The sequence below is a fragment of the Amycolatopsis sp. NPDC051373 genome (genome assembly GCF_040689465.1).
Classification (GTDB): Bacteria; Actinomycetota; Actinomycetes; order Mycobacteriales; family Pseudonocardiaceae; genus Amycolatopsis.
This window is the reverse complement of record NZ_JBFBAE010000021.1, coordinates 56,909-114,326: the sequence shown is the minus strand read 5'-3', so window position 1 is coordinate 114,326 and position 57,418 is coordinate 56,909. Positions and strand designations below refer to the sequence as shown.

The 57,418-nt window shown below is 71.3% G+C and carries 53 protein-coding genes (1 of these 53 only partly in view); 35 read left to right on the top strand and 18 right to left on the bottom strand.

Annotated elements, in window-relative coordinates:
• Positions 1–40: 40 nt before the first annotated feature.
• Positions 41–295: a hypothetical protein gene (locus AB0383_RS33510; RefSeq protein ID WP_366189441.1), complete on the bottom strand. Its 255-nt coding sequence runs from the start codon at positions 293–295 to the stop codon at positions 41–43.
• A 75-nt stretch (positions 296–370) separates the two neighbouring features.
• On the opposite strand from AB0383_RS33510, the gene AB0383_RS33505 reads away from it, so the two are divergent.
• Together AB0383_RS33505 and AB0383_RS33500 are read left to right on the top strand one after the other, a co-directional pair.
• Positions 371–1,195, top strand: coding sequence for an AraC family transcriptional regulator (locus AB0383_RS33505; RefSeq protein WP_366189440.1), 825 nt, complete (start codon positions 371–373; stop codon positions 1,193–1,195).
• Positions 1,192–1,590, top strand: coding sequence for a VOC family protein (locus AB0383_RS33500; RefSeq protein WP_364185500.1), 399 nt, complete (start codon positions 1,192–1,194; stop codon positions 1,588–1,590). The genes AB0383_RS33505 and AB0383_RS33500 overlap by 4 nt, the downstream gene beginning before the upstream one ends.
• A gap of 475 nt (positions 1,591–2,065) precedes the next feature.
• Here AB0383_RS33500 and AB0383_RS33495 read toward each other — a convergent pair whose 3' ends face one another.
• Positions 2,066–2,272, bottom strand: coding sequence for a DUF4177 domain-containing protein (locus AB0383_RS33495; RefSeq protein ID WP_364185498.1), 207 nt, complete (start codon positions 2,270–2,272; stop codon positions 2,066–2,068).
• Positions 2,273–2,352: 80 nt separating this feature from the next.
• Here AB0383_RS33495 and AB0383_RS33490 point away from each other — a divergent pair, with 80 nt between their 5' ends.
• The 3 genes from AB0383_RS33490 (at position 2,353) to map (ending at position 5,976) form a co-directional block, all read left to right on the top strand.
• The gene (locus AB0383_RS33490; protein ID WP_364185496.1) at positions 2,353–3,207 is read left to right on the top strand and encodes a GNAT family N-acetyltransferase; all 855 of its coding nucleotides are present in this window, start codon (positions 2,353–2,355) and stop codon (positions 3,205–3,207) included.
• A 69-nt stretch (positions 3,208–3,276) separates the two neighbouring features.
• Positions 3,277–5,100 (top strand): penicillin-binding transpeptidase domain-containing protein, encoded by a 1,824-nt coding sequence (locus AB0383_RS33485; protein WP_366189439.1) that lies wholly within the window; start codon positions 3,277–3,279, stop codon positions 5,098–5,100.
• A gap of 18 nt (positions 5,101–5,118) precedes the next feature.
• Positions 5,119–5,976 carry a type I methionyl aminopeptidase gene (gene map, locus AB0383_RS33480; protein ID WP_285969430.1) on the top strand — a complete coding sequence of 286 codons (858 nt, stop codon included), beginning with the start codon at positions 5,119–5,121 and terminating at the stop codon, positions 5,974–5,976.
• On the opposite strand, the gene AB0383_RS33475 is transcribed toward map, so the two are convergent.
• A complete protein-coding gene (locus AB0383_RS33475; protein WP_364185492.1) occupies positions 5,963–6,934 on the bottom strand; it encodes an SGNH/GDSL hydrolase family protein in 972 nt (323 codons plus the stop codon). The genes map and AB0383_RS33475 overlap by 14 nt on opposite strands.
• 180 nt (positions 6,935–7,114) lie before the next feature.
• Positions 7,115–7,804, bottom strand: a complete 690-nt coding sequence (locus AB0383_RS33470) for a FadR/GntR family transcriptional regulator (RefSeq protein ID WP_366189438.1) — start codon at positions 7,802–7,804, stop codon at positions 7,115–7,117.
• A gap of 49 nt (positions 7,805–7,853) precedes the next feature.
• Between AB0383_RS33470 and AB0383_RS33465 the strand changes: the two genes are divergently transcribed.
• On the top strand, positions 7,854–9,128 hold the full coding sequence (locus tag AB0383_RS33465) for an MFS transporter (RefSeq protein WP_366189437.1): 1,275 nt from the start codon (positions 7,854–7,856) through the stop codon (positions 9,126–9,128).
• A gap of 53 nt (positions 9,129–9,181) precedes the next feature.
• Here AB0383_RS33465 and AB0383_RS33460 read toward each other — a convergent pair whose 3' ends face one another.
• Together AB0383_RS33460 and AB0383_RS33455 are read right to left on the bottom strand one after the other, a co-directional pair.
• Positions 9,182–10,576 (bottom strand): mycothione reductase, encoded by a 1,395-nt coding sequence (locus AB0383_RS33460; RefSeq protein WP_366189436.1) that lies wholly within the window; start codon positions 10,574–10,576, stop codon positions 9,182–9,184.
• A 75-nt stretch (positions 10,577–10,651) separates the two neighbouring features.
• Positions 10,652–11,266 (bottom strand): M15 family metallopeptidase, encoded by a 615-nt coding sequence (locus AB0383_RS33455; protein WP_366189435.1) that lies wholly within the window; start codon positions 11,264–11,266, stop codon positions 10,652–10,654.
• Between the two features lie 444 nt (positions 11,267–11,710).
• Here AB0383_RS33455 and AB0383_RS33450 point away from each other — a divergent pair, with 444 nt between their 5' ends.
• A complete protein-coding gene (locus AB0383_RS33450; RefSeq protein WP_366189434.1) occupies positions 11,711–12,535 on the top strand; it encodes a serine protease in 825 nt (274 codons plus the stop codon).
• A 52-nt stretch (positions 12,536–12,587) separates the two neighbouring features.
• Positions 12,588–13,040, top strand: coding sequence for a GNAT family N-acetyltransferase (locus AB0383_RS33445; RefSeq protein ID WP_366189433.1), 453 nt, complete (start codon positions 12,588–12,590; stop codon positions 13,038–13,040).
• On the opposite strand, the gene AB0383_RS33440 is transcribed toward AB0383_RS33445, so the two are convergent.
• From AB0383_RS33440 to AB0383_RS33430, 3 genes are all read right to left on the bottom strand, one after another.
• On the bottom strand, positions 13,037–14,212 hold the full coding sequence (locus AB0383_RS33440) for an 8-amino-7-oxononanoate synthase (RefSeq protein WP_364185478.1): 1,176 nt from the start codon (positions 14,210–14,212) through the stop codon (positions 13,037–13,039). The two genes, AB0383_RS33445 and AB0383_RS33440, sit on opposite strands and share 4 nt — an antisense overlap.
• A gap of 99 nt (positions 14,213–14,311) precedes the next feature.
• A complete protein-coding gene (locus AB0383_RS33435) occupies positions 14,312–15,847 on the bottom strand; it encodes a DEAD/DEAH box helicase (protein WP_364185476.1) in 1,536 nt (511 codons plus the stop codon).
• Between the two features lie 351 nt (positions 15,848–16,198).
• Complete coding sequence (locus tag AB0383_RS33430) at positions 16,199–17,146, bottom strand: RIO1 family regulatory kinase/ATPase (protein WP_366189432.1); 948 nt, start codon at positions 17,144–17,146, stop codon at positions 16,199–16,201.
• A 247-nt stretch (positions 17,147–17,393) separates the two neighbouring features.
• Between AB0383_RS33430 and AB0383_RS33425 the strand changes: the two genes are divergently transcribed.
• A complete protein-coding gene (locus tag AB0383_RS33425; protein ID WP_366189431.1) occupies positions 17,394–18,956 on the top strand; it encodes an NAD(P)/FAD-dependent oxidoreductase in 1,563 nt (520 codons plus the stop codon).
• A gap of 4 nt (positions 18,957–18,960) precedes the next feature.
• Positions 18,961–20,049 carry an FAD-dependent oxidoreductase gene (locus AB0383_RS33420; RefSeq protein ID WP_364185472.1) on the top strand — a complete coding sequence of 363 codons (1,089 nt, stop codon included), beginning with the start codon at positions 18,961–18,963 and terminating at the stop codon, positions 20,047–20,049.
• Between the two features lie 30 nt (positions 20,050–20,079).
• Here the strand turns inward: AB0383_RS33420 and yaaA are convergent, their stop codons facing one another.
• Both yaaA and AB0383_RS33410 read right to left on the bottom strand, forming a co-directional pair.
• Positions 20,080–20,826 (bottom strand): peroxide stress protein YaaA, encoded by a 747-nt coding sequence (yaaA, locus tag AB0383_RS33415; protein WP_364185471.1) that lies wholly within the window; start codon positions 20,824–20,826, stop codon positions 20,080–20,082.
• Between the two features lie 41 nt (positions 20,827–20,867).
• On the bottom strand, positions 20,868–21,425 hold the full coding sequence (locus AB0383_RS33410; RefSeq protein ID WP_366189430.1) for a hypothetical protein: 558 nt from the start codon (positions 21,423–21,425) through the stop codon (positions 20,868–20,870).
• 161 nt (positions 21,426–21,586) lie between these two features.
• Between AB0383_RS33410 and AB0383_RS33405 the strand changes: the two genes are divergently transcribed.
• The gene (locus AB0383_RS33405) at positions 21,587–21,811 is read left to right on the top strand and encodes a GNAT family N-acetyltransferase (protein ID WP_366189429.1); all 225 of its coding nucleotides are present in this window, start codon (positions 21,587–21,589) and stop codon (positions 21,809–21,811) included.
• A gap of 4 nt (positions 21,812–21,815) precedes the next feature.
• Here AB0383_RS33405 and AB0383_RS33400 read toward each other — a convergent pair whose 3' ends face one another.
• Together AB0383_RS33400 and AB0383_RS33395 are read right to left on the bottom strand one after the other, a co-directional pair.
• Positions 21,816–22,709 (bottom strand): 2-hydroxyacid dehydrogenase, encoded by an 894-nt coding sequence (locus AB0383_RS33400; RefSeq protein WP_366189428.1) that lies wholly within the window; start codon positions 22,707–22,709, stop codon positions 21,816–21,818.
• 24 nt (positions 22,710–22,733) lie between these two features.
• Positions 22,734–23,090, bottom strand: a complete 357-nt coding sequence (locus AB0383_RS33395) for a VOC family protein (protein WP_364185465.1) — start codon at positions 23,088–23,090, stop codon at positions 22,734–22,736.
• A 155-nt stretch (positions 23,091–23,245) separates the two neighbouring features.
• Between AB0383_RS33395 and AB0383_RS33390 the strand changes: the two genes are divergently transcribed.
• Together AB0383_RS33390 and AB0383_RS33385 are read left to right on the top strand one after the other, a co-directional pair.
• Positions 23,246–24,994, top strand: a complete 1,749-nt coding sequence (locus AB0383_RS33390; protein ID WP_364185463.1) for a proline--tRNA ligase — start codon at positions 23,246–23,248, stop codon at positions 24,992–24,994.
• Between the two features lie 12 nt (positions 24,995–25,006).
• Positions 25,007–26,041 (top strand): hypothetical protein, encoded by a 1,035-nt coding sequence (locus AB0383_RS33385; protein ID WP_366189427.1) that lies wholly within the window; start codon positions 25,007–25,009, stop codon positions 26,039–26,041.
• Positions 26,042–26,290: 249 nt separating this feature from the next.
• On the opposite strand, the gene AB0383_RS33380 is transcribed toward AB0383_RS33385, so the two are convergent.
• Positions 26,291–28,492 (bottom strand): DUF2156 domain-containing protein, encoded by a 2,202-nt coding sequence (locus AB0383_RS33380; protein WP_366189426.1) that lies wholly within the window; start codon positions 28,490–28,492, stop codon positions 26,291–26,293.
• Between the two features lie 209 nt (positions 28,493–28,701).
• Positions 28,702–29,397, bottom strand: a complete 696-nt coding sequence (locus AB0383_RS33375) for a haloacid dehalogenase-like hydrolase (RefSeq protein WP_366189425.1) — start codon at positions 29,395–29,397, stop codon at positions 28,702–28,704.
• 104 nt (positions 29,398–29,501) lie between these two features.
• Between AB0383_RS33375 and AB0383_RS33370 the strand changes: the two genes are divergently transcribed.
• A complete protein-coding gene (locus AB0383_RS33370) occupies positions 29,502–30,509 on the top strand; it encodes an ABC transporter permease (RefSeq protein ID WP_366189424.1) in 1,008 nt (335 codons plus the stop codon).
• Positions 30,510–30,785: 276 nt separating this feature from the next.
• Here AB0383_RS33370 and AB0383_RS33365 read toward each other — a convergent pair whose 3' ends face one another.
• From AB0383_RS33365 to AB0383_RS33355, 3 genes are read right to left on the bottom strand one after another with little or no spacing between them, the layout of a single operon-like run.
• Positions 30,786–31,943: a glycerate kinase gene (locus tag AB0383_RS33365; RefSeq protein ID WP_366189423.1), complete on the bottom strand. Its 1,158-nt coding sequence runs from the start codon at positions 31,941–31,943 to the stop codon at positions 30,786–30,788.
• Positions 31,940–32,896, bottom strand: coding sequence for a D-glycerate dehydrogenase (locus AB0383_RS33360; protein WP_366189422.1), 957 nt, complete (start codon positions 32,894–32,896; stop codon positions 31,940–31,942). The genes AB0383_RS33365 and AB0383_RS33360 overlap by 4 nt, the downstream gene beginning before the upstream one ends.
• A gap of 30 nt (positions 32,897–32,926) precedes the next feature.
• Entirely contained in the window at positions 32,927–35,011 is a 2,085-nt protein-coding gene (locus tag AB0383_RS33355; protein ID WP_366189421.1) for an alpha-galactosidase, read from the bottom strand.
• 76 nt (positions 35,012–35,087) lie between these two features.
• Here AB0383_RS33355 and AB0383_RS33350 point away from each other — a divergent pair, with 76 nt between their 5' ends.
• The 21 genes from AB0383_RS33350 to AB0383_RS33250 all read left to right on the top strand — a co-directional run.
• Entirely contained in the window at positions 35,088–36,287 is a 1,200-nt protein-coding gene (locus AB0383_RS33350) for an ROK family protein (protein ID WP_364183099.1), read from the top strand.
• 9 nt (positions 36,288–36,296) lie between these two features.
• Positions 36,297–37,583 carry an extracellular solute-binding protein gene (locus AB0383_RS33345; RefSeq protein WP_366189420.1) on the top strand — a complete coding sequence of 429 codons (1,287 nt, stop codon included), beginning with the start codon at positions 36,297–36,299 and terminating at the stop codon, positions 37,581–37,583.
• Position 37,584: 1 nt separating this feature from the next.
• Positions 37,585–38,565, top strand: a complete 981-nt coding sequence (locus AB0383_RS33340; RefSeq protein ID WP_366189419.1) for a sugar ABC transporter permease — start codon at positions 37,585–37,587, stop codon at positions 38,563–38,565.
• A gap of 1 nt (position 38,566) precedes the next feature.
• Positions 38,567–39,430 (top strand): carbohydrate ABC transporter permease, encoded by an 864-nt coding sequence (locus tag AB0383_RS33335; protein WP_366189418.1) that lies wholly within the window; start codon positions 38,567–38,569, stop codon positions 39,428–39,430.
• A 28-nt stretch (positions 39,431–39,458) separates the two neighbouring features.
• Entirely contained in the window at positions 39,459–40,787 is a 1,329-nt protein-coding gene (locus AB0383_RS33330; RefSeq protein ID WP_366189417.1) for a glycoside hydrolase family 27 protein, read from the top strand.
• 210 nt (positions 40,788–40,997) lie between these two features.
• Positions 40,998–41,807 carry a CoA transferase subunit A gene (locus tag AB0383_RS33325; protein WP_366189416.1) on the top strand — a complete coding sequence of 270 codons (810 nt, stop codon included), beginning with the start codon at positions 40,998–41,000 and terminating at the stop codon, positions 41,805–41,807.
• Entirely contained in the window at positions 41,804–42,559 is a 756-nt protein-coding gene (locus AB0383_RS33320; RefSeq protein WP_366189415.1) for a CoA-transferase subunit beta, read from the top strand. The genes AB0383_RS33325 and AB0383_RS33320 overlap by 4 nt, the downstream gene beginning before the upstream one ends.
• Positions 42,556–43,737, top strand: a complete 1,182-nt coding sequence (locus AB0383_RS33315; RefSeq protein ID WP_364183081.1) for a thiolase family protein — start codon at positions 42,556–42,558, stop codon at positions 43,735–43,737. The genes AB0383_RS33320 and AB0383_RS33315 overlap by 4 nt, the downstream gene beginning before the upstream one ends.
• Positions 43,738–43,789: 52 nt before the next feature.
• Complete coding sequence (pcaH, locus tag AB0383_RS33310; protein WP_366189414.1) at positions 43,790–44,524, top strand: protocatechuate 3,4-dioxygenase subunit beta; 735 nt, start codon at positions 43,790–43,792, stop codon at positions 44,522–44,524.
• Entirely contained in the window at positions 44,524–45,075 is a 552-nt protein-coding gene (gene pcaG, locus AB0383_RS33305) for a protocatechuate 3,4-dioxygenase subunit alpha (RefSeq protein ID WP_366189413.1), read from the top strand. Before pcaH ends, pcaG begins: the two co-directional genes overlap by 1 nt.
• A gap of 31 nt (positions 45,076–45,106) precedes the next feature.
• Positions 45,107–45,886, top strand: coding sequence for a 3-oxoadipate enol-lactonase (gene pcaD, locus AB0383_RS33300; RefSeq protein WP_366189412.1), 780 nt, complete (start codon positions 45,107–45,109; stop codon positions 45,884–45,886).
• Entirely contained in the window at positions 45,886–46,299 is a 414-nt protein-coding gene (pcaC, locus tag AB0383_RS33295) for a 4-carboxymuconolactone decarboxylase (protein ID WP_366189411.1), read from the top strand. Before pcaD ends, pcaC begins: the two co-directional genes overlap by 1 nt.
• Before the next feature lie 10 nt (positions 46,300–46,309).
• Positions 46,310–47,116 (top strand): IclR family transcriptional regulator C-terminal domain-containing protein, encoded by an 807-nt coding sequence (locus AB0383_RS33290; protein WP_364183068.1) that lies wholly within the window; start codon positions 46,310–46,312, stop codon positions 47,114–47,116.
• A 1,111-nt stretch (positions 47,117–48,227) separates the two neighbouring features.
• Complete coding sequence (locus AB0383_RS33285) at positions 48,228–48,824, top strand: nucleotidyltransferase family protein (protein WP_364183065.1); 597 nt, start codon at positions 48,228–48,230, stop codon at positions 48,822–48,824.
• Entirely contained in the window at positions 48,821–49,741 is a 921-nt protein-coding gene (locus AB0383_RS33280; protein ID WP_364183062.1) for a MoxR family ATPase, read from the top strand. The genes AB0383_RS33285 and AB0383_RS33280 overlap by 4 nt, the downstream gene beginning before the upstream one ends.
• Before the next feature lie 856 nt (positions 49,742–50,597).
• Positions 50,598–51,713: a VWA domain-containing protein gene (locus AB0383_RS33275; protein WP_366189410.1), complete on the top strand. Its 1,116-nt coding sequence runs from the start codon at positions 50,598–50,600 to the stop codon at positions 51,711–51,713.
• The gene (locus tag AB0383_RS33270) at positions 51,706–52,818 is read left to right on the top strand and encodes an XdhC/CoxI family protein (RefSeq protein WP_366189409.1); all 1,113 of its coding nucleotides are present in this window, start codon (positions 51,706–51,708) and stop codon (positions 52,816–52,818) included. Before AB0383_RS33275 ends, AB0383_RS33270 begins: the two co-directional genes overlap by 8 nt.
• 476 nt (positions 52,819–53,294) lie before the next feature.
• Entirely contained in the window at positions 53,295–53,810 is a 516-nt protein-coding gene (locus tag AB0383_RS33265) for a (2Fe-2S)-binding protein (protein WP_364183053.1), read from the top strand.
• Entirely contained in the window at positions 53,810–56,248 is a 2,439-nt protein-coding gene (locus AB0383_RS33260) for a molybdopterin cofactor-binding domain-containing protein (RefSeq protein ID WP_366189408.1), read from the top strand. Before AB0383_RS33265 ends, AB0383_RS33260 begins: the two co-directional genes overlap by 1 nt.
• The gene (locus AB0383_RS33255; protein ID WP_366189407.1) at positions 56,245–57,099 is read left to right on the top strand and encodes a xanthine dehydrogenase family protein subunit M; all 855 of its coding nucleotides are present in this window, start codon (positions 56,245–56,247) and stop codon (positions 57,097–57,099) included. Before AB0383_RS33260 ends, AB0383_RS33255 begins: the two co-directional genes overlap by 4 nt.
• Positions 57,100–57,196: 97 nt before the next feature.
• A protein-coding gene (locus AB0383_RS33250; protein ID WP_366189406.1) for an SRPBCC domain-containing protein crosses the window boundary here: on the top strand, positions 57,197–57,418 show its beginning. 543 nt of this gene lie beyond the right edge of the window; 222 of the gene's 765 nt are visible here — the first part of the coding sequence; its start codon is at positions 57,197–57,199; the stop codon falls past the right edge of the window.

Genomic DNA, 57,418 nt, shown 5'->3' with positions numbered 1-57,418 from the left:
TTGGGAAACCGGCCCCGCTTTTGTCGCGGGGCCGGTTTTCTCAGCCCTGCAGGTGGTGCTGGGCGGCGTCCTTGATCTGCATGCGCACGTTCTCCAGGGCCGCGGCGACCTCGTCGATCTGCTGGCTGGCCAGCTGGATCGCGCCCTGGATGGACGTGGAGGTGGACGTCTCGCCGAGCAGCCCGAGCACCTGCGACTGCAGGTCCTCCAGCTCGCCCTTCGTCGCGAGGGCGATGCCGGTGGGCACCGAGTCGGCCAGCAGTTCGAGCTGCTGGGCCTGCTCCTGGATCGTCACTCCCGCGTCCTTTCTCCGGTGGCCCCCGCTGTCCGTGGTAGCAGAAACCTGTGCTTCGCGGCCTACGCTGGTCAGGTGAGTCACAGCTGGGCCACCCGCTTGCCGCACCCGGTGCTGCGGCCGCTGGTCACGCGCTACATCGGCTACGCCCAGGACGACGTCACCCTCACCGTCCACCGCGGCCTGCCGTCCCGGCACGTGACGCTGATCATCAGCCTGGAACAGCCGATCCGCTTCGCCGGCCTGCCCGGCGAGGGCACCCTGCAGGCGCTGGTCGGCGGGCTGCACACCTCCCCCGCGCTCATCACACAGGACCGGGTGCAGCGCGGCCTGCACGTGGAGCTGGACCCGCTGGGCGTGCGTTCCCTGCTCGGCGTGACGGCCGCCGAGCTGAGCGGGCGGGTCGTGGACCTCGCCGAGTTCGGCCGGCCTTGGGCGCTGTTGCCTTCGCGTCTTTTCGAGGCCGCGGATTGGCCTTCGCGGTTCGCCGTGCTGGACGAGGTGCTGGCTTCGTCGGCTGCGTCAGCGCCCCCTCCGGCTCCTGAGCTGGGGGAGGCTTGGCGGCTTCTTCGGGTGCGTTCGGGCGGTGTGCGGGTGACGGACCTGGCCTCGTCGGTCGGCTGGAGCCGGCGGCACTTCGGTGAGCGCTTTCGCGCAGAGGTGGGCCTCGCCCCGAAGCAGGTGGCGCGGGTGTTGCGCTTCGAACGGGCCGGTCGACTGTTGCGGGCGGGTTCACCGGACCTGGCCTCGGTGGCCGTCGAGGCCGGCTACTACGACCAGGCGCACCTGTCGAACGAATGGCGGGCGTTGGCGGGGTGCTCACCGCGGACGTGGATCGCCGAGGAGCTCCCGTTCCTCCAAGACGACTCGGTGGCCCCGGAACCAGACTCGGGGGCATGACACCTCAACCGACAGTCTGGCCCGCCCTCCGCTACGACGACGCCCCCGCGGCCGTGCGCTTCCTCGTCGACGTCCTCGGCTTCGAGGAGACGCTGGTGGTTCCCGGCGGCGCCGAGCGCGCCATCGCCCACGCCGAGCTCCGCTGGCCCGAAGGTGGCGCCGTGATGCTCGGCAGCACCGGCGGCCCCGCCGACGACGTCCATGACGCCATGAAACCGGGCACCGGCGCGGTGTACCTGGTTTCGGATCGGGTGGACGCGATTCAGGCGCGGGTTGTCGCCGCCGGGGGTGAGGTGACATTGGGGCTGCACGACACGGACTACGGCTCGCACACGTTCAGCCTGCGTGACCCGGAGGGCAACAGCTGGACGATCGGCACTTACCGAGGTGCGTGACTGCTGGATCGGCTGTGGTTCTGCTTGCTTGCCTGAGTGTTTTCGGTCTGGTTGCTCGGTGCGGCTGCGCTGGGTCTGGCTGATTTCGGTCTGGTTGCTCTCGGCCCGGGTCGCTCGACCGGGCCCTCGACCGGGCCCTCGACCGGGCCGAGTGGCGTGCCGCATTCGCGTCGGACCGAGGCTGCAGGCGTCGAGCGCGGCCGGAGTTGTCCACACCGCCGCCGAGTTGTGGACAACTCGGCCGGTTCGAGTCCAGGCCAGGGGTTTTGTCGGGGGCGGGCGATAGAATGGACGAGGGACGCCCCCTGGGGAGGGCGGGGGTTTGTCTGGCCGGCCCCGACTGGTTCGACAAGGATCCCACCCCGCACCCACCGCAGCCGAGCCTGCGAGGTCTCGAGTGCGAGGCGCCCGTAGCCCCAACCTCGGCACCTAGCCACGGCCGGCCGCGCAAGCGCTTCCCCTCACCGCGGAAGGCCTACTGGACCGGTCGTTCGAACGTCACCAACAGCCCGTCCACCCCTCCAGGCCCCACCCGTCCCTTCACCTCCGCCGAGGTGATCGCCTTCAGCTGCCACCCATCCCGAGCCTCGTCGTTGAGAAGACGCTCCAGCTTGTCTCCGGACATTTTTCCGCCGAGCATCTTCTCGCGGAGTTCGACCACCTTGTAGGTGTAGCGCTGCATGTGTCCGATTGTGCCGCTTATCTGAGCGTGTCGGTGGGCTTGCGTTCCGTTCATCCGCGTCATCTGGCACTCTGGACACTGTGTTGCGGCTTGCAGGTGCACGGCTGCTCGACGATCGGGACTATCCAGCGGTGCGCGCCGCGCTGGCCGCCGACCCGGTGAGCAGCTGCATGGTCAGCGCCAGGGTCGAGGCCGCGGGCCTCGACCCTTGGCGGCTCGGTGGCGAGCTCTGGGCCGCCGACGGCCGCCCGGGGCGGTCCACGCGGTTCCAGGGGTTGTGCTTCGCCGGCCCGAACCTGATTCCGTTGCGCGGCAACGCTTCGGCGTTGCGGTCGTTCGCGGACCGGGCGTTGCGCAGGCAGCGCACGTGCTCGTCGCTCGTCGGGCCCGCCGAGCAGGTGCTGGGGCTGTGGGACGAGCTTTCGAGCGAGTGGGGGCCCGCGCGCGAAGTGCGGGGTGACCAGCCGCTGATGGCGCTCGACGGCAGCCCGCACGTCAAAGCCGATCCGCTCGTGCGCGCGGTGCGGCCCGACGAGCTGGACCGCTATCTGCCCGCCGCCGTCGCGATGTTCATCGAGGAGGTGGGCGTCGACCCGCGCAGTGGCGACGGCGGCGCCAGCTATCGCGCCCGCGTGAGCGAGCTGATCGCCACCGGACGGGCGTTCGCCCGGTTCGAAGACGGCGAGGTCGTGTTCAAGGCCGAGATCGGCGCGATGTCGGCCGGTGTCGGCCAGATCCAGGGCGTGTGGGTGCACCCGGCGCGCCGCAGCGGCGGCCTCGGCACCGCGGGCACGGCCGCGGTCGTCAACCGGCTCGTGCACGGCCTCGGCCGCACCGCGAGCCTCTACGTGAACGCGTTCAACACACCCGCGCTCGCCGCGTACCGCCGGATCGGGTTCCAGCAGGTCGGCCAGTACGCGACCGTCCTGTTCTGAACCCGATTCGCCCTTCCGGGTCGGCGTTTCGGCCCGGAACCCGCCCGCCGGGCTGGTTCGATCCGACGCATGGCACCTGGTCGGCACCCGCACCGTCGACACCGCGCAGCGGCCCTGACCGCCGCCGTCGCGACCGTCCTGCCGCTCGCCGGCTGCGGCCTGTTCTCCTCCGAAGGCCCGGAAGACACGCTCGCCGCCTTCCTCACTGCCGTCAGCTCCGGTGACGTCGCCGCGGCCGCCGCGCGCACCGACTCGCCCGACGCCGCGAAGATCCTGCTCACCCAAGTCCGCGCCGCGCTCAAGCCCGAGTCGATCGAGGCGACCGAGGAGACCGTGAAGCAGTCGGGCGACAACGCGACCGGCGGCTACCGCCTCACCTGGCACCTCCCCAAGGGCCGCAGCTGGACCTACACCTCCGACGCGCAGCTGCGCTCGGCCGAGGACGGCTGGCAGGTGCATTGGCAGCCCACCGTCGTGCACCCGCAGCTGGCACCGTCGCAGAGCATCGCGATCGTGGCCGATCCGGCCGAGCCCGCGCCGGTGCTCGACCGCGATGGTTTCCCCCTGCTGCGCCCGCAGACCGTGATCGGCGTCGTCGTGGACCCGGCGAAGACGGGCAACACCACGGCCGTCGCGAGCAAGCTCGGCTCGGCGCTGCACCGCTTCGAGCCGACGGTGACCGGCCGCTCCGTGCTCGATGGCATCAAGGCCACCAAATCCGGCTCCGCCTACCCCGTGCTTTCCTTGCGCGACACCGACTACGAGCAAGTCAAGCCCACCATCTACGACCTGCCCGGTGTCCGCTTCACGAGCCAGGAACGCCTCCTACCCGACGACCGCGACACCGGCCGCCAGATCCTGCCCGCCCTGCGCTCGATGGTCGAGCAGCAGGCCGCGGGCGGCGCGGGCTGGCGGATCGTCTCGCTCGACGTCACCGGCAGCGAAGCCAGCGAGCTCTACGCCGTGCCGCCCAAGGAGCCGCCTGCCGTCACGAGCACGCTCAGCACTCACGTCCAGAAGGCCGCCGAGCAGGCCCTCGCGCCGGTGAAGACCGCCGCCGCGATCGTGGCGCTGCAGCCGTCGACCGGGCAACTGCTGGCAGTCGCCCAGAACGAGCCCGCGGACGAGCAGGGACCGCTCGCGCTCACCGGCCGCTTCCCGCCGGGGTCGACGTTCAAGATCGTCACCGCGACGGCCGCGCTCACGGCCGGCCGCGTGAAAGTCGACACACCCGTCGCCTGCCCGGGTACGGTGACGTTCGCCGGCCGCGTGGTGCCCAACGAAGGCCGGTTCGACCTGGGCACGGTGCCGCTGGCGAAGGCGTTCGCGCAGTCGTGCAACACGACGTTCGCCCAGCTTTCGGCCGACCTCTCGCCGACTGCGCTCACCGACGCCGCGCGCTCGCTCGGCATCGGCGCCGACTTCGTGATCCCCGGCCTCACGACCGTCACCGGGTCTGCCCCGCAGGCCGATTCCGTGGTGCAGCGCGCGGAGAACGGGTTCGGGCAGGGGACCGTGGTCACGAGCCCCTTCGGGATGGCGCTCGCCGCGGCGGCCGTGCAGTCGGGAAAGGTCCCCTCGCCGTCGCTGGTGCGCGGCCGGGCCGCCAAGGTGAGCGGCCTCGGCCCGGCGCCGCGGCCGGACGTGCTCGACGCCGTGCGCTCGATGATGCGTGACGTCGTCACCACCGGCACGGCCACCGCCCTGCGCGACCTGCCCGACGTGCGCGGGAAGACCGGCACGGCCCAGTTCGGCGACGGCACGCACTCCCACGGCTGGTTCGTCGGCTACCAGGGCGACCTGGCGTTCGCGGTACTGCTCACCGACGCAGGCTCGTCGAAACCGGCCGTCGACGCCGCTCACCGGTTCCTCGCGGGCGTGACCGCGAAGTGACGTCGTAGTCTGGAGGGCATGTCCGTTCGTGCCCCGTTGAAGCCCGGCGTCCAGACTCCGCGCCGCGCCGTTCCCGCAGACATCGCCCGCCCCGAGTACGTCGACCGGCCGGCGCCGAAGCGGGACACCGGCAACGGCGTGCGCACGCCCGAGGTGATCGAGGCCATGCGCGTGGCGTCGAGGATCGCCGCGCAGGCGCTCGAGGAGGGCGGCAAGGCCGTCAAGCCCGGCGCGAGCACCGACGACATCGACAAGGTCGTGCACGAGTTCCTGCTCGACCACCACGCCTACCCGTCGACGCTGGGCTACCGCGCCTTCCCGAAGTCGTGCTGCACCTCGCTCAACGAGGTGATCTGCCACGGCATCCCCGACTCGACCGTGATCGAGGACGGCGACATCTGCAACATCGACGTCACCGCCTTCATCGGCGGCGTCCACGGCGACTGCAACGCCACCTTCCTCGCCGGCGACGTCTCCGAGGAGGCGAAGCTGCTCGTCGAGCGCACGCGCGAAGCCACGGCGCGCGCGATCAAGGCGGTGCGCCCCGGACGGCAGCTGAACGTGATCGGCCGCGTGATCGAGGCGTACGCCAAGCGCTTCGGCTACGGCGTGGTCCGCGACTTCACCGGCCACGGCGTCGGCCCGGCGTTCCACACCGCGCCGACGGTGCTGCACTACGAGGAGCCCTCGGTCCACACGCTGATCGAGGAGGGCATGACCTTCACGATCGAGCCGATGATCACCCTCGGCACCATCGACTACGACGTGTGGGACGACAACTGGACCGTCACCACGAAGGACAAGAAGTGGACGGCCCAGTTCGAGCACACCCTCGTGGTCACGGCCGACGGCGCGGAGATCCTCACGCTCCCGTGAGGTGCGCGGTCCGGGCCAGCTGAGCCGGGTCGGCCTTGCTGCGCGGAGCCGGTGCCTTGGTGTTCTTCGCGGCCACGCCGAGCGCCTGGGCGATCAGCTTCGCCTCGGCCTCCATCCCGGCGCGGAACGGGTGGTAGGCCACGGCTTCGAAGAGGTTCGTGCTCTGGCCGTTGACCCACGCTTTGCCGCCGGCGCACGCGTCGTGGCCGAGGCTGGGGCCGTAGGTGTCGACGAAGTGCACGCCTTCGCGCTGCGCGGCTCCTTCGACGGCGGCGTTGAGCTTCTGCTCGATGCTGTCCGCCCACGCGTAGTCGCCGTCGGCGAAGGGGATCACGCTCGGGCACGTGCCCGTGGGCGGCAGCAGGCGCGGGTAGCCGACGAGCACGATCGTCGCGGCGGGCGCGCGGTCCTTCACGCCTTGCACGACCTTCGCGACGTTGCGGCCGGTCGCCTGCACCGCGGCGGCCATGGTGTCCACGCCGTTCACGGTGTAGTGCGCCTGGCAGGGCGCGCCGGTCGGATCGTCGGCGCGAAGCGTCGGGCAGGTGCCGGTCAGGTCGCCGAAGACGCTGTCGTCGTTGCCGCCGATGCCGATGGTGACCAGGTCGGTGTCGGCGTGCAGCGCGTCGAACTGCGGCTGCTGCGTGGACAGCGGAACGCTCGGCGACGGCGTGACCTGCGGCTGCGTCATGTTCGACGTGTCGGCCGACGAGCAGCTGACATCGGTGAACGCGCCGTCCGTGTCGTAGATCCCCAGCCGCGTCGCGAGCCAGGACGGATAGTTGTTGTTCGACCGGAAGCACCAGCTGGCCTGCTGCCAGGGGATCAGCGGCCCGGCGGTGTACGAGTCGCCGAGCGCGACGTACTTGCGGAACGACGGAGCACTGGCGGCCGCGGCGGTGGCACCGGCGACGAGACTCACGATCACGAACAGCGCGGCGAGCGGGAAACGGCGCACGGGCCTGACCTCTCCGTCCGACGGGATGGTGATCAGACTTTCGCGTGGTCCGGACAAGTCCGCAACTTATGTGAGTAACTTTCACGTTCAAGAGTCTCGCGGGCGGGGGAGGCCCCTCGGCCGGGCCGTGAACCAAAGGTGACGCGGCGGTGACATCGGGGGAGCGGTGTCGAGAAATCCCTAGTCCGCCGTTTGTCCGCTTTCCTCGGCCCGCGCCAGGATTTCGTCGAGGAAGTCGCCGGCCGCCTGGGCCGCGCGGGCCGGGGCGCGGGCCTCGATGGCGTCGACGATGGCGCGGTGCTGGGCGATCTCGGCGTGGTCCGGGTGGTCGTAGGTGGACGCGACGCTGGCGGTGATCGCCTCCATCAGGCCGCGGTAGAGCTCGAACAGCAGGCCGTTGTGTCCACATCGGACGATTTCGAGGTGGAACTCCGCGTCGGTGCGGGCGAAGTCGTCGACGCGGCCGTCGAGCTGGTCGGTGTCGCGCTGGTGCAGCAGCACGCGCAGACTCTCGACCTCGGTGTCGGTGCGCGCGGTGGCCGCCAGGCGCGCGCCTTCGACCTCGAGGGTGCGGCGGACCTGCAGCACCTCGCGCAGCTCGGTGCCGCACAGGCGCCTCAGGGCGCCGGAGACCTCGCTGGTGGCGCGGACGTACGTGCCGTCGCCCTGGCGCACTTCGAGGATGCCGGTGTGCGCGAGCGCGCGGACGGCCTCGCGCACGGTGTTGCGCCCGACGCCGAGCTGGGCGACCAGTGCGGGCTCGGTGGGGATGCGCTGTCCGACCGGCCATTCCCCCTGTGCGATCGCGTCGCGCAGCTGGTCGATGACCTGGTCGACCAGGCCCGCGCGCCGGGTGGGGGCGAGAGGCACAGGATTAATCCCTTCATCCAATCATCCTATGTATGCGATAGTAGCGGACGTGTCCGTCGATTCCTGGGATCCCACCCCGCGCCCCGCCTCTTACTCCGACCGCCTCGAGCTCGAACTCGAAGGCGGCATCGAGGAAGAGACGTCCGGCGGCGCGCGCCGGCCCGGGGTGATCGCGGGTGGCGTGCTGCTCGCCGTCGCCGTGGTGCTCACGGCGCTGAACCTGCGCCCGGCCATCACGAGCGTCGGCCCGCTGCTCGCGGAGATGCGCGGCAGCCTCGGCGCGTCGGCGATCTGGGCGAGCGTGCTGACGACGTTGCCCGGCCTGTGTTTCGCCGGTGCGGGCCTCGCGGCGCCCCTGCTTTCGCGCCGGTTCGGCATCGGCTCGGCGATCGGGTTCGCGCTGGCGGTGCTCACGGCCGGGCTCGTGCTGCGTGTCGTCGACGGTCAGCTCGTGGTCCTCGGCGGCACCCTCGTCGCGACAGCCGGCATCGCGCTGATCAACGTCCTCATCCCCGTGGTGATCAAGGACTCCTTCCCGGCGCGCGTCGGCATGATGACCGGCGTCTACACGGCCGCGCTGCAAGGCGGCGGCGCCGCCGGGTCCGCCGGGAGCCCGCCCCTGGAGACGGCGTTCGGCGGCTGGCGCCTTTCGCTCGGCTCGTGGGCGGTGCTGGCGGCCGCCGCGCTCGTCGTGTGGCTGATCGCCTCTCGCGGCACCGGCCGGGCGCCGAAACCGGCCGCGAACGCCGCCGGCGGAAGGTCCCTGATGCGCAACCCGCTCGCGTGGATCGTCACGATCTTCTTCGGCCTGCAGTCCTTCATCGCGTACGTGGTCATGGGCTGGCTCCCGCAGGTTTTCATCGACTCCGGCGTCAGCAAGGGCGACGCCGGCCTGCTGCTGGGCCTGATCTCCGTGATCGCCGTGCCGATCAGCCTCGTGATCCCGCCCGTCGCCGCGCGCCAAGGCAGCCAGAGCTGGTGGATCTTCAGCATGGGGGTGTGCGGCGTGGCCGGCATGCTCGGTCTGCTCGTGGCACCGGCGTTCTCGCCGCTGCTGTGGAGCGTGCTGATCGGCATCGGCATGAGCGTGTTCTCGCTCGCCCTCACCGTGATCGCCCTGCGCGCCCGCACCGGCGCCGAGACGGCCCGGCTTTCCGGCATGGCCCAGGGCTTCGGCTATCTGCTCGCCGCCGTGGGGCCCTTCGTCTTCGGCCTCCTCCACGACGCCACGGGCAGCTGGTCCGTCTCGCTGATCGTCCTCATCGCCGTGACCTGCGCGCAGATGGCCGTCGGTTTCCTCGCCGGGCGGCCGCGCTTCGTCTGAGCCGACACGACAAAGGGCCTCCCGCGGCGGGGAGGCCCTTTGTCGTCACCGGCTCAGTCCAGCGGCAGGTTCAGCAGTGCGTTCTCGATCAGCTCCGGCATCGCCGGGTGGATCCAGTACTGGCCGCGCGCCATGGTGCGGGCGTCGAGGCCGAAGCTCATGGCCTGGATGAGCGGCTGGATGACCGACGAGGCCTGCGGGCCGATGATGTGCGCGCCCAGCAGCCGGCCGGTGGCGGGGTCGGCGAGGAGCTTCGCAAAGCCCGTCGTGTCCTCCATGGCCCAGCCGTAGGCGATGCCGGCATAGTCCTGTTTGGACACGACATAGGACACGCCGCGAGCGCGCGCGTCCTGTTCCGTCAGGCCCACCGAGGCGATCTGCGGCGAGGTGAAGATCGCGTGCGGCACGAAGCGGTGGTCGGCCTTGATGCGGTCGTCCGGGTGCAGCAGGTTGTGTTGCACCACACGGCTTTCGTGGTTCGCGACGTGCTTGAGCTCGTACGGCGACGACATGTCCCCGAGCGCGTAGATGCCCGGCACCACCGTCTCCTGGTAGTCGTCCACGGCCACGTGGCCACTGGCCTTCGTGGTGACGCCGGTGGCCGCGACGTCGAGCACGTCGGAGTTCGGCGTGCGGCCGATGGCGACCAGGATGAGGTCGCTCTCCAGCGTCTCGGCGCCGTGCGGGCCTTCGAGCTCCAGCACCGCACCGGTGGCTTCGCGGTGCGCGCCCAGGATCTTGCGGTCACGGCGCAGGTCGAAGCGTTCCGCGGCCAGTTCGGTGAAGCGGGCGCTCACGTCCTCGTCCTCGCCGCGCAGCATCGCGCCCGAGCGAAGGACCACGCTCACGTCCACGCCGAACGAGGCGAACACGTGCGCGAACTCCGCCGCGATGTAGCCGCCGCCGAGGATGGTGATGCGGCGGGGCAGGGCGTCGAGCCGCATGATCGTGTCGGAGGTGTGGTAGCCGGTCTCGGCGAGGCCCGGGACGTCCGGCACGACCGGGCGCCCGCCCGCGGCGAGCACGAACCGGTCGGCCGTCAGCACCTCGTCGGGCCGCCCGTCGGTGAAGCTGACGCGCAGCTCCTTCATGCCGGTGAAGCGGCCTTCGCCCTGGTAGACGTCGACGTTCTTGTTGTCCTCGTGGTTCTTCCGGTACTCCGCGCCGCCAGCGGCGATCGGGTCGATGCGCCCGAAGACGCGGTCGCGGATCTCGGGCCAGCGCACGCCCTTGAGCTCCTCGTCCACGCCGTAGCGGGAGCTGTGCGAAGGCGTCGCGGCCACGTCCGCGGCGTAGACGAACATCTTGGTCGGGATGCAGCCCACGTTGAGGCAGGTGCCGCCGAACGTCCCCTTCTCGACGATCGCCGTCTTCAGGTCGGCGAAGCGCGGGTCGAGGATCGAGTTCCCCGATCCGGTCCCGACGATCACCAGGTCGTAGTGCGGCACAGTCTTCCTCCGAAAGCCGTAGAACGAGCGTTCCCAGTCTAGTGAACCGAAGCCCGGGACGCGGTGTTCCCGCGATCAGTGCCCCGTGGCTGTGAAGTGCATCCGGTCGACCGGCGAGGTCCACGCGCCGCCCCAGCTCCAGCCGACGGCGGCGAAGTCGCGCACGACCGGTCCGCCCGCGACGACCATGCCGGGCCGCACGCGCGAGCGGTCCAGATACGCCGACGCCAGCTCCGGCAGTACCAGCGGTCCCTTGGTGTACGGGTTGCAGAACGGGTTCACGTCCACGGCCAGCCCGTACGCGTGGGCGGACCAGTTCGTCGCGCCGCGGACGGGCCGGCAGACGAAGGCGCTCGTGTCGTTGCCGTCGCCGGTGGGTGGCGCGTCGAGCTCCCCGGGACTGGTCACGCGCATCTCTTCGAGGGGGAACCGCTCCGCGAAGAGCTTGCCGAACACGGTGGCGGCGGCCTGCGCGCCGGTGCGGTTCACGAGCAGCTCGCCGGTGTGGGCGCGGCCGTCGAAGCCCCAGAAGGAGAGCGTGACGTAGCGCAGGTCCGTCGACCTCACCGGGCACGCGGCCTGCCAGGTGCTGCGGGCGAGCACGTCGGCGGGGACGGGGACGATCTTCGACGTGTACGTGGTGCCGTCCGGCGGCGGCAGGAAGTCGCGCGTCGGCAGGGCGCGGTTCACCAATTCGGGTGGAGTCGGGAGGATCTCGCCGAAGCCGTCGGAACGGCGGGGGAGCGGGCGTGCACCCACCTGCCAGGTGACGGGCGGAGTGCTCGTCGCTGTCCGGGTTGTCGGGAGTGCCGCGCTCGTCCGGCTCGTCGCGCTCGGTGACGGCGTTCCGGGCGGGACCGAGGGCGCCGACGGGGCCGGCGTGCTGCAGCCGACCAGCAGGAACGTGATCAGGGTGCCGGCTGCGGCCGTCGCTCTCCGTCGCATGGAACCAGCCAATCAGACGCGCTCCGTGAGCACTGAGTCCACCCGTTCCAGTGACACCATTTCGGGCCTGCTCCGTTTAGGGTAATCGCGGCTGCTCGTTCACGCGCCGCGATCCCGCTGCTCGCTCTTGCCGAATGTCCTTGCTTTTGCCGAATGTCTAGTTCGAATGCTCTGCCGAAGGGGAATCCCATGCCCGCCAAGTTCCGCCGTCCGCTCCTTCTCGCGGCCGGGGCCCTGCTCGTGACCGCGGTGACGGTGCCGATCGCGGTCAGCACGGCGTCGGCACAGGACGCGCCGGCGCCGCCCTCCGGCGCGCAGCCGCGGATCGTCGGCGGAGACGCGGCGAGGCTGTCCGACCACCCGTACGCGGTGTACCTCGCCGACCAGAACGGGAACCAGTTCTGCGGCGCCGTGATCGTGAGCTCCACGGCGGTCGCGACGGCCGCACACTGCGCGAAAGCCTTGCCGCGCACCGATGTTCGCGTCGTCGCGGGCCGCCAGGACAAGCGCACGAGCGACGGCGTGGTGCTCACGGTGTCGCGCGAGTGGGTCGATCCGGACTTCTCCGACCCGACGAAGGGCGCCGACGTCGCGGTGCTGAGCGTGCGGGGCCAGCTGCCCTACCGGCCGGCGAAGATCGCGTCGGCGAGCGACCGCGCGGCCTACGACACGGGCACGCAGGCCACCGTCCTCGGCTGGGGCCGCGTCGCCGACGGCGGCGACCGCTCCGACTACCTGCGCAGCGCCGTCGTGCCGCTCGTCAGCGACTCCACGTGCAAGTCGGCGTACGACACGTACGACCCGTCGAGCATGGTCTGCGCCGGCTACCCGGACGGCGGCATCGACGCCTGCCAGGGTGACTCGGGCGGCCCCCTCGTGGTCGGCGACACCCTCATCGGCATCGTCTCCTTCGGCGACGGCTGCGCGAAGCCCGGCAAGCCCGGCGTGTACACCCGCGTGTCGACGTACGCGGACGACATCGCGGCGCAGTCGCAGGCGCGGATCCTGGGCTGAGCTGTGCCGTCCCCGCCGCGGGTCCTCGGCTGAGCTGTGTTAAGCAGGGGTCGTGACGACCCCGCACCACGCGACCGGCCCCGAACTCACCGCCGTTCAGCTCTACGCCATCCTCCGCCTGCGCGCCGACGTGTTCGTCGTCGAGCAGGAATGCGCCTACGGCGATGTTGACGGGCGTGACCTGCTCCCGTCGACGCGGCACCTGTGGTTCACGGACTCCGCCGGCGAGGTCACGGCGTACCTGCGCGTCCTCGCCGACCCGGATGGCGTCTCCCGCATCGGCCGCGTCGTCACGGCCGCTTCAGCCCGCGGTCGTGGACTCGCGGCGTCGCTGATGGAGGCCGCGCTGGCCGGCGCGACGGGCGAGTTCGTCCTGGACGCGCAGACGTACGCTCAGCGCCTGTACGCGCGCTTCGGCTTCGTGGCCGAAGGCGACGAATTCCTCGACGACGGCATCCCGCACATCACCATGCGCCGTGTCGCGAAGGACCCTGCCGGCTCCTAAGAAGCCGCCCCTCGCGGTGCCGTCGCGGTGATGACCTTCACGGCGCGGTCCACGTCCGCCTCGGTGAGGTCGGCGCGGACGGTGAGGCGCAGGCGCGAGATGCCGTCCGGGACGGACGGCGGGCGGAAGCAGCCGACGCGGATGCCCTGGTCGGCACAGGACTCGGCCCACGTGACGGCGGCCTCGGCGGACGGGGCCTGCACCGAGATCACCGCGGCGTCCGGGAGGCTGGCGCGCAGGCCGGCCGCCTTGAGCTGCATGGCGATGTTCCCCGCGTTGTCGGTCACCTTCGCGGGCAGCGACGGGTCGGCCTTCAGGACGTTCAGCGCCGTCAGCGCGGCGGCGACGCTGGCAGGCGCGAGGGCGGTGTCGAAGATGAAGCTCCGCGCCGTGTCCACGAGGTGCTTGATCACGCGCCGCGGGCCGACGACGGCGCCGCCCTGGGCGCCGAGGGACTTGGACAGCGTCAGGGTGGTGACGACGTCCGGTGAGGCGGACAGGCCGGCCGCGTGGACCGCGCCGCGGCCGCCTTCGCCGAGGACGCCGAAGCCGTGGGCGTCGTCGACGAGCAGGGCGGCACCCGCGCCGCGGCAGATTTCCGCGAGCTCGCCGAGCGGCGCGAGGTCGCCGTCGACGGAGAACACCGAATCCGTGACCACGAGGGCGCGCGGCTTGCGGCGCGTGGACAGCGCGTGCTGGATCGCCGACGGCGTCGCGTGGGCCACGGCCGCCACGTCGGCGCGCGACAGGCGGCAGCCTTCGATGAGCGACGCGTGGATGTACTTGTCGGTCACGATCGCCGACTCGGCGCCGGACAGCGCCGTCACCGCGCCGAGGTTCGCGGCGAAGCCCGAGGAGAACACCAGCGCCGCCTGGGCGCCGCAAAAGCGTGCCAGCTCGAGCTCCAGCTCGGCGTGCAGCTCGGTCGAGCCCGTGACGAGCCGCGAGCCCGTGGCGCCCGCGCCCCAGCGCATGGCGGCCGCCGCGGCGGCGCCGACGACGCGCTTGTCGCGGGCCAGGCCGAGGTAGTCGTTGCCGGCCAGGTCGAGCTCGTCCGCCTGCGCGGGCCGCGCCCGCAGCCGCCGCACCAATCCCGCTTCCGCGCGCTTCTCGGCCTCGGTGTCGAGCCAGTCGAAGACGTTCTCGGGCGGCAGCTGCGGGATGGCATTCACGTCCCGCAGTGTCCCACCCGCGTCACACGCGAAACCGTGGGCCCTGCCACACAAAGAAAAAGCCCCGCACGAAGGCGGGGCTTTTTCTTCAACGGAAACTCAGCTGTCGTAACCACGGCGCTGCGGACGACCCGGGCGCTGCGGGCGGCCCGCACCGTTGCCGGACCGCTGCTGACGCCCACGGCCACCGAAGCTCGGGCGGCCTTCGCGCGAACCGTAACCACCGCGGTCGCGGTTCTCGCCGTAGCTGCGCTCACCGCGCTCGCGGCCACCGCCGAAGCCACGGCCACCACTGCGGCGCGGCGACTCGCGGCGACGCTCGATCACCGGCTCGCCGCTCGGCTCCTGCGCACCCGTGATGCGCGAGAGCTCCGCGTCGCCCGGGCGGACGACCGTGGTCTCGGCGCGCACGCCGGCCCGGTCGGTCATCCGGCGGACGGTGCGCTTCTGGTCGTGCGTGACCAGCGTGACGACGACACCCGACGCACCGGCGCGCGCCGTGCGGCCCGCGCGGTGCAGGTAGTCCTTGTGGTCCGCGGCCGGGTCCACGTGCAGCACCAGGGAGATGTCGTCCACGTGGATGCCGCGCGCGGCGACGTCCGTGGCGACCAGCACCGGGGTGTGGCCTTCCTTGAAGTCGGCCAGCACGCGGTTGCGCTGCCCCTGGGTCTTGCCGCCGTGCAGCGCCGCCGCGTGCACACCCTGCTCACGCAGCCGCTCGGTGAGGCGGTCGACGTGGTGCTTGGTGCGCACGAACATGATCGTGCGGCCCTCGCGGGCACCGATCTGCGTGACGATGTCCTGCTTGTCCTGGTGCGACACCTGGAGCACGTGGTGGTCCATGGTGTCCACGCTCGCGGTCGACGGCGCGACCGAGTGCGTGACCGGGTCGGCGAGGTACTGCTTCACCAGCTTGTTGACGTCACCGTCGAGCGTCGCCGAGAACAGCAGCCGCTGGCCGCGCGGCGGGGTGAGGTCGAGGATCTCCCGCACCTGCGGCATGAAGCCCATGTCGGCCATCTGGTCGGCCTCGTCGAGCGCGATGAAATTGCAGTCGCTCAGCGACGCGGTGCCCTGCCGGACGTGGTCCGACAACCGGCCCGGAGTGGCGATGAGCAGGTCGACACCACGCGAGAGCGCGTCGGCCTGACGGGTGAAGGCCATGCCGCCGACGGCCGTGCGGCACCACAGGCCGAGCGACTTGGCGAGCGGGGTCAGCGAGTCGGCCACCTGCATGGCCAGCTCGCGGGTCGGCACCAGCACGAGCGCGCGGGGGTGCTTCGGGCGGGCCTTGCCGCCGTTGAGCCGGGCCAGGATGGCCAGGCCGAACGCCAGCGTCTTGCCGGAACCGGTCTGGGCGCGGCCCAGCACGTCGCGGCCCGCGAGCGCGTCGGGAATCGTCGCCGACTGGATCGGGAACGGCGAGTTGATGCCCGCCTCCGCCAGCGCGCGCAGCAGCTCGTCGGGCAGGCCGAGCTGAGCGAAGGTCTTGGTGGCCACCGTCTCGACGGTGTCGTCGCGCAGGAAGTCCTCGCGAGCCGGGCGCTGCCGCGGCTTGCGGTCGGGACGGTCCCCGCGGCCCGGCCCCGAGTGGGACGACGCAGCGGAATGGCCGGAGTTGAACGTGACTGTCACTTATGCCTCTCGGACGCGGCACGTCGCAAGGAGGCCCGGGCTGCCCGCTCGCAGGCAGGGCAAGATGGTGTGCAATGGGCTTTCACAGGGACGGACCCGGCGCGCTCAGGAGTTCCCACCATCGAGCGCCGATGGAAATGCTTCGGATTTCACCGCGAGCCCGTCAGTGGGCTTTGGAGGCGACGGACACCAACTCATCCACGCCGCCGGTTGCGGTCTGTGTTGACTGTACCGGAGTCAGGGCTTCTGCTTCACACCCAGGTGTCCGGTTGTGGGCGGCGTCGCAGTCGTGTCCTGTGCCACATCCGAATGGCCCAGCGCCGCGACGCCACCCACCGCACAGCCGGCGGATCAGCCCACGCCTCCGGCGTAGGCCAGTTCCGCCACGAGATCCTCGACGTTCGTCACGCGTTCCGGCAGGCCACGGGCCTGGAACCAGCTCGCCAGGTTGCGCACGTCGCGCTCCAGGAACTCGCGGCCACGGGGGTTCGCGACGAGGTCGACGACCTGCGGGAGGTCGATCACCATCAGATGCCCTTCGTGCACCAGGAGGTTGTACGCGGACAAGTCGCCGTGCACGAGCCCTTGCGTGGCGAGCAGTTCCAGCGCCGACACGGCCTGTTCCCACAGTTCGGTCAGCTCGTCGTGCTCCGGGCGCTGCTGTGCCAGCCGCGGCGCTGCCGTGCCGTCGGGCTCGCCGAGGAACTCGAGCAGTAGCTCGGTCCCGTGGCGCTGCACGGGGTAGGGCACGGGTGCCCCGATCGTCCACAAGCGACTCAGCGCCGCGAACTCGGCGACCGCCCACTGCTCGGCGATCAGGTTGCGCCCGAAGGAGGTGCGGCCCGCCATGGCCCGAATCTCGCGTGAGCGCCGCATGCGCCGGCCTTCGAGGTACCCGGCGTCACGGTGGAACAGCCGGTGCTCATCGCTGCGGTAGCGCTTGGCGGCCAGCAGTACCCCGTCGGTGCCGGGCAGGTTGCGGCGAAGGAGGTGGACGTCGGCCTCCTTGCCCGTTTTGAGCACCCCGAGGTCGGTGTCGACTGCGGCGAGCTCCGTGACCACCCAGTCGGGCCTCGGGTGGGGGCCTTGGTCGGCGTCGTCCCAGGTGGTCCAGCGGTCGGCGCCGTCCGGGAGGTCGGTCTCGGTGTAGGCGTCGTCGCGCGCCTGGGCGAGGCGGAGACGCTCGCCCTCGGTGAGCCGGCCCCGGCGGGTCGGCTCGGGTTCGTCGCTGAATCGCCGCCCACGACGGGGACGCTCGAAATCGGACGCGTGAAGGTCTTCGTAGTCGTGCTCGCGCACTGGTGGGTCTCCTCGATCGGGGTGCCCCACCGGGCGAGCGCGGAGGCTCTAGCCGCGAGGGGCGGACGGAAGTGACAAAGGCCAGGTCAGCGCCCGGACATTCGCCACAGCGTTGTTCTCCATCGGGCACCTCCTTCGCTTCCGTCGGCCACCGGCACCCCGCCGGTTCGCGAGCAGCATGCCGGGGCCCGAGTGGCTCGCGCAACCGAATTAACGGGCTCCGCGAAATACCCCTAGCCTCGGCGGCATGAACGGTGGCGGGAATTACGACGCGGTGATCGCGGGCGGCGGCCACAACGGCCTGGTCGCGGCGGCCTACCTGGCCCGGGCCGGGTGCTCGGTGCTGGTGCTGGAACGGCGCGGCGAGATCGGGGGAGCGGCGGTGTCGTTCCGCGCATTCGACGGCGTTGACGTGCGCCTGTCGCGCTACTCCTACTTGGTGAGCCTGCTGCCGCGGGAGATCGCGGCCGACCTCGGCCTGGGCGTCGAGCTGCGCCGGCGCCGGATGTCGTCCTACACGCCGTCCGGCGACACGGGTCTCCTTGTCGACACGGCGGACGACGCGCGCACCGCGGCGGCCTTCCGCGCTGTCACCGGGTCCACAAAGGACTTCGACGCGTGGCGCGAGTTCTACGCGCAGGCCGGACGCGTGGCAGCGGCGACGTTCGACACGCTCACCGAACCGTTGCCCGGCCGGGAAGAGCTCAAAGCCCGCATCGGCGACGACGAAGCGTGGGCCACGTTGTTCGAGCGCCCGATCGCCGAGACGCTCACCGGGCTGTTCGGCGACGACACCGTGCGCGGCGTGGTGCTCACCGACGCGCTCATCGGCACCTTCGCCGGCGCCGGCGACGAGGACCTGCGCCAGAACCGATGCCTGCTCTACCACCTGATCGGCAACGGCACGGGCGACTGGGACGTGCCCGTCGGCGGGATGGGCGCGGTCACCCGCGCGCTCGCCGACGCCGCCCGCGGCGCCGGGGCCACGCTCGTGACCGGCGCCGAGGTGCTGTCTGTGTCGCCCGAGGGGGAGGTCCGCTACACGCTCGGCGGCACCGAACGCGTGGCCGCCGGCTCTCACGTACTGGCCAACGTCGCGCCCGACACGCTCGCGCGGCTGCTCGGCGAGGAACCCGGCCCGCGCCCGGAAGGCGCGCAGCTCAAGGTGAACATGGTCCTGTCGCGGCTGCCCCGCCTGCGCGACGCGGCCGTGGACCCACGCGACGCGTTCGGCGGCACCTTCCACGTCAACGAGACCTACTCGCAGCTCGAAACCGCGTACGCCGAGGCCGCGGCGGGCAAGATCCCGACGCTGCCGCCGTGCGAGATCTACTGCCACTCGCTCACCGACCCGTCGATCCTCGGCCCGGCCGAGCGCGCGGCGGGCGTGCAGACGCTGACGTTGTTCGGCCTGCACATGCCGGCGCGGCTGTTCGAGGCCGACAACGATCGCGCGCGGGCCGAAGCCCTGCGCGCCACGATCGCGTCGCTGGACAGCGTGCTCGCCGAGCCGATCGAGAGCTGCCTGCTGCGCGACGCGGCGGGCAACCCGTGCGTGGAGGCGAAGACGCCGCTGGACCTGGAGGCCGAGCTCGGGCTGCCGCGCGGGCACATCTTCCACCGCGACCTGTCCTGGCCCTACGCCGAAGATCAGGCCGACGTCGGGAAGTGGGGCGTCGAGACCGCGCACGAGCGCGTGTTGCTCTGTGGCGCCGGTGCCGTGCGCGGGGGTGGCGTGAGCGGGATCCCCGGGCACAACGCGGCGATGGCGGTGCTCGCTCGACGGCGCGGCGAGGAGCGGGCAGGGTGAAGACATGCGCGTGATCGTGATCGGCGGCGGGATCGCCGGAGCAGCCACGGCCTACCACCTCGTGAGCAGCGGGGCCGACGTCGTGGTGGTGGACGCCGGGCTGCCCGGCGTCGCGACGGAGGCCGGCGCGGGGATCGTGAGCTCCTGGACCTCGCGGTGGGACAGCGCGATCTACCCGCTCGCGGCCGCCGCCGGGGCGTACTACCCGGAGCTGGCGGCGGCGTTGCGCGAGCAGGGGCACGACGCGTCGTTCGAGGTCGTCGGCGGGATGGTCGTCTCGGCGGACCGGGCCGAGCTCGACGAGGCCTACGCGCGGCTGGTCGAGCGGGTCGCGGACGCTCCCGATGCGGGCGAGGTGCGGCGGCTGGATCCGGCGCAGGCACGCGAGCTGTTCCCGCCGCTGGCGCCCGAGCTGTCCGCCGTGCACTTGTCGGGCGCGGGCCGCGTCGACGGCCGGGTGATGCGGGCGGCGCTCGTGGCCGCCGCGGAGCAGCGGGGCGCGCGGTTCGTGTCGGCGGAGGCTTCGCTGCTGCCCGGCTCCCGCGTGCGCGCGGGCGACGAGGAGCTGACCGGCGACGCCGTGGTGCTCGCCGCGGGCGCGTGGTCGGCCGCGCTGGCCGCGCCGCTCGGGATCGTGGTGCCGGTGGCGCCGCAACGCGGGCAGATCAGCCACTTCGACCTGCCGGACACCGACACGTCGGCCTGGCCCGTGGTGCTGCCGCGGTCGAGCCACTACCTGCTGTCGTTCGCGGGCGGCCGCGTCGTGGCGGGCGCGACGCGCGAGACGGACTCCGGCTTCGACTACCGCGTCACAGCCGCCGGCCAGCGCGAAGTGCTCGACCAGGCGCTCGCCGTCGCACCGGGCCTGGCCGACGCGACGCTCGCCGAGACCCGCGTCGGCTTCCGGCCCGCGACGCCGGACACGCTGCCGCTGCTGGGCCAGGCCGCGCCGGGGTTGTTCCTGGCCACGGGCTTCGGGCCGGCCGGGCTGACGCTGGCGCCGTACGCGGGCAAGCTCATCGCCGCGCTCGTCCTCGGCGAAGACCTGCCGGCGGACCTGCTGACGGCGTGCTCGCCTTCGCGGTTCAGCTGAGGCTGCCGTACTCAGGCTCAGTACTCAGGCTCAGTCGTCGGTCAGCAGTTCCAAGGCGTGGTCGCCGGTGCGCTCCACCGTGAGGCCGGCCTTGGTGATCACCTTCACCAATTCGTCCACAGTGGACGGTTCGGTGCGCGTGGTCGCGAGCACCGCGGCGAGCCGGCCCTTGTAGGCCTTGTTGAAGTGGCTCACGGTGGTGCGGTTGCCGGCGGCGTCCTCCGTGACCACGCGCACGGTCACCGCGCCGGGGCGCAGCTTCGCGAACGCGGAGTACGTGCCCGAGCGCAGGTCGACGATGAGCCCTTCGATGTCCTGCAGCACCGGCTCCAGCGCGGGCTTCCACAGGCTGCGCACGGTGCCGAGCGCGGGCACGCTGTTGCCGCCCGAGAGGCGGTACGCGGGGATCGGGTCGGTGGCCGAGACCACCCCGAACAGCGAAGACGTGACAGCCAGGCGGCGGTGGGCCTTCTCCAGGCCGGCGCGGGTGAAGCTGCCGATGTCGAGGGCGTCGTAGAGCACGCCGGTGTAGCGGCGCAGCGCGGGCAGCGTCGGCGAGGTCCACAGGCTCCCGTTGCGCGCGACCTCGTGGCTCTGGCGCTCGGAGATGCCGAGCGCAGCGAGGCTCGCGGGGACGTCTTGCGCGAGCTCGACGAGCGCGTCGGCGAGCTTGGCCCGCACGGGGTTGAGCTCGGGGAAGGACAGCGTCTCGAGGTCGAGCGGCGCGCCCTTGCCGCCGTCGGCCTTCGTCTCGGAAGGAGGGAGGAGCACCAGCACACGACGAGGGTAATCGGGGTGCGCCGCTGTTCAGCGCCCGCCTACGCTGGCTCGGCGACGCGGAGCAGCTCGCGACCGTGTTCGCGGCCGCCGAGGAGGTGGACCGCACCGGCGAGCACTACACCGCCGCCGACCTGCGCGAGGAGATGCAGGGACCCGACCTCGACCTCGCGCTCGCCAGCACCGGCGCGTGGGCCGGCGACCGCCTGGTGAGCTATGCGGCCATCCGCCGCCGTGACGCCGCCGACCCGGTGCACATGCCGCGCGTCGAGGCGATGACGCACCCCGAGTTCCGCACGGCCGACGTCGCCGCGCACCTCACCACGTGGTTCCTCGACGCCGGCAAGCGCGTGCACGAGCGCGCCTTCCCCGACGCGCCGCTGGAGCTGCACGCGGGCGCGCACGAGAACGAGCACTGGTACCTCGACGCGCTGGCGCGGGCCGGGTTCCGGCGCGCGCGGTCGTTCGTCGAGATGCGCGCCGACCTGAGTGCGTTGCCGCCCGCGCGGCCGCTGCCGGCCGAGTACGAGTTGGTCGCGTTCGACGAGCGCTACGACGACCTCACCCGCGTGGCCCGCAACGCGACCTTCTCCGGGCACTGGGGCAGCGCCGAGCTGTCGGCCGAAGCCTGGCGCCACCGCATCACGGGGGCGAAGGACTTCCGCGGCGACCTGTCGTTCCTGCTCCTGACCCCCGAGCACGACGCCGTGGTCGGGTTCGTGCTCAGCGCGTTCCACCCGCCGACTTCGCGGGGACCGGCGTGCGCGAGCTGTACGTGGACTACGTCGGCACCCTGTCGGAGCTGCGCGGCCGCGGCGTGGCGACGGCGCTGCTGGGCCACACGCTGGCCCATGCCCGCGACGCCGGATTCGAGCGCTCGGCCCTGTCCGTGGACACCGACAACGCCCACAGCGCCGTCGGCATCTACGAGCGGTGCGGCTACGAGGTCGCCGACACCTACTACGGCTACGTGCTGCCGATCTGAAGCTCTATTCGACGACGTTGAGCAGGGGTTTCCCGGCGACGAAGCGGCGCAGCTGCTCGGCCACGAGCTTCTTGGCGCGCGGGTAGAACGACGCCGAACCGCCGGCGACGTGCGGCGTGATCACCACTCCCGGCACCCTCCACAGTGGATGGTCGGCCGGCAGCGGCTCGGGGTCCACGACGTCGAGGGCGGCCCGCAACCGGCCGGTGGACGTTTCGGCGAGCAGCGCGGCGGTGTCGATCGCGGAGCCGCGCCCGACGTTCACGACCAGCGCGCCCTCGGGCAGCAACGCGAGCTCCCGGGCACCCAGCAACCCCTTCGTGCCCTCGGTTTCGGGCAGGATCAAGACCACGATGTCGGCCGACCGCAGCAGCTCGGGCAGCTCGGCGATCCCGTGCACGCCTTCACGCGCATGGCTCGCCACGCGCGTGACCACGGCCTCCGCGGCCAGCAGCTGCCGCTCGATCGCCTGGCCGATGGAGCCGTAGCCCACGAGCAGCACGCGGCTGTCGGCGAGCGAACGCGTGTGCTCGCGCTCCCACGACCCGGTGGCCTGCTGGGCGAACCACCGCGGCAGGTCCCGCTGGGACGCGTGGATCAGCGCCAGCGCGTGCTCGGCCACGCTGAGGTCGTGCAGACCCCGGCCGTTGGCCAGCGCGACGCCCTTGGGCACCAGCGGCACCAGCGCCTCGACCCCAGCCGACAGCGCCTGCACCGCGCGCAGCGAAGGCAGCTTCCCGATCAGCTTGGGTGGCTCGCTCCCCGCGTCGTAGGGCAGCACGTAGAACTCCACGCCGGACAGGTCGTCTCCGGGCGGGTTCACGCCGTCGTAGTACGCGGCAGCCAGCCCCTCGGGTAGCTCGATGTCGGTCCAGGGCAGGAGAACTCGCGGGCTCATGCCCGCCAACCTAGCGCCGCCGGCTCAGTGCGCGCCCGCCTGCGCCACGCAGAACACGTTGCCCTCCGGATCGGCCAGCACCGTCCACTCGATGCCCGGCTGCGCGTGCCGCTCCTGCTCGCTCGCACCAAGCCCGACCAGGCGTTTCACCTCCGCCTCGCGGTCGGGTGCGGAGAAGTCGATGTGCACGCGGTTCTTGCCGGTGCGTGGCTCCGGGACCTGCTGGAACGCGAGTGCGGGCCCGCCGCCGCCGGCACGCGCGAGCATCACGAAGGGTCCGTAGTCCGCTTCGACCGCGACGCCGAGCGCCTGCGTCCAGAAGTCCGCGAGGACCCGGGGGTCCGCGCAGTCGATGGTGATCATGCCCAGTTCGAGTGCCATGCCGCCGACGCTAGCCCGGGGCACCGACAAAACCCCGACCGCGCGATAACCGGGTGGAGTGGGCGCGGGGCGGTTGACTACGCTGTGTCGGTCGAACCAGGCTCAGCGTCTCAGCCCGCTCGAAGTCTCAATTCTCTCAGTGCAGGGAGTCCGCAGTGATCACCAGGATGTCGTCGTTGTTCCTCCGCACCTTGCGCGAGGATCCGGCGGACGCCGAGGTACCCAGCCACCGGCTGCTGGTGCGCGCCGGCTACGTCCGCCGGGTCGCCCCGGGTGGTTACTCGTGGCTGCCGCTGGGCCTGCGGGTGCTCCGCCGCGTCGAGAACGTCGTGCGCGAAGAGATGAACGCGATCGGCGCGCAGGAGATCCAGTTCCCCGCGCTGCTGCCGCGCGAGCCCTACGAGGCCACCGGCCGCTGGACCGAATACGGCGACAATCTCTTCCGCCTCAAGGACCGCCGCGGCGCCGACTACCTGCTCGGCCCGACGCACGAGGAGCTGTTCGCGCTCACCGTGAAGGGCGAGTACAGCTCGTACAAGGACTACCCGGTCACGCTGTACCAGATCCAGACGAAGTACCGCGACGAAGCGCGCCCCCGCGCCGGCATCCTGCGCGGCCGCGAGTTCGTGATGAAGGACTCGTACTCCTTCGACCTCGACGACGAGGGCCTGGAGCGCTCCTACCAGGCGCACCGCGACGCCTACACGAAGCTCTTCGACCGCCTCGGCCTCGAGTACGTGGTGGTCGCCGCGACGTCGGGCGCCATGGGCGGTTCGGCGTCGGAGGAGTTCCTCGCCGTCGCCGAGACGGGTGAGGACACTTACGTGCGCAGCACGGAGTCCGGCTACGCGGCCAACGTCGAGGCCGTGGTCACGCCCGCGCCGGCCGAGCGCGCGATCGAGGGCCTGCCCGCCGCGCAGGTCCACGCCACGCCGAACACGCCGACCATCGAGTCGCTCGTGGCGTTCTTCAACGCCGCCGGCCTCGGCCGCGAGTTCACCGCGGCCGACACGCTCAAGAACGTGATGCTGAAGATCCGCCAGCCGGGCGCGAAGGAGTGGGAGCTCCTGGGCGTCGGCCTGCCGGGCGACCGCGAGGTCGACATGAAGCGCCTCGAAGCGTCGCTCGAGCCCGCCGAGGTCGAGCTGCTGGAGGAGGCGGACTTCGCGAAGAACCCGTTCCTAGTCAAGGGCTACATCGGCCCGAAGGCGCTCAAGGAGAACGGCGTCCGCTACCTCGTCGACCCGCGCGTGGTCACCGGCACCGCGTGGCTGACCGGCGCCGACCAGGACGGCCACCACGTGCTCGACCTCGTGGCGGGCCGCGACTTCACGCCCGACGGCACGATCGAGGCGGCCGAGGTCCGCGAGGGCGACGCGTCTCCCGACGGCCACGGCACCCTCGTCGCCGCGCGTGGCATCGAGATCGGCCACATCTTCCAGCTGGGCCGCAAGTACACCAACGCGTTCGAGCTCGACGCCCTCGGCCCCGACTCGAAGCCGATCCGCATCACGATGGGCTCCTACGGCGTCGGCGTCTCGCGCCTGGTCGCCGTGCTCGCCGAGCAGAACCACGACACGTCCGGCCTCGTGTGGCCGCGCGAGGTTTCGCCGTACGACGTGCACGTGGTCGCTGCGGGCAAGGACGAGACCATCGCGGCAGGTGCGGAGAAGCTCGTCGCCGAGCTCGACGCGGCCGGGGTGGACGTGCTGTTCGACGACCGCAAGGCCACCCCGGGCGTGAAGTTCGCCGACGCGGAGCTGGTGGGCGTGCCCACGATCCTCGTCGTCGGGCGCGGCCTGGCCAACGGGCTGGTCGAGGTCAAGGACCGCCGCACCGGCGAGCGCGAGGAGATCCCGGTCGACTCCGTGGTCGGCCACCTGGTCAAGCTCGTCCGCTCCTGACGGCACACGCCGGTGGGGCTCTTCGGCCGGTCCGGCCGCGAGGACGACGGCGGCTACGAGGACAACGCCACCCTCACTGGCGTCGGCGGGTACGAACCCGCTGACGCACCTGGCTTCCCGGCCGCCGGCTACGGCACGGGCTCCCCGGTCTCCGGGCAGCCCGCCGCCGAGCCGGCGGCCGAACCGGGACGCGGTCCGTGGCCGGCGCAACGCGAGAAATCCGGCGGAACTCCTGGGTACGCCGAGGATCCCGCCGTCACCGGGCACGCGCCGCGCGCGCGGCCCCAACGCATCCGGCCACCTGCGCGGTTGAAGCGGCGGCCGTCACGGGCGCTGTGGATCCTCGTGGCCGTGATCGCCCTCGGCGTGGCCGCAATGAACTTCTTCAACGCCGCCCGTCACCACTCGGCGAGCCCGGCGACGCCCAGCCGCGGCCCGGTCACCTACCAGCCCGAGCCGCACCTCGTCGTGCCCGCGGTCGTCGACGGCTGGTCCTCGGTGGCCGCGCGCGACGGCAGCTTCGCCTACGACGTCCCGCCGACCTGGACACCGGAACCCGGCGTCGTCCACGGCTGGGACGGCACCGGGATTTCGCCGGGGATCACGCTCAGCACCACAGCGTCCGTCGGCCGCGGCTACTGCGGCAGCGACAGCCGCCACGGCGGGTCCGGAGTCACGACCGAAGACGGCGGCAACGCCGAAGCCGCCGCGCGCAAAGCCGTCGGCGACCTCATCGGCAGTGCCTACGACCCCGGCGCGAAGGTGACGTACGCGCCGGCGCAGGACGCGACCGTGCAGCTCGAGACCACAACCCGTCCGGCGCGGCTGGTGCTTGCCGACGTCACGCAGGGCGGCACCGACGCGTGCATCCAGAAGCACGTCACCGTCGGCGCGCTCGCCCTGGCCACCACGACCCAGTCCGTGGTCCTCGTCGTCTACACCGACGACACCACCAGCCGCGCCGACGTCGTCCGCTTGCTTCGCAGCTACCGCGGCGTGCCGGCCGCCGACCGGTCCACGACCACGCCGCCGCCGACCACGCGCTGACGCCGCAACGCCAGCTTCGCAAAGTCCTTCAGCCCGGCGCGCCCTGCGCGTATGCGCGTTCGAAGCCGCGCCGACGCCGTGCGGTTGCTGCAGAGCTACCGTGGCGTGCCGGCTGCCGAACGGCCGACGATTACGCCTACGCCGAGTACGCGTTGGCGTCGCAATGCCGGTTCCGCGAGGTTCTTCAGCCTGGTGCCGTGCAGGTATGCACGCCCGAAGCTGTGCCGACGTCGTCTGCTTGCTTCGCAGCTACCGCGGCGTGCCGGCCCCCGACCGGTCAACCACCACGCCGCCGCCGACCACGCGCTGACGCCGCAACGCCAGCTTCGCGAAGTCCTTCAACCCAGCCCCCTGCAGGTACGCGCGTCCGAGCGCGAGGCCGATGCGCGGCAGGTCGGCCTCGTCGCGGTAGGCCAGGTACAGCGGCTCGCGCCGCGGCTGGAACTTCGCCTTGAACGCGGGCAGCGAGCGGAACCCGTAGTACGGCTCCATCAGCGCGCCCACCGCGTCGAGCACCCGGTCCACCGCACGCGCCGGTGCGGTGTCGCGGCTGCGCACGAGCGGCGCGCCCGAAAGCGACACGAACCGCGCGCCCTCCTCACGCAACGCCAGGCACGCCGACGCGATCAGGAACTCCATCACCGGCCGGAACCCGCCCGGACGGCGGCGCATCACGTCGAGCGTCCACCCGCCGACCGTGCCAGAGCCCGTGTGCACCGGCAGCCACGACGTGATGCCACAGACCGTGCCCGTCGCGTCGATCGCGAGCCCCACGCGCGTCGTCGGGTCCATCGCCTCGGCGACACCGCCGAGCGTGAACCCCATCTCCGGCAGGCCTTTGTCGCCGATCCACTCCTCCGACAGCGCGCGCACCTGCTCGCGGATCGCGGGCGGCTGCTCGGCCAGGTGGAACTCGATGCCGTCCTTGCGGGCCTTGTTCAACGCCGAACGCACGTCCTGCCAGGCCTTTCCGCGGAACTGCAGGTTCTCGAGGTCCACCAGCGTGTCCTCCGCGACCTGCACGTGCTGCCAGCCCAGCTCCTGCGTCACGCCGACAGTGGCGGCCGTCGCGGAGAAAACGCATGGCACGAGCCCGGAGTTCTCGCACATCTCCCGGAACTCCGTGAGCGCGTGTGCCGCCGAGCCGCACGGCGCCACGGGATCGCCGAGCGCGATCGCGACCCCCGCGTGGCGCTGGTAAGCGAGGTAGGACGCGCCGTCGGAGGCGACGAAGTACGCGTTCTGCGGCCACGTCGTCATCCACGAGATCGTGCTGCCTCCGTTGCGCCCCAGCAGAAGCCGGGCAAGGCTGCCCTCCGGACCACCGCGCAGCAGCTTGCGGCGCCGCCGGCGTGAGGGCACGCGGAACGCCCCGCTCGCCGCGATCAGCAGCACCAGCTCGACCGTCCACAGGAGATTGTCCACGAAGAACAGCGAAAGCCCGTGGCTGTCGTACTCGGTGCGCACCAGCTTCGCCACGGCCGGGACCCCGCTCACCAGGAGCACCTGCGACACCGCGAACACGCACAACCCCACGGCCCAGCGCCACGCGACGCGCGAGCCGCGGCGCAGGCCGTTGAGCATCGGCACCACGAGCACACCCATGATGAGAATCTCTCGCGCCGACAGGGAAACCGCGTCCGACGGGCCGAACGGTCCGTCTCCAGGGACGAGCCACATGACCACTTCGGCCACGGTGAGCAGCAGCAGTCCCGCGCACGCCAGCAGCCGCCACTCGCGCACGCTCGGCCGCACCGGTTCGGTGAGCCGTGCCTTGCCCGCGAGCCGATGGCCGAGCGGCAACGCCAGCACCAGTGCGAAGAAATGCACGAGATCCGCGAGCGTGCCGACGTACACGATCGCGACGCCCGCGTACACGCACAACCCGGCGCGCAGCCGCAGCCGCCACGGCGCGCGCAGCGTCGCGCTGGCCACGGCGATGGCCGCGAGCGTGCCGCCGGAGAAGCCGACGTCGAGCGTGGTCGCGATGTGCGCGGCCCACGTCCAGCCGGAATGGCGGCACAGCACGAGGAACTGGATCGCCGCCGCGGCCGCGGCCAGCTGCCCGCCGACGGTCACCAGGATCGTGCGCCGCGTGCCGAGCTGCCACTCCGCGAACCCTGTCAGCAGCGCGAAAGTGCCGGCCATCGGCAGGTAGAACAGCGGCCGCGGCGCGAAGAACGGGCCGGTCGCCAGCGTCCACCAGCGGCCGTGTTCCAGCGAGGGCAGGCCGTAGGCGTAGTAGGCGAACGACGGCTGGTGCTCGGCGGCTTGCCAGAGCGTGCGGCTCGCGACCCCGGCCACGAAGATCGCGAGCACGACGGTGGTGGTGAACGGCAAACGGCGCCAGAGCACGGCGAACCGCTCGCGTTTCGGCCTTCCGGCCGCCCGCCCGCGTCCCCCCGTGCCGGCACCGCTGGCGGTCCCCGCCGCCGGCGATGCGGTCGTCATGATCCGAGTCTTGCGCCTGGACCTAAAGCCGACATCCTTCGTGGGAGCGACTTGTCCCCCTAGGGGAGTGCTACCCCGGCGGGAGAAAACCCTGACCCGAAGGCGGTTGCGGGCTCAGGGAACAGCACTCGACCAGGGGCGAATCGCGCACGGCGGCCTCGGCGCGGGCGGCGAAACCGCCGTGCGGGGCGAAAACAGGGGTAAACCGCTCAGCCGAGCACTGCCTTGCGCACCGAGTCGAGGTCGGCGAGATCGGGCAGCACGGTGTGGGCGCCCGAGGCCGCGAGCTCTTCGGCGCTGTAGTGCCCGGTGGCGACGGCGACCGCGACGGCACCGTTGTCGAGGGCGGCCTTCACGTCGTTCGGGGTATCGCCGATCACCACGACGTCTCCGGGCGCGAACGCCGTGCCGTGCTTGGCGGCCGCCGCGGCCACGGCGTGAGGGACGAGGTCGGGCCGGTGCGCCGAGAGCGAGCCGTACCCGCCGATCTCCAGCTCCAGGTGCTCGTCGAGGCCGAACGCGGCGAGCTTGTGCACCGAGATCTCCGGCAGGTTGCCGGTGACGAGCGTCTGCACGGCGCCGTGGCCGGCCATCGCGGCCAGTGCCGCCGCCGCGCCGTCGAGCGCCCGGCCGGCTTCGTGCAGCGTGCCGCGGGCCTCGTCGGCCACGGCGATCAGCTCGCTCCACAGGCGCTGGATGTTCTCCTCGGTCGCCTCGATGCCGTGCGTGGTGAGGATGTCGGCGGTGATCGCGCGCTCGGTGCGCCCGCCGTAGTCGGGGTGGGTGCGCAACTCGGTGCCCATGGCCGTGAGAGCCGTGGCGTACCAGCTGCTGCCGACCCCCGTGAGGTCCACGAGCGTGTGGTCGATGTCCCAGAGCACCAGCCGGTGCGCGTGCGTCGTCACGGCCGTGAGGGTACCGGCGGAAGTATTCAACGTCCGTTGACTTTCCGGAGGACGCGACCTACTTTGTCGTAATTCAACATGTGAAGAATAACTGGGAGGCCGTGATGTCGGCTGCTCCTCGGCGCCCCGTGGGCGCGTTCGCCCTGGTCGCGGTGCTGGTGGGTGCGCTCGCCGCCGTGGTGCTGGGGTTCCTGACGTTCGGGGCGCAGGCCACCGCCGCGCCCGATCACGTTCCGGTCGCCGTTTCGGCGCCGCCCCCGCTGCAGGGGCTGGCGCGCCAGGTCGCTTCCCACGGCGGCACGCAGCTCGACTGGCGCGTCGCCAACCCGGCCGAGGCCCGGAACCTGTTGGCGGACAAGGAGGTCTACGGGGTCCTGGAGCTTCGTCCTGGCCCCGCCGCCACCGTCGTGCTCTCCGGCGCGGTGAACCCGGCGGGCACGCAGGTGGCGCAGCAGGTCCTCGCGGGCGCCGCTCAGGCGCTGCCCGGCGAGCCGCGGCTCGAGATGCTGCACCCGGCGAGCGCCGCGGCCCGGATCGTGCCCCTGGCCGCCAGCGCGCTCGCGTGGCTGGGCTCGCTCGTCGCCGGTGCCGTGCTGGTGCGGCTCAGTGCCGGCCGTCGCGTGAGCGTTCCGGTGCCCCTGGCGCAGGTGCTGGGCAGCGGCGTGCTGGTGACGGGCGTGCTGGTGGGCTTCGCCGCCCTGTGGGACTCGTCGTTGCCGCTGACCTGGGACGTGCTCGGCTTCCTGTTCCTCACGGTCACCGCGTTCGCCGCCCTGCAGGCCGGCCTCCTGCGCCTGCTCGGCCTGCGGGCGCTGGCCATCCTGGCGCCGCTGTACCTCGTGGCGCCCGCGGTGGCCGGGCAGGTGCCCGAACTGCTCAACCCGGCCTACCGCACGCTGCTGTGGTCGTGGACGCCCTTCCGCTTCTCGACCGAAGGCCTGCGCTGCCTGCTTCAGGGCGTGCCCGGCGCCCCGGACGTGACCACGGGCGCCTGGGTCCTCACCGGCCTGCTCGCGGTGGGCCTAACCCTGACCCTCTGGCCAACCCGGTCGCCGCGCGACCTTCCCGAGGCTCAGCCCACGGAACGCCCCGTCGAGATCCCGGCCGGCTGAGCTCGACGCCGCCCACCCAACTCACCCCGCCAAGGCGACCATCCCGCCAAGGCGACCGCAGCGCGAACTCACCCCGCCGAGGCGACCGCAGCGCGAAACTCACCCCGCCGAGGCAACCGCTCCACCCAACTCACCCTGCCGAAGCCGACCCGCCAGCGAGATCGCGCCGGCTTCCGGATGGGGCGGTGCGATCGGCCCCCGGCCGATCCGACCGCCCCATCCGGAAGCCGGCTCAAAGGCGATCTCGCACGCCCCGGCGAAGCCGGGGCCAAAGACTCAGCGATCTCGCCGCACCGGCGGAGCCGAGGCCAAAGACACAGCCCAGGTGCGGACGAGGTCGCCGGCCCGGGCGCGCAGGAGTTCGGCGGCGTGGGTGCGCGCGTGGTCGAGGGACGGGGCGTGGTCGATGAGCGCGCTGCTGCCGATCACGCCCAGGCCGGCGAGGTCGGCGGCGTCGAGCTGGATGCGGCCGGCCAGGACCATCAGCGGCACGCCCGCGCGTCCGGCTCGGGCGGCGATGCCGGCCGGGGCCTTGCCGGAGAGGCTCTGCGAGTCGAGTGAGCCTTCGCCTGTGATGACGAGGTCGGCGCCGGCCAGGGCCGTGTCGACGCCGGTGAGGCCGGCGATGAGGTCGAAGCCCGAGGCGACCGTGGCGCCGAGACCCGCGATGGCGCCGCCCGCGACACCGCCGCCGGCGCCCGCGCCGGCGATCGCCGAAACGTCCGGGGCGCCCGCGTTGACCAGGGCCTGAGCCCAGCGGCCGAGCGCCGTGTCCAGCTCCGTCACCTCGTGCGGCCGCGCGCCCTTCTGCGGGCCGAAGACCGCCGCGGCGCCGGACGGGCCGACGAGCGGGTTCGTCACGTCTGTCGCGACCGTGATTCCGACCGTACCCAGCCGTTCGCGCGCCGGGCCCAATTCGACCTTCGCGACGCGCGAGAGCGTGCCGCCGCCGAGGCCGATGGGGGCGTCGAACGCGTCGAAGACCCCGGCGCCCAAGGCGGCCAGCATGCCGGCGCCGCCGTCGGTGCTCGCGGTGCCGCCGACCGTCAGCACGAGCCGGGAAGCACCGCGGGACAGCGCGTCGCCGAGCAGTTCGCCGACGCCCCACGTGTGCGCGGCCAGCGCGGTCTCCGGCGTCGGGTCCACGAACTCGATGCCGCACGCGCGGGCCGACTCGATGTAGGCCGTGCCGTCGAGCACCACGTACCGCGCGTCGACATGGTCCTCCAGCGGACCGCGCACCGACAGCCGCACGAGCTCGCCGCCCGCGTTTTCCAGGACCTCGAGCGTCCCTTCGCCACCGTCGGCGACGGGGCAGGCCGCGATGTCGGCGTCGGGCAGCGCGTCGCGCACTCCGAGGGCGATGGCCTCGGCCGCGGCGACCGCGGTGAGGCTGCCCTTGAACTTGTCCGGGGCGATGACGACACGAGTCACGCTCTTACCTCCGTCAGCGGTGCTTCTCCGGCGAGTACCGAGGTCACGTTTCGGGCCGCCAGCACGGCCATCGCGGTGCGCGTCTCCACGGTCGCCGACCCAAGGTGCGGCGTGACCACGACGTCGTCGCGCTCCAGCAGCCGCGGCTCGACCTCGGGCTCGCGCTCGAACACGTCCAGCGCGGCGCCCGCGATCTCGCCGGCCTCCAGCGCGTCGGCCAGCGCCGCCTCGTCGACGACCGGGCCGCGCGTGGTGTTCACCAGGTACGCGGTGCGTTTCATGGCCCGTAGCGCGGCGGCGTCGATCAGGTGGTGCGTCTCCGGCGTGAGCGGGCAGTGCAGCGACACGAAGTCCGAGCGCTCCAGCAGCTCCTCGAACGACACGAACTCGCCGTCGAAGTCCGGTTTCGCCGACCGTCCCGAGTAGACGATCCGCAGCCCGAAAGCCGCTGCTCGCGTGGCCATCGCGCGGCCGATCTGCCCGAGCCCGACGATGCCGAGCGTCTTGCCCTGCAAGCCCGAACCGAGCAGGAACCCCAGGTGGAACGACCACGGCTGCCGCGCCCGCAGCAGCCGTTCGCCCTCACCGAGCCGGCGCGTGACGGCCAGCAGCAGCCCAAACGCCAGGTCCGCCGTCGCGTCGGTGAGCACGCCGGGGGTGTTGGTCACGGTCACCTCGCGCTCGGCCAGCGCCGGCACGTCGACGTTGTCATAGCCGACGGCCACGTTCGCCACCACGGCCAACCGCGGCCCGGCGGCTTCGACCACCGACGCGTCGATCCGGTCGTGCAGCATCGAGACGATCGCCGACGCCCCGGCCACGAACGACCGCAGCTCCTCGGGCGTGAGCGGGCGGTCGAGTTCGGATACCCGCACTTCTCCCGCGTTGGCGAGCACCTTCACCGCGTCGTCGGGAATCCAGCGCGTCACGGCGATGAGGGGGCGATCGGGCACGTCGGGCAGCCTAATGGGTGCAGTGGCCCGTTAGCGAGGTTCACGCCGCAGCCGCACGAGCACGCTCGCGGCGGATGTGCCGGCCAGGTCGATGAGCAGGCCGTGGGTCGTCAGCACGGCACCGTGGTGCGTGGTTCCGGTTCCCACATCGTGGTAGACCGCATCCGGGTCGAGCCCCTGGAGCACCGGTGTGACGATCGGCCGGCCGTGGTCGTGCGGGCGCCGCGCGAAGAGCACCACGACGTCGTCGCCGAGCACGAACTGCACCGCCGTGAGCGGGGAGACGGCGGGATCGGCCAGCCGGTAGGCCTCGCCGTGCTGTACGACGGGCCGGATCTCCTTGTACAGCGCCACGAGCTCGGCGGTGCGGCGCAGTTCGTCGTCGGTCCACTTCGTGAGATCGCCGCCGAGGCCGAGCACGCCGGCCATCGCGATGTGGAAGCGGAACTCGAGCGGTGCCTCGCGACCGGTCAGCGGGTTCGGGCTGTCGGTGACCCACGCGGCCATCGCGCCCGCGGGCAGCAGCTGCGAGAAGCCGTGCTGGATCTTCACACGATCGGCCGCGTCGGTGTTGTCCGAGGCCCAGATCTCGTCGGTGCGCGCGAGGATTCCCAGGTCGGTGCGCCCGCCGCCGCCGGCGCAGGCCTGGATCCGCAGCGCCGGGTGGTCGGCGCGCAGCCGGTCGAGCACGCCGTAGACCGCGCGCACGTGATCGACCCAGACGCGGCCGGGGCCCGCCTCGGTGAACGCGCGGTTCATGTCCCACTTGAGGTAGTCGATGCCGTGCTCGGCGACCAGCCGGTGCAGCCACTTGTACGCCCAGTCGGCGACCTCGGGCCGGCAGAAGTCGAGCACGAGCTGGTTGCGCAGCGTGGTCCGCGCGCGGTTCGGCATGTGCAGCACCCAGTCCGGGTGCGCGCGGTAGAGGTCGCTGTCGGGGTTGACCATCTCCGGCTCGACCCACAGCCCGAAGCCCATGCCGAGCCGGTGCACCTCCGTCACGAGCGGGCCGAGCCCCTCGGGGAAGCGTTCGCGGTTCACGGTCCAGTCGCCGAGGCCGGCGGCGTCGCCGGTGCGCGCGCCGAACCAGCCGTCGTCGACCACGAACAGCTCCGCGCCCACCTCGGCGGCGATGGCGGCGAGCTTGAGTTGGCCGGGCTCGTCGACGTCCCAGCCCGTGGCCTCCCACGAGTTGTAGACGACCGGGCGCAGCTCCTCGGGGTGCGGCTGGACGAACGTGCGCACGTACGAGTGCCACCGCCGGCTCGCGCCGCCGAAGCCGCCGGCCGCGTACAACCCGGCGAACACGGGCGTTTCCCAGGTCTCGCCCGGGTCCAGCGACCACTGCACGCCCTCGTGCCCGAACCCGCCGGTCCACGTGACGCGGCCGGTGTGCGAGCGCTCGACGGTGATCCGCCAGCTGCCGCTCCACGTCAGCGCGGTGCTCCAGACTTCGCCGCGCGTTTCGGTGGCGGTGCCGTCGTCGAGCATCACCCAGGGCTGGGCCTGGTGACTGGAAACTCCGCGCCGGCTCGTCAGAGTCGTCTCGCCGACGGGCAGGATTTCCCGCAGCAGCCCGGCTTCCGCGCTCCACGCGCCCGTCGTGTGGGAGACGCGGTAGGCGTCGCGACGGGGGAGCGTCCAGGCCGCGGAATCCGTGCGCAGCAAGGAGATCGGCTCGGTTCCGGTGTTGCGCAGCACCACGTGCCGCTCGACGACGTCACCACGGAGGCCGTAGTGCAATTCCGCTACGAGGCCATAGTGCCGATCCTTCAGCCGCACGACCAGCCCGTCCCCAGCATCGTGCCCCGTGTCGTGTCCGGCGTACGCCCACTCCACGGCCTGCGTCCCGTCCGCGAACCGTACCGACAGGCCGGCCACGCCGAAGAACGCGCCGCCTTCGGCCGCCAGCTCGGGCCGGTCGTCGCCCGGCTCGTCGAAGCTCGATTCCACGGGATTGCGCCGGCTCGCGATCTGCGCCGCCTGCTCCAGCGTGAGCGGCGGGCCCCAGTGCACGTGCCGCGGCTGATCGGCTTCGTCGAGCCGGAAGGCGTACGCCGACTCGGGGGTTCGCAGCAGCCACAGCCGGTGATCGACGTCGAATTCCACGGACATGGGTCAGAGCGTAGGGATGACCAGCGGAAAAATAAATTCTTGACGAAGTTAATTTATCCGTCGTACGGTTCCGCGCATGCCACGCAGTGCACCGGCAAGGGCGCCGATCACGAGTCCCGCCGCGGCCACCGTGTTCACCACGGTGCTGACCCAGGGTCCGGTCAGCCGCGTGGACGTCGCCCGCCGCACGGGCCTCTCCTCGGCCGCCGTCACGAAGGCCGCGCGCCCGTTCATCGAAGCCGGTTACCTCGAAGAGCTCGCCTCCGCCGAACGCACCGCGCCCGGCGCCGGCCGGCCCGCCAGCCCGCTCGCCATCCGCCCCGACCGCGAGTACTTCATCGGCGTCAAGATCACCGGCGACGACCTGATCGGCGTGGTCACCGACCTGCAGGCCCAGATCCGCGTGGCCAAGCACCACCCGCTGACCAGCCACGACGTGGACCACGTGGTGCGCGCGCTCGTCGACCTCGTCGCCGAGCTGCTGGCCGGCTCGGCGCCCGACGGCGCCACCAGCTTCCGCGACCGGGCCTACTGCCTGGGCGTCGCGATTTCCGGCGACGTCGACCGCGACACCGGTGTTGTGCGCTACTCACCCTTCCTCGGCTGGCGGGACGTGCCGCTGGCCGAGCTGCTGGAGGAAAGCACGGGCTTGGCGACGACGCTCGAGAACGACGTCAAGGCGCTCACCGTGGCCGAGCAGTGGTTCGGTGAAGGCGTCGGCGCCTCGTCGTTCGCGCTGGTCACCGTGGGTACCGGCATAGGAAGCGCCCTCGTGCTCGACGGCCGGCTCGTCGGCGGCGCGCACGGGGTGGCCGGCGAGATCGGGCACGTCCCGGTCGCCGGCATGGGAGCCGACGGCCCGGCCTGTCACTGCGGTGGCACGGGCTGTGTGGAGGCGATCGCGTCGACCGAGGCGATCGTCGCGAGTGCGCGCCGGGTCGCGGGGGATCCGGCGCTGACGCTGGACGAGGCCGTCGCGAGGGCGCGGGCGGGGGACGAGCCGTTGCGGGCCGTCTTCGCGACCGCGGGCCATGCGATCGGGCTCGGTCTCGGTGCGCTGGTCAACCTCTTCGGTCCTGAACGGGTCGTCGTCTCGGGTGAGGGCGTGGCCACCTACGACCTGTTCGAGGACCAGATCCGCCGCACGTTCGCGGAGCAGGCCTTCGGCAGTGCCGCGCGGTGCGGCCTGGTGATCCGGCCGCTGCCGTTCGAGGAATGGGCACGGGGCGCCGCCGCTGTCGCCGTTCAGAGTCTTTTCGTGTCCGACCGTTTGTGAGGAGAAGTCATGGCCCCGTCCCCAAACCTGTCGCGCAGGAGCTTCCTCGTCGGCTCCGTGCTGTTCGCCGGGGGAGCCGCCCTGGCGGGCTGCACCTCCGACCCGTTGAACAAGAACTCCGGTGCCGCGGGCGGGGCGAAGGTCACGCTCAACCAGTGGTACCACGCGTACGGCGAATCGGGTACGCAGCAGGCGGTTCAGCGCTACGCGCAGGAGTTCACCAAGGCCAACCCGGACATCGCGATCAAGGTCAGCTGGATCGCCGGTGACTACGAGACCAAGCTCAACTCCGCCATGCTCACCGCGGACGCGCCCGACCTGTTCGAGATCGGCGACTTCCGCTACCAGAACGTGAAGAACGGCTTGCTGGCCCCGCTCGACGACATCGTCGACCCGGTCAAGGGCGACTTCTCCAAGGCCGCGCTGGACACCGCGACCGTCGAGGGCAAGATCTACGGCGTCAAGACGATCGACGACGTCATGATGCTGTACTACCGCAAGAGCGTGCTGGCCGCGGCCGGGGTCAAGCCGCCGACGACGTTCGCCGAGCTCCTGGACGCGACGCGCAAGCTCACCACGAGCAAGCAGAAGGGCCTCTACGTCGGCACCGACGGCGTGGGCGAGGCCGCCACCCTGCTGCTGTGGTCCTCGGGCGCCGACTTCTTCGACGCCAGTGGGAAGAAGATCGCGTTCGCCACCCCCGAGGCCGTCGCCGCGATCGCGGGCCTCAAGCAGCTGCACGACACGGGCGGCCTGCTGCAGGGTTACCCCACCGACTGGTCCGACCCCGGCGCGTTCTCCGACAACGCCACCGCGATGCAGTGGGGCGGCCTGTGGTCGCTACCGGACATCAAGAAGGCACTCGGCGACGACTTCGGCGTGGTGCCGTGGCCGAAGTTCGGCGACGCGGGCCGCCAGGTCGCGCGCGTCGGCGGCTGGTACCAGCTGGCCAACGCGAAGAGCAAGAACCTCGACGCCGCCAAGAAGTTCATCAACTGGCTGTGGGTCCAGCAGGCCGACCTGCAGAAGGACTGGTGCGTCAAGTACGGCTTCCACATCCCGGCGCGCAAGGAGGTCGCGGCGCAGACGACCGAGTTCTCGGCCGGCGCGGCGAAGGACGCCGTGACGATCTCGCAGCAGAACGGGCTGTCGTACTCGGGGCTGTGGAACAAGGCGTCGGCGACGTTGTTCCTGCAGGCCGCCACGAAGATCGCCAACGGCCAGGCCGACCCCGCCGCCGAGCTCGCCGACGCGGCGAAGCGCGCTCAGTCCGAAGTCGACAAGCAGCTCGCCTGACATGGCCGTCTCGTCCCCGTCGTCGGCTTCGGTTCTGTCGCCCTCGACCCGTACCCCGGCGGCGCCCGCCAAGCGGCGCCGCCGGAAGGTGGACTGGCGCGCGGTCGGCGCGTTCACGGTGCTCACCGCCCCGGTGGTGATCGGGCTCGGCGTGTTCAAGTACGTCGCGATTGCGTGGAGCTTCCTGCTCTCGTTCAACGACGCGCGCGGCACGATCTCGCTGGGCAAGTGGATCGGCTTCGACAACTACACGTTCCTGTTGTCCGACCCCGCGTTCCGCGACTCGCTGCTGATCATCGCGCTGTTCACGGTGTTCATCGTGCCGGTCACGTTCGTCGCGTCGCTCGGGCTGGCCGTGCTGGTCAACAGCATCCGCCGCGGAAGGGCGTTCTTCCGCACGGTGTTCCTCATCCCCGGCGCGGTGTCCTACGTGGTCGCCGCGCTCGTGTGGAAGATGGCGCTGTTCAACGGCCTGCCCTCCGGGGTCGCGAACGTGATCGGCGGCCTGTTCGGCGCCGACCCCGTGGCGTGGCTGTCGGAGACGAGCCCGCCGGTGTACTGGGTCGCGGTGGTCACGCTGCGGCTGTGGCTGCAGGTCGGGCTGTACATGATCCTGTTCCTCGCGGGCCTGCAGGCGATCTCGCCTTCGCTCTACGAAGCCGGTGAGCTCGACGGCACGTCGAAGTGGCAGGCCTTCCGCTACATCACGTTGCCGCAGCTGCGGAACACGTCGGTGGCGGTGCTGCTGCTCATCCTCATCGCGGCGTTCCAGGCGTTCGACGAGTTCTACAACCTGTTCGGCACCGGCCTTTCGGGCACGGCGACCGCGCCCGTGAAGCCGCCGCTGGTGTACCTCTACGACTCCGCGCTGGGCGACCAGAACTACGGCGTCGGTTCCGCGGGCGCGTTCCTGCTGACGGTGATCATCGTGGCGATCACGTTGCTGCAGGGGAAGTTCGTGGGCTTCGGGAAGAAGGACTGACATGGCCGTGCTGACCGCCAAGGCACCGGCGAAGGCCCGCTCGGGCGGCTGGGGCCGCGTGCCGAAGTACGCGCTGGCCACCGTGCTCGTGCTGATCTTCCTGCTGCCGTTCTACATCATGGTGCGCAACGCGTTGATGACGCGCGCGCAGGTCGCCTCGCCCGAGTGGTCGTGGCTGCCCGACCCGCTGTCGTGGGTGAACTTCGGCGACCTGTTCGCCGACGCGTCGGTGCCGATGGCCCATGCGCTGCTCAACTCGTTCGTCATCGCCATCATCACGGCGCCGGTGGGCACGATGTTCGGCTCGATGGCGGGCTACGCGCTGGCGCGCATCAACGTGCCGGGCCGGCGCGCGGTGTTCACCTACGTGCTGGTGACGCTGATGATCCCGCAGTCGGTCACGTTCGTGCCGACGTTCGTGGTGGTCGGCGCCATGGGCGGGGTGAACACGGAGTGGGGCATCATCGCGCCGAACCTGTTCAGCGCGTTCACGGTGATCCTCTTCCGCAACTTCTACCTGCGGTTCCCGGCGGAGATCGAGGAGGCGGGCCGGCTCGACGGGCTCGGCTACCTCGGCGTCTACCGCCGGCTCGTGCTGCCCAACTCCGGCAGCATGATCGCCTCCCTCGGCGCGCTGATGTTCATCGAGAGCTGGAACTCCTTCCTGTGGCCGCTGGTCATCGGGCAGGACCCGTCGTCGTGGACGGCCCAGATCGCGCTCTCGACGTTCCTCACCGCGCAGACGATCAACCTGCCCGCCCTGTTCGCCGGCGCGCTCGTGACCATCGCCCCGCTCGTGGCGATGTTCCTGGTGGCGCAACGGTTCATCGTCCGCGGCATCGCGGCGAGCGGGATGAAGGAGTAATCCCCCCACCCCACCGGGAGCGTGACCGATGAAGTCCACACTCCGTCGACTGTGGACGGTAGCCGCCGTCCTCGTCCTGACCGGGACCCTCGCCGTGCCTTCGGCGCAGGCCAAGACCACGTTCGTGAAGCCGTTCATGGGCTGGAGCAGCTGGAGCGTCCAGTCGTCCACCCGGCCGACGTACGGCACGAGCTGGCTGGTCGACTCGCACATCCGCGACGCGGCCGACGCCGTATCGGCGAAGCTCAAATCCGCCGGGTACACGAACATCAACCTCGACGCGGGCTGGAACGCGAACTTCGACTGGGTGTTCCACAGCGACGCCAACGGGATCGCCGACCCCGATCCGGGGCGGTTCCCGAACGGCATCGCGCCGCTGGCGTCCTACGTGCACGGCAAGGGGCTGAAGATCGGCCTGTACGCGGCGACCGGGCTCGGCAAGGAGGTATACGACAAGAACGCGCCCATCGTCGGCACGACGTGTCACACGCGCGACATCGTGGTGCTGCCGCTCACTCCGTCGAACATGTGGGGTGGCAACTGGAAGGTCGACTACAGCAACCCGTGCGCGCAGAAGTACTACGACTCCGTGGTCGCGAAGTTCGCTTCGTGGGGCGTGGACTTCCTGAAGGTGGACGGCACGACGGCGGACAACGTGCCCGACATCGCCGCGTGGTCGAAGGCGATCGACCACTCCGGGCGCGCGATGTGGCTGACGGCCAGCGCTTGGCCGGTGCCGCGCGAAGCCGGGCCGGAGCTGGCGCAGTACGCGAACAGTGTGCGGGTTGACACCGACGTGGAGTGCTACTGCGAGACGGTGTCTTCGTGGGACAGCTCGGTGAAGAAACGCTGGGACGACCTGCCGGCGTGGCAGGGCGTGTTCAACGCCGGCTACCGGCCGGACCTGGATTCGATGCCGATCTCGAACAACACCGGGAGCGGGATCCAGGACGGGCTGAACGACGCCGAGCGGCAGAGCGTGATGACGTTCTGGTCGATGGCGTCTTCGCCGCTGTACGTGGGTGGTGACGTGTACTTCCTGGACGATTCGGCTGTGCGGATCCTCACGAACCCCGAGGTGATCTCCGTCGACCAGTCGGGCACGTACCCGGCGCAGGTCGCGGGCGGGACGCTGCAGGTGTGGAAGAAGCAGCTGGCCGGCGGGAAGCAGGCGGTGGCGGTCTACAACCTGGGTTCTTCGGCGGCGAACATCGTGGTGAGCTGGTCGTCGCTGGGGCTGTCGGGTTCGCGCGCGGTGCGCGACCTGGTGGCGCGGGCGGATCTGGGCTCGTTCTCGGGTTCGTGGACGGCGACCGCGGTGCCCGCCCACGGGTCGCGGTTGATCACGGTCGGCTGAATTTCCTGGGAAAGGCTCCTCCCCTGAGATCGTTGGGGGAGGAGCCTTTCTGCGTTTCCGGGTGTTCTCGGGCGGGTTTCGGGGCCTCGCGTCGGGGCGTTGGTTCGTGCTATGTTCATATCAAGAACTTGTGTGCGCGATGCGAACACCGAGGTGTACACTTTTCGGTGTTGGCATGAGCGGTCGAGATCCAGGACGGAAAGGCTCGCGATGGCTAGGGTGCTGTCGCTCGGCGAGGCAGTCGCCGAGCTGGTGCACGACGGGGACACCGTCGCGCTCGAGGGGTTCACGCACCTCATCCCGGTCGAGGCCGGGCACGAGATCATCCGGCAGGGGCGCAAGAACCTCACGCTGGTGCGGATGACCCCCGACATCGTCTACGACCAGCTGATCGGCGCGGGCTGCGCGAGCAAGCTGATCTTCTCGTGGGGCGGCAACCCGGGTGTCGGCTCGCTGCACCGGTTCCGCGACGCCGTGCAGCACAGCTGGCCGGTGCCGCTGGAGATCGAGGAGCACAGCCACGCGGGCATGGCCAACCGCTACGTCGCCGGCGCGTCCGGCCTGCCGTTCGCGGTGCTGCGCGGCTACACGGGCACCGACCTGCCGGCACAGACGGACACGATCAAGCCGATCACCTGCCCGTTCACCGGTGAGCAGCTCACGGCAGTCCCGGCGCTGAACCCCGACGTCACGATCGTGCACGCGCAGCGCGCCGACCGCGCGGGCAACGTGCAGCTGTGGGGCATCGCCGGCGTGCAGAAGGAAGCGGTGCTGGCGGCGAAGCGGTCGCTGGTCACCGTGGAAGAGGTCGTCGACGAGCTGGAGCCGAAGCCGGGCGCGCTCGTGCTGCCCACGTGGGCCGTCGCCGCCGTCGCCGAGGTGCCGGGCGGTGCGAAGCCGTCGTACGCCGCGGGCTACTACGAGCGCGACAACTCCGCCTACCAGGCGTGGGACCTGATCGGACGCGACCGCGACGAGTTCACCAAGTGGCTGAACGAGCTGACCGGGGTGAAGGCATGAGCGAGTACACCGCCGACGAGATGATGAGCATCGCCGCGGCGCGCGCGCTCGGCGAGGGCATGTCCTGCTTCGTGGGCATCGGCCTGCCGAGCACCGCCGCCAACCTGGCGCGGCGCACGCACGCGCCGAACCTCACGCTGATCTACGAATCCGGCTGCCTGGGCGCGAAGCCGACCCGGCTGCCGCTGTCGATCGGCGACGGCGAGCTGGCCGACACGGCCGACGCCGTGGTGAGCGTGCCCGAGGTCTTCAACTACTGGCTGCAGCCCGGGCGCATCGACGTCGGCTTCCTCGGCGCGGCGCAGCTCGACAAGTTCGGCAACATCAACACCACCGTGATCGGGTCCGACTACCACGATCCGAAGGTCCGCCTCCCCGGCGCGGGTGGCGCGCCCGAGATCGCCGCCTCCTGCAAGGAGGTGTTCATCGTGCTGCGGCAGAGCCCGCGCGCGTTCGTGGACAAGGTCGACTTCATCACCTCGTTCGGCCACGGCACGGGCAAGGGCGACCGCGAGAAGCTCGGCCTGCCCGGCGCGGGCCCGACGCTGGTGGTCACCGACCTCGGCCTCATGCGGCCCGACCCGGCGACCGCCGAGCTCACGCTCACCGAACTGCACCCCGGCATCGAGGTCGAGCAGGCGATCGCGGCCACCGGGTGGAAACTGAAGGTGGCGGCGGACCTCAAGACCACCCCGGCGCCGACGGACGAAGAACTGACCCTGCTCCGATCCCTGAAGAAGGCCGGCGAATGAGCGACGTATTCCTGTTCGACGCGATCCGCACCCCCTTCGGCCGCCACGGCGGCGCGCTGGCGAAGGTGCGTCCCGACGACCTCGCCGCCACCGTGCTGAAGTCGCTCGCCGAGCGCAACGACCTCGATCCGTCCACTGTGGACGAGGTGCTGCTCGGCGACGCCAACGGCGCCGGTGAGGACAACCGCAACGTGGCGCGCATGGCCACGCTGCTCGCGGGCTGGCCGGTGACCGTGCCGGGCGGCACGCTCAACCGCCTGTGCGGCTCGGGTCTCGACGCCGTGATGCAGGCCAGCCGCACGATCCAGGTGGGCGACGCGTCGCTGATCGCCGCCGGTGGCGTGGAGTCCATGAGCCGCGCGCCGCTGGTGATGGCGAAGCCGGACAAGGCGTTCCCGGCCGCCAACCAGACGCTGTACAACTCGGCGCTGGGCTGGCGCATGGTCAACCCGGCCATGCCGAAGGAGTACGTGATCTCCAACGGCGACTCCACCGAGTACCTCGCCGAGCGCTACGGCATCACGCGCGAGGAGCAGGACGAGTTCGCGGTGCGCAGCCACGTCAACGCGGCCCGCGCGTGGGACGAGGGCTTCTACGACAACCACGTGGTGCCGGTCGAGGGCGTCGAGCTGACGCGCGACGAGGGCATCCGCCCCGATTCCACCATGGAGAAGCTGGCGAAGCTGAAGCCCGCGTTCAAGCGCGACGGCGGCACGGTCACGGCCGGCAACTCGTCGCCGATCAACGACGGCGCATCGGCGCTGCTGCTGGGCGACGAGGCCGCCGGCAAGCGGCTCGGCAAGGCGCCGCTGGCCCGGATCGCCGGACGGGGTGCGGCGGGCGTCGAGCCCAACATCTTCGGCGTCGGCCCGGTCCGGGCGGCCGAGATCGCGCTGGAGCGCGCCGGCATCGGGTGGGGCGACGTCGCGGCGGTGGAACTCAACGAGGCGTTCGCCGCGCAGTCGCTGGCGTGCCTCAAGGAGTGGAAGGAGCTCGACCCCGAGCTCATGAACGTCCACGGCGGGGCCATCGCGATTGGGCATCCCCTCGGCGCGTCGGGCGGCCGGATCCTCGGCACGCTCGCCTACCGGCTGCAGCAGACGGGCGGGCGCTACGGCGTCGCCGCGATCTGCATCGGCGTGGGCCAGGGGCTCGCCGTCGTCCTCGAACGCCAGTGACACCCCTGTTCTGACAACTGATCCGACACCACCGACCGGATACGGAGGAACTGTGGCCGCTCCCACCGATCTCCGCCTGCCCCGCTACCCGCGGGAGCCGGAGGGGACGAACGCTCCGCTGGACTTCGCGGGATACCGCTCCACGAAGCTGCGCCACCCGTCGGAGCCGCTCGTGCTGCTCCCGCAGATGCTCACCGAGGTCACCGGGCCGCTGCTCGGCCCTGGCCGCCTCGGCGAACTCGACAACGACCTCACCCGCCAGCACGACGGCGAGCCGCAGGGCCAGCGCATCATCGTCACCGGCCGGCTGCTCGACGGCGACGGCCGCCCGATCCGCAACTCGCTGGTCGAGATCTGGCAGGCCAACGCAGGTGGGCGCTACCGCCACACCGGCGACCGCTGGCCGTCGCCGATCGACCCGAACTTCTCCGGGCTCGGCCGCGCGCTGACCGACGACGACGGCCGCTACGAGTTCACCACCATCAAGCCCGGTGCGTACCCGTGGAAGAACCACGACAACGCCTGGCGCCCCGCGCACATCCACTTCTCCGTGTTCGGCTCGGCATTCACGCAGCGGCTGGTCACGCAGATGTACTTCCCGGAAGACCCGCTGTTCTCGCAGGACCCGATCTTCAACTCGATCCCCGACGAGAAGGCGCGGCAGCGGATGGTCTCGCGCTTCAACCTGGAGCGCACGGTGCCGGAGTGGGCGCTGGCGTTCGACTTCGACATCGTCGTGCGCGGCAGTGAGCAGTCGGTGTTCGAGGACGAGGAGGACGAGGACTGATGGGCGAGCTGCTCACGACGCCGTCGCAGACCGTCGGCCCATACCTGTCGATCGGGTTGCCGTGGGAAGACGGGCCGTTCGTGGTGCCCGAAGGCACCGAAGGCGCGTTCTGGATCCGCGGCACCGTCACCGACGGCGCGGGCGAGATCGTGCCCGACGCCATGATCGAGACCTGGCAGGCCGACCCGCAGGGCGGGTTCGACCACCCGGACGACCCGCGGGGCCGCAGCGAATCGGGCTTCCGCGCGTTCGGCCGGTGCCCCACCGACGAGAACGGCGAGTACCGCGTCCTCACGCTGCTGCCGGGTGTCCTGCCCGGCGAGCAGGGCCAGCAGGCGCGGCACATCGACGTGTCGGTGTTCGCGCGCGGGCTGCTCAACCGGGTCGTCACGCGGATCTACTTCGAAGACCAGGACAACTCGGGCGACGCGGTGCTGGCGAGCGTGCCGGCCGAGCGCCGGGACACGCTCGTGGCGAAGAAGACCGAAGACGGTTACCGCTTCGACGTGCGGCTGCAGGGCGAGGGTGAGACGGTCTTCTTCGCGCTCTGATCGATTCACTGTCCACTTTGGAGGTACAGGCGTGAGCGGCGTGGCGGTACACCGGGTCGTCGAGGGTCGTGGCGACGGCCCGGTGGTGGTGTTCTCCAACTCGATCGGCAGCGACCACCGCATGTGGGAGCCGCAGGTGGCGCCGCTCGTCGAGCGCGGTTACCGGGTCGTGCGGTACGACACGCGCGGCCACGGCGCTTCGCCCGTGCCGGACGGTCCGTACGACCTGGCCGATCTGGGCGGTGACGTGCTGGCGCTGCTGGACGACCTCGGTGTGGAGCGGGCGCACCTCGTCGGGCTTTCGCTCGGCGGGATGACCGGGATGTGGCTGGGTGTGCACGCGGCCGAGCGGCTGCGGAGCCTGACGTTGTGCTGCACGTCGGCGAAGCTCGGCCCGGCGCAGATGTGGGCGGACCGCGCGAAGCTGGTGCGGGCCGAGGGCACCGGCGCCGTCGCGGAGGCCGGCGTGGGGCGCTGGGTCACGCCGGCGTACGCGCAGTCGCACCCGGACGAGATGGCGTTCCTGCGCGGGATGATGACCGACTGCCCGGACGAGGGCTACGCGGCCTGCTGCGGCGTGATCGAGCGGATGGACCAGCTGGCCGACCTCCCGAAGATCACCACGCCGACCCTGGTGATCTCCGGCGCCGACGACCCCGCGACCGCGCCGGAAACCCACGGGAAGCTCATCGCCGAAGGCATTCCGGGCGCGCGGTTCGAGGTCGTCGCCTCGGCTGCGCACCTGGGCAACTACGAGCAGCCGGCGGAGTTCACGCGGCTGATCCTCGAGCAGATCACGGAGGCAGCGTGATGGTCGACGTTCCGGGCGAGCGTTACGACGCGGGCATGAAGGTGCGCCGCGAGGTGCTGGGCGACGAGCACGTGGACGGGTCGGTGGCCCGGACCACGGAGTTCAGCAAGCCGTTCCAGGAGTACATCACCGAGGCGGCGTGGGGCTCGATCTGGACGCGCGAGGGCCTGGACCGCAAGACGCGCAGCTGCATCACGCTGGCCACGCTCACCGCGTTGCACTGCCACGACGAGCTGGCCATGCACGTGCGCGCGGCCGTCCGCAACGGCCTCACCGCCGCGGAGATCCGTGAGGTCCTGATGCACACCGGCGTGTACGCCGGCGTGCCCGCGGCGAACACCGCGATGGGCATCGCGCAGCGCACGCTGGCCGAACTGGGCGAGCCCACCGCGCAGGTCCCCGACGCCGGATAGGGTTCGCCGCATGGACTCCGACGAACCGGCCGAACGCGGCGCGCACCACGTGCAGTCGCTGGAGCGCGGGCTGGCGGTGATCAAGGCCTTCAGCGCCCAGGCACCGCACCCGACGCTCAGCGACGTCGCGCGGATCACGGGCCTCACGCGCGCCGCGGCGCGCCGGTTCCTGCTCACGCTCGTGGATCTCGGTTACGTCCGCACCGACGGCAAGTACTTCTCACTGACCGCGCGTGTGCTCGATCTGGGATACGCGTACCTGTCGAGCCTGTCGCTTTCGGAGGTCGCGCAGCCACACCTGGAGCGGCTTTCCGCGCAGGTGCGGGAATCCAGCTCCGTGTCGGTGCTGGAGCCGCCGGACATCGTCTACGTCGCACGCGTGGCGGTGTCGCGCATCATGACGGTGAGCATCAACGTCGGCACGCGGTTCCCGGCCTACGCCACGTCCATGGGTCACGTGCTGCTCGCCGACATGACGCCGGTGGAGCTCGAGGCGTACTTCATGATCACCGAGCTCGACCGCCTCACCTCCCACACCCTCACCGACCGCGCCGCCCTCGAGGTCGAGCTCGCGCAGGTCGCCAAGCAGGGCTGGGCGATGGTCGACCAGGAGCTCGAGGAGGGGCTGCGCTCGGTCGCCGCGCCGATCCGCAACCGCCAGGGCCGCGCGATCGCCGCCGTGAACATCTCCACGCACGCCAGCCGCACCCCTGCCCACTCCGTCCGCGAAGACCTGGTGCCACCCCTGCTCGACACGGCCCACGCCATCGCCGCCGACCTCGCCGACTCGAGCCCCGCGCAGGCCGCCCGTGGCTGACCCGCTCACCACCGCCCCCGACGCCTCACCGACCGACTCCCCTCTCGGCCGGCCGGGCGCCTCCACCCCCAAGCAGGCCGACTCTGCGCGAAGCGCCCCGGCAGCCTCGATCGCTGCGAGCGGCGCCCCGGAGGCCGCACCGGCCGGACCACGAACCGGCGCGGCGCCGGCACTCATGACCGCGCGGCCTGCAGCGGCCACCACGAATGCGGAGATGGCGAAGTTCGCCGCGGGCCGATCCTGCGCCGGCGCGGCTGCGAGCGGCGCGCAAACGACTTCAGTGGTTCGCCGGCGGACTGCGGACTTGGTTGCGGTGGTTGGTGGATTGCCCGAGTCGGTGGCAGGCGGGCCAATCGATCGGGCAACTGTTGCGAGCGGCGAGAAGACGACTTCGGTGGTTCGCAGGCGAACTGCGGACTTGGTTGCGGCGGTTGGTGGGTCGCCCGATTCGGTGGCAGGCCTGCTCGGCGACCGGGCAGACGCTTTGAGCGGTGAGAAGGCGACTTCAGTGGTTCGCCGGCCGGCTGCGGACTTGGTTGCGGCGGTCGATGGATCCACCGAGTCGGTGGCAGGCCGGGCAGCCGTTCGGGCAACTGTTGCGAGCGGTGAGAAGGCGACCGCGGTGGCTCGCCGACCGGCTGCGGACTTGGTTGCGGAGGTTGGTGGATTGTCCGAGTCGGTGGCAGGCTGGCCAGCCGATTGGGCAACTGTTGCGAGCGGTGAGAAGGCGACCGCGGTGGCTCGCCGGCGGACTGCGGACTCGGTTGCGGCGGTTGGTGGATCGTCCGAGTCGGTGGCAGGCGGGCCAATCGATCGGGCAACTGTTGCGAGCGGTGAGAAGGCGACTTCAGTGGCTCGCGGGCCGGCTGCGGACTCGGTTGCGGTGGTCGGGGGATTGCCCGAGTCGGTGGCAGGCCGGCCAACCGATCGGGCAGATGCTTCAAGCGGCGAGAAGACGACCTCGGTGGCTCGCCGGCGGACTGCGGACTCGGTTGCGGTGGTTGGTGGATCGACCGAGTCGTTGGCAGGCCGGGCAGCCGATCGGGCAACTGTTGCGAGCGGTGACCCGGAAGCCGCACCGGCCGGACCACGAACCGGTGCGGCGCCGCGCGTGGCCGGGCTGCTGCTCGCCGCCGGGGCGGGGCGGCGGTTCGGCGGGCCGAAGGCGCTGGTCGAGCTGGACGGGGAGCCGTTGGTGCGGCGGGCGTTGCGGACGTTGACCGGGGCTGGCTGCAGCCCGGTGCGGGTGGCGGTGGGCGCGGCGGCGGAGGACGTGACGAAGCTGCTGCCCGACCCGAGCCAGGCGATCTACGCCGAAGGCTGGGAAGGCGGCATGGGTGCGTCGCTGAAGGCGGCGCTGGCGGCGCTCGCCGAGCAGTTCCCGGATGGTGCCGACACGCCCGTGGCGGTGCTCGTGCATCTGGTGGACCTGCCGTGGGTGCCGGCGGCGGCGTTGGCGCGCGTGGTCGCGAAAGCTTCGCCGACGGCGGTTGTCCGGGCCGCCTACGACGGCGTACCCGGACACCCTGTGCTTTTCGGGCGGCGGTGGTGGGGCGAGGTCGCCGAGTCGGCGCAGGGGGACCGCGGGGCGCGGGACTGGTTGCGGGGCCGGGGGGATGTCGTGCTCGTCGAGTGCGGGGATCTGGGCAGCGGCCAGGACGTCGACCGGCCCGCTGACCTGGGGCGAACGCCGAAGACGGCGGGATGACCGGCGCAACCGCGGCTGGGAGCCCTACGATCAGGAGTGTGACCGAGTCCCTCGCCTCGCCCGAAGAGCTCACCGCCGCGCTCGACGCCACCGGGTACCTCGCCGACGAGGGACTGGCGACAGCCGGGTTCCTCGCTCTGCGCATGCGCCGCCCGTTGTTCTGCGAAGGCGAACCGGGGACGGGCAAGACGTCGCTGGCGCTGGCGCTCTCGGCCGCGCTGGACCTGCCGCTCATCCGCTTGCAGTGCCACGAGGGCATCGATGCCGCGCAGGCCCTGTACGAATGGGACTTCCCCCGCCAGCTCCTGCACCTGCGCGCCCTCGAAGCCGCCGACGGGGGCCGCCTCGACGCCGAGACGGCCGAGCGTTCGCTCTACACCGAGCGGTTCCTGCTCGCGCGCCCGCTGCTGCAGGCCCTGACCACCGCGCCGTGCGTGCTGCTCGTCGACGAGATCGACCGCGCCGACGACGAGTTCGAAGCGTTCCTGCTTCAGCTGCTCGACGAGTACACCGTCACGATCCCCGAGTACGGCGAGGTCCGCGCCGAGCAGCCGCCGCTCGTCGTGCTCACCTCCAACCGCACGCGCGAGGTCCACGACGCCCTCAAGCGCCGCTGCCTCTACCACTGGCTCGAGCACCCCGACCTCGCCCGCGAGATCACCATCCTGCGCCGCCGCATCCCCGGCATCGGCGAAACCCTCGCCCGCCAGGTCGCCGACGCCGTCCACCGCCTCCGCGCCATGGACCTGCTCAAACCCCCGGGCGTTGCCGAATCCCTCGACTGGGCCCGTGCCCTCCTCGCCCTCGACCGCGACGAGCTCGACGCCGCCACCGCCGCCCGCACCCTCGGCGCGGTCCTCAAGTACAGCGAGGACATGGACCGCGTGCGCGCCAAACTGGACACGCTCTTCTCCTGACACCGCACGCCCGCTCGCCTCGGTGCTCGGCGACGGTGACCCCCGCGCACGGCCCCATCCGGACGCCGCCCACCAGGCAGTACGCACTGGCGCCGGTGACCCCGCACGGCGCAAGGTCCGCGATTCTCCTGCCCCGCCCGTGCCGGCGGCTTCGGTGCAGCGCTTGACCAGTGCCGAGGGTGCTTGCCATGTCGGGTGGCGCCGCGTGGTGATGCCCGTGCGGAAGCGGTTGGCGTTGTTTTGTGAGAGCGGCGTTGTTGTTCTGCCCTGCCCGAACGTTGGCGGCCTCGGCGCAGCGCTTGACCAGTGCCGAGGGTGCTTGCCATGTCGGGTGGCGCCGCGCGGCGGTGCTCCGCGAGGCGAGCAGCGGCTTTCCGTGGCGCCGCCGTTCCGGGAACGTGGAGTGGCACTTGCCCGGTCCGTCTACTGTGGACTCAGGGTTAATTGCGTTGACCGGACCACTACCCGCAAGTCATGCTTTTCCCATCACCGCGACAGAAGCAGCCGAGAGGAGGAAGACCGTGCGGATGACCGAGATCGATCGCGCAGCCGCGGTCTTCCCCGTGCTCTGACCTGGCGGTCGACCCGGTACCGAACCCCGGCACCGAACCGGCCCTGCCCCTCGCCAACCGCGCCGACCGCGGCACCGAAGCGCGAAACCGCGCCCCAGAACCACCAGCACCCGAAGCTCTCGATCTTTCCCCAAAAGCCTCCGCGCGCCCGCCCTCCCGCTACCTTGGGTGGTCGCTGCGCGGAGCCGCCGAGCGCGCGCGTCGTCCCGGGGGAGGGGCGGCGTGCGCGCCCGCGCGTGACGGGCGAAAACCCGCCGCGGGCGAAACCGTTGCACAATGGGGGCATGGACACCGAGGTCGCCGATCCGCTGGCCGGGTTCGCCGGGTTCGCGGCGGCCCTGCGCGAAGCGGGCGTGGCGTGCGATGCGCGCCGCGTGCAGGCGTACTTGGCGGCCGTCGCGGAGGTGGACATCGCGGAGCCCACGCAGCTGTACTGGGCCGGCCGGCTCACGCTGTGCTCCGATCCCGACGACCTGCCGCGCTACGAAGAAGCCTTCGCGCGCTGGTTCGACGGCGACGAGACTCGCCGCGGCACCCAGGCCGCCCCCGCGCAGAAGCGCGCCCGCATCGCGCCGCTCACCTCCGACACCGGCGGCAGCGGCGAAAGCGAAGAAGAGCCCGACAGCCTCAAAGTCGCCGCCAGTGAACACGAAGTGCTGCGCCACCGCGACCTCGCCGAGCTCACCAAGGCCGAGCGCGAGCACCTGCGCGAGCTTCTGGCCACCCTCAAACCGGTTCCGCCGCAACGCCGGGCGGCGCGCCGCCGCCCCGCCCACCGCGGCCGGCTGGACCCCGCCCGCACGCTGCGCGCCATGCTCGCCGACGGCGGCGAACCCATCCGCCTCATCCACAGCCGCCGCGGCACTCGCCCGCGGAAAACGGTGCTGCTCATCGACGTCTCCGGTTCGATGAGCCCCTACGCCGACGCGTTGCTTCGCTTCGCCCACGTGCTCACCAGGTCCGCACCGGCCAGCGTCGAGGTCTTCACACTCGGCACGCGCATGACCCGGGTGTCGCGCCAGCTGCGGCAGCGCGACGCGGAGCAGGCCATGCTCGCCGCCGGCAACGCGGTGCCCGATTTCGCCGGTGGCACGCGCCTCGGCGAGACGCTTCGGGTGTTCCTCGACCGCTGGGGACAGCGCGGCATCGCACGACGCTCCGTGGTCACCGTGTTCTCCGACGGCTGGGAACGCGGCGACGTGATGCTGCTGTCCGAGCAGCTCGGCAGACTGCGCCGGCTCGCGCACGCCGTATTCTGGGTTAATCCGCACGCGGGGCGGGAAGGGTACGCTCCGGTCCAGTCCGGAATCGTGGCCGCCCTGCCCCACATCGACCGGTTGCTGGCCGGGCACAGCCTGGCGACGTTGGAACGATTGCTCGGGGAGATTGCCGATGCGTGACGTACTGGACGACGTGTACCGCCGCTGGCTGGCGGGCGAGACGGTGGGCCTGGGCACGGTGGTGGCCACGTTCTCGTCGGCGCCGCGGTCACCGGGCGCGTCGATGGTGGTGGCGCCGGACGGCACCGTGGCCGGCAGCGTGTCCGGCGGGTGCGTCGAGGGTGCCGTGTACGAGCTGGCCCAGGACGTGGTCACCGACCGCAAGCCCGTGCTGCAGCGCTACGGCGTGACCGACGACGACGCCTTCGCCGTGGGCCTGACCTGCGGCGGGATCATCGACATCTACGTGGAGCACCTCGACCGCGAGTCGATGCCGGAGCTGGACCAGGTCGTGGCCTCGGTGCGCAGCGGTGAACCCGTCGCCATCGTCACGATCGTCGAGCACGAGACGCCCGGCCTGGTCGGCGAGCGCATGATCGTGTGGCCCGACCGCGCCGAGGGCTCGCTCGGCTCCTCGCGCATGGACGACGCGGTGGCCGACGACGCGCGCGGCCTGCTGGCCAGCGGCCGCACCGGCACCCTGCGCTACGGGCCGGACGGCCAGCGTCGCGGTGAGGGCATGGCCGTGTTCGTGAACTCGTTCGAACCGCCGCCGCGGCTGCTCGTGTTCGGCGCCATCGACTTCGCCGCCGCCATGGCGCGTATGGGCGCCTACCTCGGCTACCAGGTCACGGTGTGCGATGCGCGGCCCGTGTTCGCCACCAGCAGCCGCTTCCCTGACGCGCACGAGGTCGTGGTCGACTGGCCCCACCGCTACCTCGCCGCCGAGGCCGAGGCCGGCCGCATCGACAGTCGCACCGCGATCGCGGTGCTCACGCACGACCCGAAGTTCGACGTGCCGCTGCTGGAGATCGCGCTGCGGCTCGACGTCGGCTACGTCGGCGCCATGGGCTCGCGCAAGACCCACGACGACCGGTTCGCCCGGCTGCGCGAAGCCGGCATCACCGAGCCGGAGCTGGAGCGGCTCTCGTCGCCGATCGGCCTGGACCTGGGCGCACGCACGCCCGAGGAGACCGCGGTGTCGATCGCGGCGGAGATCATTTCGCTGCGCTGGAGCGGAACCGGACGACGATTGGCCGCCTTGTCCGGCCGGATCCACAACTGAGCGTTTTTCAGAAAGTCCCGCACGCCCTGGTGTGCGGGACTTTCTCATGAGCCCGCATCTGCGGAGACCATAAGTCAGACAACCCGCATCTGCGGTAATAAATCTACCATGGAACCGAGTTCGCGGTGCAGCAGTGCTCACTTCTCAAGCGACTCGACGCACAGTGGGCGAATGACTGGAAATCCCCACGCCCAGGCGGAAGTCGACCATGTCGCAACCGTCCACCTGAGACTCGGGTGAGTTTTGCCGCCGGGCGGAAAAATCACTCTAACGGAGGTCCGCATCTGCGGAATGGTCCTGCATATGGACGTGCAAACGCGGGAGCACGGCCCGGATGTACGACATCAGGACTTGTCCGCGCGCGAGAGGAGTAGCAGGCTCGCCTGTGAGGCCGATCACGATCGACCTTGGCCGTTCCCGAACCGGCCCGCCGGCCCCACCCGGGTCAGGCGGGCATTTGCTCTTGGAGGCCTTTGATGCGCATCACCGTCACCGTCGACGGCACGAAGTACACCGATGAGGTGGAGCCCCGCACACTTCTTGTCCATTACCTGCGGGAACGCGTCGGGAAGGTGGGCACGGTCGTCGGCTGCGACACGAGCAACTGCGGCGCGTGCACCGTCCACCTCGACGGTCACAGCGTGAAGTCCTGCTCCGTGCTCGCCGTCCAGGCCGACGGCAGCGAGGTCACCACCGTCGAAGGGCTCGCCCGCGACGGGCGGCTCCACCCCGTTCAGCAGGCGTTCCGCGACAACCACGCCCTGCAGTGCGGCTTCTGCACGCCCGGCATGATCATGGCGTCGATCGACCTGCTGGCCGACAATCCCGATCCCGACGAGAAGGCCGTGCGCGAAGGTCTCGAGGGGAACCTCTGCCGCTGCACCGGTTACCAGAACATCGTGCGCGCCGTCCGCGACGCCGCGCAGCACATGAGCCCGGGCGCCGGACCCGAGGCCGAACAGATCAAGCACGTCGGCGTGGGTGGTGAGTGATGACCGCGACCATCGAGCCCGAGGTCGGAAAGGCCCGGCTCCGCAAAGAGGACGAGCGGCTGATCACCGGCCGTACGCGCTGGACCGACAACATCGTGCTGCCGGGCATGCTGCACCTCGCCGTGCTGCGCAGCCCCATGGCGCACGCGAAGATCGTGTCGCTGGACGTTTCGGCGGCCAAGGACGCACCCGGCGTCGTCGCGGTCTACACCGCGAGGGACCTGGACCCGGACGGGTCGATCGGCATGCCGTGCGCGTGGCCGATCACCCCCGACATGAAGTCGCCGCGCCGCCCGGTGCTGGCGGACGGCCAGGTCAACTTCGCCGGTGAAGGCATCGCCGTGGTCGTGGCGCGCAGCGCCGGTGAAGCCCACGACGCGCTCGAAGCCATCGAGGTCGAGTACGACGAGCTGCCCGTGGTGCTCGACATGGAGGCCGCGCTCGCCGAGGGCGCGCCGCTCGTGCACGAGGACCTGGGCACCAACAAGAACGCGCTGTGGATCTTCGACTCGGCCGAGGCGGGCACCGGCGGCAACGTCGAGGACGCCATCGCGTCGTCGGAGATCGTGGTCAAGCGCCGCTTCCGCCAGCAGCGGCTCATTCCCGCGTTCATGGAGCCGCGGGCGTGTGTCGTCGACCCGACGAGCGCGCAGATGACGATGTGGTCGGCCACGCAGATCCCGCACATCCTGCGAGTGATGACGGCGCTGACGCTGGGGCTGCCGGAGCACAAGGTGCGCGTGATCGCGCCCGACGTCGGCGGCGGCTTCGGCGGCAAGATCGCCGTGCTGCCCGAAGAGATGATGACGGTCCTGGTGGCCAACAAGCTCGGAAAACCGGTGAAGTGGAACGAATCGCGTTCCGAGTCGATCCTCACCGCCCACCACGGCCGCGACCAGATCCAGGACATCACGATCTCCGCGAACGCCGACGGCACGGTCACCGGCCTGAAGGTCGAGCTGATCGCGAACCTGGGTGCCTACAACGGGCTCGTCGGCCCGGGCGTGCCGATCCTCGGCGCGTTCATGTTCAACGCGATCTACAAGTTCCCCGCCTACCACTTCGCTTGCACCAACGTGTTCACCACGACCACGCTCACCGACGCCTACCGCGGCGCCGGGCGGCCGGAGGCGACGTTCGCGGTCGAGCGGATCATGGACGAGCTCGCCGACGAGCTCGGCATGGATCCGATGGAGCTGCGCGAGAAGAACTGGATCAAGCACGAGGAGTTCCCGTTCACCACCGTGGCGGGCCTGACCTACGACTCGGGCAACTACGAGGCCGCCACCGCGAAGGCCAAGGAGCTGTTCGACTACGACGGGCTGCGGCGCGAGCAGCAGCAGCGCCGCGATTCGGGTGACCCGGTGCAGCTCGGCATCGGCATCTCCACGTTCACGGAGATGTGCGGCCTGGCGCCGTCGCGGGTGCTCGGCTCGCTGGACTACGGGGCCGGTGGCTGGGAGTACGCGCAGCTGCGGGTGCTGCCCACGGGAAAGATCGAGGTGACCACCGGAGCCTCGGCCCACGGTCAGGGGCACGAGACGGCGTGGAGCCAGATCGTGGCCGACCAGCTGGGCGTGCCCTTCGAGGACGTCGAGGTGCTGCACGGCGATACGCAGTCGTCCCACAAGGGCATGGACACCTACGGCTCGCGTTCTCTCACCGTCGGTGGCGTCGCCGTCGTGAAGGCGGCCGAGAAGGTCGTGGCGAAGGCGAAGCCGATCGCCGCACACATGCTCGAATGCGCCGAGGACGACCTGGATTTCGCGAACGGCAAGTTCACGGTCAAGGGCACGGACTCGTCGACGACGATCCAGGACGTCGCCTTGGCTGTGTTCGCGGCCCACGACCTGCCCGACGGCATCGAGCCCTCGCTCGACTCCGACGCGACGTTCGACCCGGAGAACTTCTCCTTCCCGCACGGCACGCACCTGTGCGCCGCCGAGGTGGACACGGAGACGGGCCGGATCAAGCTGCGTTCGTATGTGTGCGTGGATGACGTCGGCGTGGTCGTGAACCCGCTGATCGTCGACGGCCAGGTGCACGGCGGGCTCGCGCAGGGCATCGCGCAGGCGCTGTTCGAGGAGGCTGTGCACGACGAGAGCGGCACGCTCACCACGGGTACGTTCGCCGACTACCTGCTGCCCTCGGCGGCCGACCTGCCCTCGTTCACGACGGCGCGCACCGAGACGCCGTCGACCACGAACCCGCTGGGCGCCAAGGGCGTCGGCGAGGCGGGCACGATCGCCTCGACGCCGGCGGTGGTCAACGCGGTGGTCGACGCCGTGCGCCACTTCGGCGTGAACGACATCGAAATGCCGCTGACGCCGATGCGCGTGTGGCACGCCATCCAGCACGGAACCACGGCAGCCGGGGGACCCGGCTCGGAGGCCGGCGGCGGCCTCGGTTCGATCGACGCCTCCGGAGGTGCCCAGTGATCTCGGCCCCGTTCGAGTACGTGGCTCCGTCCAGTGTGGACGAAGCCGTGCAGGCGCTCGCGGCGGCGGGCGAGGACGCGAAGGTGCTGGCGGGCGGGCAGAGCCTGCTGCCGGTGCTGCGGATGCGCCTCGCCGCCCCGACCACGCTGGTGGATCTGCGCAATATCGCCGAGATGCGCGGCGTGCGCGAGGACGGCGACGCCATCGTGATCGGCGCGATGACCACGCATTACGACGTGCAGCGCGATGCGCTGGTCGCCGAGCACGCGGCGCTGGCCAAGGAGGCGACCGACACGGTGGCCGATCCGCAGGTGCGCCACCGCGGCACGTTCGGCGGCTCACTCGCACACGCCGATCCGGCGGGCGACCTGCCCGCTGTGGCGGTGGCGCTCGACGGCTCGCTGGTGATCGCCGGGCCGAGCGGCCGGCGCACGGTGGGCGCGGAGGAGTTCTTCCAGGACTTCTTCACCACCGCGCTGGCACCCGACGAGCTGCTCGTGGAGGTTCGCCTGCCCAAACACACCGGCTGGCGCGCGCACTACGAGAAGTTCAACCGCGTCGCGCAGGCGTGGTCGATGGTCGCGGTCGCGGCCACCGTCCGCACCGAGGGCGGCGTGATCGAGGAAGCCCGCGTGGCGCTCACGAACATGGGCTCGACGCCCGTGCGGGCCGTCGCCGTGGAGCAAGCGTTGGTGGGCGCTTCGGCGAACGCCGACGTGATCCGCGCGGCCGCCGCGCACGCCGCCGACGGCACGAACCCGGCAGCGGACGGCAACTCCGACGTCGAGTACCGGCAGCACCTCGCGCGGGTGCTCACGGGCCGTGCCCTGACGGCTGCTGTCGGAGCCTGATGTCCACGAGGCCCACCTTTCGACCGCCGACGGTCGTAAGGTGGGCCTCATCGGCTTCGGCCGAGACCGGCTTTGACGAAGGAGAGGAGGTCGGCCCGTGCGGCTCGACCACGAATTCACCGTCCCCGCGCCTCTTGAGGAGGTCTGGCAGGCCGTCATCGACCCCGAGCGCGTCGCCCCGTGCATGCCGGGGGCGTCGCTCACGAAGGTGGAGGGCGACTCCTTCACGGGCACGGTGAAGGTCAAGCTGGGCCCGATCTCCCTGCTGTACAAGGGCTCCGGCGAGTTTCTCGAAAAGGACGAAGCGGCCAAGAAGGTC

What these genes read in the sequence shown, in the direction of transcription:
- AB0383_RS33320 (WP_366189415.1), top strand. Translation starts at nt 41,804, where the DNA reads ATGAGCGAGTACACCGCCGACGAGATGATGAGCATCGCCGCGGCGCGC.
- AB0383_RS33335 (WP_366189418.1), top strand. Translation starts at nt 38,567, where the DNA reads ATGGCCGTGCTGACCGCCAAGGCACCGGCGAAGGCCCGCTCGGGCGGC.
- AB0383_RS33350 (WP_364183099.1), top strand. Translation starts at nt 35,088, where the DNA reads ATGCCACGCAGTGCACCGGCAAGGGCGCCGATCACGAGTCCCGCCGCG.
- pcaG (WP_366189413.1), top strand. Translation starts at nt 44,524, where the DNA reads ATGGGCGAGCTGCTCACGACGCCGTCGCAGACCGTCGGCCCATACCTG.
- AB0383_RS33270 (WP_366189409.1), top strand. Translation starts at nt 51,706, where the DNA reads ATGCGTGACGTACTGGACGACGTGTACCGCCGCTGGCTGGCGGGCGAG.
- AB0383_RS33340 (WP_366189419.1), top strand. Translation starts at nt 37,585, where the DNA reads ATGGCCGTCTCGTCCCCGTCGTCGGCTTCGGTTCTGTCGCCCTCGACC.
- pcaC (WP_366189411.1), top strand. Translation starts at nt 45,886, where the DNA reads ATGGTCGACGTTCCGGGCGAGCGTTACGACGCGGGCATGAAGGTGCGC.
- AB0383_RS33495 (WP_364185498.1), bottom strand. Translation starts at nt 2,272, where the DNA reads ATGCAGCGCTACACCTACAAGGTGGTCGAACTCCGCGAGAAGATGCTC.
- AB0383_RS33400 (WP_366189428.1), bottom strand. Translation starts at nt 22,709, where the DNA reads ATGAGCCCGCGAGTTCTCCTGCCCTGGACCGACATCGAGCTACCCGAG.
- AB0383_RS33275 (WP_366189410.1), top strand. Translation starts at nt 50,598, where the DNA reads ATGGACACCGAGGTCGCCGATCCGCTGGCCGGGTTCGCCGGGTTCGCG.
- AB0383_RS33395 (WP_364185465.1), bottom strand. Translation starts at nt 23,090, where the DNA reads ATGGCACTCGAACTGGGCATGATCACCATCGACTGCGCGGACCCCCGG.
- AB0383_RS33370 (WP_366189424.1), top strand. Translation starts at nt 29,502, where the DNA reads ATGTCGGCTGCTCCTCGGCGCCCCGTGGGCGCGTTCGCCCTGGTCGCG.
- AB0383_RS33500 (WP_364185500.1), top strand. Translation starts at nt 1,192, where the DNA reads ATGACACCTCAACCGACAGTCTGGCCCGCCCTCCGCTACGACGACGCC.
- AB0383_RS33325 (WP_366189416.1), top strand. Translation starts at nt 40,998, where the DNA reads ATGGCTAGGGTGCTGTCGCTCGGCGAGGCAGTCGCCGAGCTGGTGCAC.
- map (WP_285969430.1), top strand. Translation starts at nt 5,119, where the DNA reads ATGTCCGTTCGTGCCCCGTTGAAGCCCGGCGTCCAGACTCCGCGCCGC.
- AB0383_RS33485 (WP_366189439.1), top strand. Translation starts at nt 3,277, where the DNA reads ATGGCACCTGGTCGGCACCCGCACCGTCGACACCGCGCAGCGGCCCTG.
- AB0383_RS33420 (WP_364185472.1), top strand. Translation starts at nt 18,961, where the DNA reads ATGCGCGTGATCGTGATCGGCGGCGGGATCGCCGGAGCAGCCACGGCC.
- AB0383_RS33425 (WP_366189431.1), top strand. Translation starts at nt 17,394, where the DNA reads ATGAACGGTGGCGGGAATTACGACGCGGTGATCGCGGGCGGCGGCCAC.
- AB0383_RS33315 (WP_364183081.1), top strand. Translation starts at nt 42,556, where the DNA reads ATGAGCGACGTATTCCTGTTCGACGCGATCCGCACCCCCTTCGGCCGC.
- AB0383_RS33380 (WP_366189426.1), bottom strand. Translation starts at nt 28,492, where the DNA reads ATGACGACCGCATCGCCGGCGGCGGGGACCGCCAGCGGTGCCGGCACG.
- AB0383_RS33355 (WP_366189421.1), bottom strand. Translation starts at nt 35,011, where the DNA reads ATGTCCGTGGAATTCGACGTCGATCACCGGCTGTGGCTGCTGCGAACC.
- AB0383_RS33265 (WP_364183053.1), top strand. Translation starts at nt 53,295, where the DNA reads ATGCGCATCACCGTCACCGTCGACGGCACGAAGTACACCGATGAGGTG.
- AB0383_RS33330 (WP_366189417.1), top strand. Translation starts at nt 39,459, where the DNA reads ATGAAGTCCACACTCCGTCGACTGTGGACGGTAGCCGCCGTCCTCGTC.
- AB0383_RS33345 (WP_366189420.1), top strand. Translation starts at nt 36,297, where the DNA reads ATGGCCCCGTCCCCAAACCTGTCGCGCAGGAGCTTCCTCGTCGGCTCC.
- AB0383_RS33260 (WP_366189408.1), top strand. Translation starts at nt 53,810, where the DNA reads ATGACCGCGACCATCGAGCCCGAGGTCGGAAAGGCCCGGCTCCGCAAA.
- AB0383_RS33280 (WP_364183062.1), top strand. Translation starts at nt 48,821, where the DNA reads ATGACCGGCGCAACCGCGGCTGGGAGCCCTACGATCAGGAGTGTGACC.
- AB0383_RS33290 (WP_364183068.1), top strand. Translation starts at nt 46,310, where the DNA reads ATGGACTCCGACGAACCGGCCGAACGCGGCGCGCACCACGTGCAGTCG.
- AB0383_RS33450 (WP_366189434.1), top strand. Translation starts at nt 11,711, where the DNA reads ATGCCCGCCAAGTTCCGCCGTCCGCTCCTTCTCGCGGCCGGGGCCCTG.